The organism is Mycobacterium sp. 852002-40037_SCH5390672 (genome assembly GCF_001665875.1).
In the GTDB taxonomy this organism is placed as follows: Bacteria; Actinomycetota; Actinomycetes; order Mycobacteriales; family Mycobacteriaceae; genus Mycobacterium.
Genome location: NZ_LZTA01000049.1, coordinates 1 through 56808 on the forward strand (window position 1 = coordinate 1; position 56808 = coordinate 56808).

Genomic DNA, 56808 nt, shown 5'->3' on the forward strand with positions numbered 1-56808 from the left:
CAACGACGCCACTCTGCAATCGGAGGCCATCCCCCAATCAGCAGACTGTCACCAACCTCTTAGCCCGGTACAGCTAGTCGGGGTACAGAGTCAGCGGTCGCCGGACGGCACAGCGCTGTGCAGCGTGCTCCTGTGACTCGTGGGGCCGCTGAGCCCGCCAGACTGGCGCGTGTCAAATATTTACCCGCGGATGGGAATAGTCGGGTGAACCACCTCGTCCTTGTATCCGTGGCAGTAGTTGGCAGCGCCACGAGTCGATATGGCAGTGCACTGGCGGCACCCTCAAAGCTGTTCGACCCAACCCGCCATCGAGGAGTAATGACATGAGCTCTGTTACTGGTGTATCGGGCATCGCGACCCGGCCCCTCTACGACGCGACCGACTCGCTGTTGCGTTTTGCCGTGCGTGCCGACGCCACGCTGACGGGACTGTGCGGTTTGACCATCGCCTTCCTCGCCGACCCGCTTTCGTCGTTGACCGGCCTGACGTCCTTCCAGGAATACGGCGTGGGCGTCTTGTTCGTGCTCGCCGGCCTGCTGGTGTTCAGCCTCGGGGCGCTGCCGGACGTGCGCCGTGTCGGCATCAGCGTCTTGGTGGTCAACGTCGCCTTCACGCTGGTGTCGATCCTGGCCGCGGAAGCGTTGCCGCTGACCGTCACCGGCGTCGCGTTGACGCTGGCCGGCGGTGCCTACACCGCGGTGTTCGCGGGGCTGCAATACCTGGGACTGCGTCGCCTCGCGGCGTGATCTGCCGTCCGGTTCCGCCGTGTGCGCCGCGTTAAAGCTTGCGCAGGCGCAGCCGGTTGATGGAGTGGTCGGCGTCTTTGCGCAGCACCAGGGTGGCACGCGGCCTGGTGGGAAGAATGTTCTCGACCAGGTTGGGGCGGTTGATGGAGCGCCAGATCTCGCGGGCGGCCGCGACCGCCTTGGTGTCGTTAAGCGCCGAGTAGTGGTGGAAGTGCGATTCGGGATCCGCGAAGGCGGTGCCGCGCATGGCCAAGAACCGCGACACGTACCACTGCTCGATGTCTTCGATTCGGGCGTCGACGTACACGCCGAAGTCGAACAGGTCCGACACCATCAGGGTCGGACCTGTCTGCAGAACGTTGAGGCCTTCCAGGATCAGGATGTCGGGGTGCCGGACCACATGCTTGGCCCCGGGGATGATGTCGTATTTCAGGTGCGAATACACCGGCGCGCACGCGTAGTCCGACCCGGATTTGACCGAGGTCACGAACCGCATCAGCGCACGACGGTTGTAGCTTTCCGGGAACCCTTTGCGATGCATCAGGTTTCGCCGGTCCAGCTCAGCATTCGGATACAGAAAGCCGTCGGTGGTGACCAGGTCTACTCGCGGGTGGTGATCCCAGCGCGCCAACAGTGCCTGCAGCACACGGGCGGTCGTCGACTTGCCGACGGCCACGCTGCCGGCCACCCCGATGATGAACGGCACCGGCCGGTCCGGGTTTTGCTGAGGTTCGCCGAGGAATTCGGCGGTGGCGGCGAACAATCGCTGCCGCGCCGCGACCTGCAGGTGAATGAGCCGGGCCAGCGGCAGATAAACCTCTTCGACTTCGAGCAAGTCGATTTGTTCACCCAAACCGCGCAGGCCGACCAGCTCCTCCTCGGTGAGGGCCAGCGGCGTCGACATACGAAGCGCACGCCATTGCTTTCGGTCGAACTCCACATAAGGGCTCGGCTCGCTAAGCCGCGGCATAGAGCAAGTGTTGCAGGGACGCCGAAAAGCCCGACGGCTGGGCTGGCGAAAAGTCAGCGCTGGATAGACTGGCGGCCGTGACTGCTGCACCTGACGCCCGCCCCTCGACGTCCCTGATGTCCGCCCCGCTGGCCGACGTGGACCCGGATATCGCCGAGCTGCTCGGCAAAGAGCTCGGCCGGCAACGCGACACGCTCGAGATGATCGCTTCGGAGAACTTCGTGCCGCGCTCGGTGCTGCAAGCCCAGGGCAGCGTGCTGACCAACAAGTACGCCGAGGGGTTGCCCGGGCGCCGCTACTACGGCGGCTGTGAGTACGTCGACGTCGTGGAGAACATTGCCCGTGACCGGGCCAAGGCGCTCTTCGGCGCCGACTTCGCCAACGTGCAACCGCATTCGGGTGCCCAGGCCAACGCCGCTGTCCTGCACGCGCTGATGTCACCGGGGGAGCGGCTGCTGGGTCTGGACCTGGCCAACGGTGGACACCTGACGCACGGCATGAAGCTGAACTTCTCCGGCAAGCTCTACGAGAACGGCTTCTACGGCGTCGACCCGACGACGCATCTGGTCGACATGGACGAGGTGCGCTCCCAGGCGCTGGAATTCCGCCCCAAGGTGATCATCGCCGGGTGGTCGGCCTATCCGCGGATCCTCGACTTCGCGGCGTTCGCGTCGATCGCCGACGAGGTCGACGCCAAGCTCTGGGTCGACATGGCCCACTTCGCGGGTCTCGTCGCGGCCGGATTGCACCCGTCTCCGGTGCCGCACGCCGACATCGTGTCGACCACCATTCACAAGACGCTCGGCGGCGGCCGCTCGGGGATGATCCTGGGCAAGCAGGAGTACGCCAAGGCGATCAACTCGGCGGTGTTCCCCGGCCAGCAGGGCGGACCGCTCATGCATGTCATCGCGGGCAAGGCCGTCGCGCTGAAGATCGCGAGCACTCCCGAATTCGTCGAGCGCCAGCAGCGCACGCTCTCCGGCGCGCGCATCCTCGCCGACCGGCTGTTGGCCGCCGACGTCGCGAAGGCCGGCGTGTCGGTGGTCAGCGGTGGCACCGACGTGCACCTGGTGCTGGTGGACCTGCGCAATTCCCCGCTCGACGGGCAGGCCGCCGAGGACCTGTTGCACGAGGTCGGCATCACCGTCAACCGCAACGCGGTGCCCAACGACCCGCGGCCGCCGATGGTCACGTCGGGTCTGCGGATCGGCACGCCCGCCCTGGCCACCCGCGGCTTCGGCGACGCCGAGTTCAGCGAGGTTGCCGACGTCATCGCCACCGCCCTGGCGGCAGGCAGCTCGGCCGACGTCTCGGGACTGCGCCAGCGCGTGACACGGCTGGCCCAGGAGTTTCCGCTGTATGAGGGCCTCGAAGACTGGGCGCTGGTCGGCCGCTAGCCCAGCATCGATCCGGCCGGACGGCCAGGTCGAGCGGGTTTGGGGACCGAAGTCACCATTGCCGCGACACGGCCCGGGCGATTTCATGAACCTGTGTATGCGGGTTACAGTTATCTCATGGCACAGAGACCTGTCGCGAACGCGCTGACCCTGGAACTCGAGCCGGTCGTCGAAGCGAACATCGACCGCCACCTGTCCACCGAGGAGCTCTGGTTCGCCCACGACTACGTGCCGTTCGAGCGAGGCGAGAACTTCGCATTCCTCGGCGGACGCGACTGGGACCCGTCGTCGATGACGTTACCGAGGCCTTTGACGGACGGCTGCGAGATCATGCTGCTGCTCAAGGACAACCTGGCCGCGCACCACCGCGAGCTGGTCGAGCACTTCATCCTGGAGGATTATTGGGGTCGCTGGCTGGGCCGGTGGACCGCCGAGGAGCACCTGCACGCCATCGCGCTGCGCGAGTATCTGGTGGTCACCCGGGAGGTCGACCCGACCGCCAACGAAGAGGCCCGCGTCCAGTACGTCATGAAGGGCTACCGCGCCGACACCTATTCGCAGGTGGAGATCCTGGTGCACCTGGCCTTCGTCGAACGCACCCACGCCGTGTTCTGCGAAAACCTGGCCGCGCAACTCGAGGAGCCCATCCTGGCCGGTCTCGTCGACCGGATCGCCCGCGACGAGCGGCGCCACGAAGTGTTCTTCTCCAACCTCGTCGCGCACTGCCTCGAGTACACCCGCGACGAGACGATCGCGGCGATCGCCGCCCGCGCACCCGACGTGGACGTGCCCGGCGCCGACATCGACGCGTACCTGGACAAGGTGCGCAACGTCGAGAAGGCAGGCATTTTCGGTCCGCAGCAGCTGCGTCAGGCGATCTCTGACCGCATCGCCGCATGGGGACTCGCGGACGAACCTGAACTGCGGCAATTCGTCGTCGGCTAAGCCGGCCTGTACACGCCTCGCAATATTTGCCACCCGCTGACAGTGGTCGCGGCTCGCAACGTCGGCGCGCCTGCAGAGCGGGCACACGGCCACCGGAGTAGCGTCGTTCTCGATGGTCAGCGTCATGCTTTGCTGCCAGGGCGGCACCTCCCGTCACCACAACGGAAGGACCGGCCCCGGTCCTGGTGCTGCGGTTCCCGTCGACATGCCTGTGCGGGTCCGCGCGGGCTCATCCCGCTCGAGGAGCGCTACGTGACCGAAATCCGGACCTACGTGATCGACACTTCTGTGCTGCTGTCCGACCCCTGGGCGTGCAGCCGGTTCGCCGAACACGAGGTGGTTGTTCCGCTGGTGGTGATCAGCGAGCTGGAGGCCAAACGCCACCATCACGAGCTGGGATGGTTCGCCCGACAGGCGTTGCGGCTGTTCGACGATCTTCGGCTCATGCACGGACGGCTGGATCAGCCCATTCCCGTTGGGACACAGGGTGGTTCGCTGCATGTTGAGCTCAACCACACAGACCCGGCGGTGCTGCCGGCGGGTTTCCGCGGCGACAACAACGACTCCCGGATCCTGAGCTGTGCCGCCAACCTGGCCGCCGAGGGCAAGCGAGTTACGTTGGTCAGCAAGGACATTCCGCTTCGGGTCAAGGCCGCTGCGGTGGGGCTGGCCGCCGACGAGTACCACGCCCAAGACGTGGTGGTCTCCGGGTGGTCGGGAATGTGCGAGATCGAGACCGCGACCGAGGACATCGGCGCACTGTTCACCGATGGCGAGATCGACCTGGTGGAGGCGCGAGACCTGCCCTGCCACACCGGCGTTCGCCTGCTCGGCGGCGGCTCTCATGCGCTGGGCCGGGTCAACGCGGACAAACGCGTCCAGCTGGTTCGCGGTGACCGGGAGGTGTTCGGACTGCGCGGGCGGTCCGCCGAACAGCGGGTAGCGCTCGACCTGCTGCTCGACGAGTCGGTGGGTATCGTGTCGCTGGGTGGCAAGGCCGGCACCGGCAAGTCGGCGCTCGCGTTGTGCGCCGGCCTGGAGGCGGTGCTGGAGCGGCGTACCCAGCGCAAGGTGGTGGTCTTCCGGCCGCTCTACGCCGTCGGCGGCCAAGAGCTGGGGTATCTGCCGGGCAGCGAGAGCGAAAAGATGGGCCCTTGGGCGCAGGCGGTCTTCGACACCCTCGAAGGTCTGGCCAGCCCGGCGGTGCTGGAGGAAGTGCTGTCCCGCGGCATGCTCGAAGTGCTGCCGCTGACCCACATCCGGGGCCGGTCACTGCACGACTCGTTCGTCATCGTCGATGAGGCGCAATCGCTGGAGCGCAACGTCCTGCTGACCGTGCTGTCCAGGTTGGGCACCGGATCGCGGGTGGTGCTGACGCACGACATCGCGCAGCGCGACAATCTGCGGGTGGGCCGCCACGACGGGGTCGCCGCGGTGATCGAGAAGCTCAAGGGGCATCCGCTGTTCGCCCACATCACCCTGTTGCGCAGCGAGCGTTCGCCGATTGCCGCCCTGGTCACCGAGATGCTCGAGGAGATCGCCGGCCCGCAGTGAGGGGCCTGACCAGCGCGCCCGGCCATGGCTGGGCCTGCCTTCGATAAACTTCCACGGTGGCGAAACGACCCGACACCCAGGCCTGGCGCTACTGGCGCACGGTTGTCGGTGTGGTGGCGGCCGTCGCGGTGCTGGTGATCGGCGGGCTCACGGGTCATGTGACGCGGGCCGACGACCTGAGCTGCTCGGTCGTCAAGTGCGTCGCGTTGACCTTCGACGACGGGCCGGGCCCGTTCGACGAGCGGCTCCTGCAAATCCTGAAGGCGAACGACGCCAAGGCCACCTTCTTCCTGATCGGCAACAAGGTGGCCGCCAACCCGGCGGGGGCCAAGCGCATCGCCGATGCGGGGATGGAAATCGGCAGCCACACCTGGGAACACCCCAACATGACCACGGTCCCGCGCGAAGACCTCGCCGCCCAGTTCTCGAGGGCCAACGACGCGATCACCGCCGCGACCGGCCGCACCCCGAACCTGTATCGGCCCGCGGGTGGATTGTCCGACCCGGTGGTGCGCCAGACCGCCGGCCAGTTCGGGCTGGCCGAAATCCTCTGGGACGTCATACCTTTCGATTGGGCGAACGACTCGAATACGGCGGCGACACGCTACATGCTGATGACCTACATCAAGCCGGGCTCGGTGGTGCTGTTCCATAACACCTACTCGAGCACGGTGGATCTGGTGTATCAGTTCATTCCGGTGCTCAAAGCCAATGGCTACCGGCTGGTGACCGTGAGCGATCTGCTGGGTCCCCGGTCGCCCGGCAGCAGTTACGGCAGCCGCGAGAACGGTCCGCCCGTCAACAGGCTGCACGACGTCCCGCCCGGCGACATCCCCACGCTGCCCAACACGCCCTCGCCGAAACCGATGCCCAACTTCCCGATCACCGACATCCCAGGGCAGAACTCCGGCGGGCCGAATAATGGTGCGTAGCGCTGATTTCGGACTACACGCGACTACCGTTATAGGGTGATCATCGTGGGCCGGCTTCGGGACAGGCTTTCGCCACAACGGGGTGGCCCGGCGCAGCAGCCCGCCACAAGGCAACCAAAGTCCTTTCGACGGTGGCAGTTTCAATACGGGTTCGACCTGAGCTTGTCCTACGTCTTGGCCGTCGTCGAAGCGGCCGCCATCCTGATTCCCCTGCGGGGACACACTTCCGTCGGTGACAGCTCGGACTTCGCGCGGCAGAACACGGCACCGGTGGTGCTGCTCGTCGTGCTGAGCATCATCGGCGTCACGGTGGCCGGAGCGGTGAGCCTGGCCCCCACCCTGCGCTGGTATGTCGCGGGCGACGATCCCACCCCGGAACAATGCGAAGCCGTGATGAAGCTGGCCGGCCGCCAGTCGGCGATCCTGGTGACGGCCTGGGCGTTCAGCGGCGGAATCTTCATCCTGTTGAACCTGGCTGGCGGCGCGCGACTTCTGCTGCCCATTGTGCTCGGTGTGGTGCTCGGCGGATCGGCGGCGGCGGCCACCGGGATGCTGCTCGCGCAACGCACCCTGCGGCCCATCATGCGCGCCGCCACCCTGGGCGCCGAGCCACGACTGACGGTACCCAGCGTGTACGCGCGACTGGTTCTGTTGTGGTTCCTGTGCAGCGCATTCCCGATCGCCGTGATCGCGACGCTGGTGGTCCTCCGTTCGTACGGGTGGCTGATCGAGAAGTCGGCATCGTTGGATGTGCCGATTCTGGTGGTGTCGCTGGCGGCGTTGGTGCTGGGATTGCCGACGATGATGTTGACCTCGCGGTCCATCTCGGATCCGATCGGCGAGGTCGTCGATGCGATGGCAGAGGTCGAGCATGGCCGCATGGAGACATACGTCGGGGCCTACGAGCGCTCCCAAATCGGCCGTCTGCAAACAGGATTCAACCGGATGGTAACCGGACTCGCCGAGCGAGATCGGCTGCGTGATTTGTTCGGACGCCACGTCGGGGCCGACGTCGCACAGCGCGCGCTCGACGAGGGGGCATCCCTGTCGGGAGACGTGGTCGAAGCGGCAGTGCTTTTCATCGACCTGGTGGGCTCCACCCAGCTCGCCGAAAGTCGCCCCCCGCAAGAGGTGGCCGAGGTGCTCAACGACTTCTTCCGCATCGTCGTGCACGCCGTCGACGAACACCACGGGCTGATCAACAAATTCGCCGGCGATGCCGCACTGGCGGTCTTCGGGGCGCCGTTGCCGACGAGCGAACCGGCATCGTCTGCGTTGGCGACCGCCCGTGCGCTCGGCTCCCGGCTGCGTCGGTTGCCGGTCGATTTCGGCATCGGCGTCTCAGCGGGGCGGGTCTTCGCCGGCAACGTCGGCGCCGAAAACCGGTACGAATACACCGTGATCGGTGACGCCGTCAACGAAGCCGCGCGGCTGGCCGACCTCGCCAAAACCTCCGACCGGCGGATCCTGTGTTCGGCCGACGCCATCGATGCCGCGGGCGAGACCGAGCGCGCGCAGTGGGCCCAATGCTATTCCACGGTACTGCGCGGGCGATCCGAGGCCACCCACGTATCGGCGCCCACCGGCCCGGCTAGCTAGCCGGGCCAACTCGCGTCAGGACTTCGAGACCTTCAGCGCGGCAATGATCTTCCCGATGAGCCCCGCCGAAGCAGCGTCACCGATGGGTGTGCTGCCGATGAAGACGGTGACCGGCTTGGTGTCGACGGCGATGATGGTGACGGAGTCACCCTTGACGTTGCGACTGGGATCGGCGATCGTGACGTCGGCGTCGACACGGGCGGCCTTGGTGCCGTCGACGGTGATCGACGACGACTTCGTCGGTCCCAGCGTGGGTTGCGCGTTCGCGTAGCCGGGGCCGGCGACGATGCATTGCATCAACTTCGTGGCTTGCGCCGTAAGGTCCATGCTGGGAACGAAATTGGTGACGCCGACCTCGGCCGTCATCATCCACTGATTTGCCCCGGGCACGTCCTGGGCGACACCGAGCCCACCGATCAGGTTCGGGCCCTGGTCGTCGGAGAACACCGTCCACCCGGCCGGCGCCGCGCTGGCCGGGAACGAAAGCTTGCCGGCGGCGATCGAGTCGGTCCGGGGCATCTCACCGCCGGACACGTTCGGGGTGCAATCGGTCGCGTTCTGTGCGGAGTTCTTCGGCTGGGAGACCGACGTGCTCGTTGTCGAGGGCGCGGCGGCCGGCTTGTTGTCATGGCCGCCTCGCATTACCAGCAGTGTCGCGACCAGCGCGATCACCGCGAGGAGCACCAGAGCGGCGACGATCAACCACGGCAGCTTCGAGCCGCGCCCACCTGGCGGGGGCCCCGGGGGATAGGGTCCGCCCGGACCGCCCGGCGGAAACTGCTGTCCGGGTTGGGGATACTGCTGGTTCGGGTAGGCAGGGCCTGCCGGCGGGTACGGGTATGGGCCGCCCGGCGGGTAGGCGTAGGGACCGCCCTGCGGATAGGGTCCGGCACCACCCGGCGGGTAAGGGCCAGGACCGCCCTGCGGATACGGACCAGGACCGCCGGCCGGCGGCTGGCCGCCCCAATTCGGTTCCTGCCCATATGGATTGCTTCCGTAGGGCCCCTGACCGTAGGGACCTCCGGGAGGAGCCGTCATGGAAAACCACCCTTACTCTCGTCGACCACCGCCGTCACCCCCGGACGGTCGGCTCAGTCTTGCGGCTTGACCTTGGCCATCGCCAGCACGTCGAGCCGCCGGTCGAGCTCCTCGATCGACAACTTGTCGCCGATCAGGCCGCGGTCGATCACGGTTTGACGAATTGTCTTGCGCTCCTTGAGCGCTTGCTTGGCCACCGCGGCGGCCTCCTCGTAGCCGATCGCCGAGTTCAGCGGCGTCACAATGGACGGCGACGATTCGGCCAGCTCGCGCAGGTGTTCGACGTTGGCCGCCAGCCCGGTGATGCAGCGCTCGGCGAACAGCCTCGACACATTGGTCAGCAGCTTGAAGGACTCGAGGACGTTACGGGCCATCATCGGGATGTACACGTTGAGCTCGAAGGCGCCGTTTCCGCCGCCCCATGCGACCGCGGCATCGTTACCGATCACCTGCGCGGCGACCTGGGTAACCGCCTCGGGCAGAACGGGATTCACCTTGCCCGGCATGATCGAGCTGCCCGGTTGCAGGTCGGGCAGCTGGATCTCGGCCAGGCCGGTCAGCGGGCCCGACCCCATCCAGCGAACGTCGTTGGCGATCTTGGTCAGGGACACCGCGACGGTGCGCAGCGCGCCGGACGCCTCGACCAGCCCGTCGCGCGCCGCCTGCGCCTCGAAAGAGTTTGCCGCCGTGCGCAATTCACTCAGGCCGGTGGAGGCGATCAACGTCTCGACCACCTTGGCGCCGAAGCCGTCGGGAGCATTCAGGCCGGTACCGACCGCGGTGCCGCCAATGGCCAGCTCACCCAGCCGGGGCAACGTCGCGCGCACTCGCTCGATGCCCGCCTCGATCTGGCGGGCGTATCCACTGAATTCCTGCCCCAGCGTCACCGGAACGGCGTCCATCAAGTGGGTGCGGCCCGACTTGACCACGGTGTGCCACTCGCGGGCCTTGCCGGCCAGGGCGGCGTGCAGCACCTCGAGCGCCGGGATGAGATGACGCACGGCGGCCTCCGTGGCCGCGATGTGGGTTGCGGTGGGGAAGGTGTCGTTGGACGACTGCGACATGTTGACGTCGTCGTTGGGGTGCACCGTCACACCGTTGGTGGCCGCGATGCTGGCGATCACCTCGTTGGTGTTCATGTTGGAGCTGGTGCCCGAACCGGTCTGGAAGACGTCGATGGGGAACTGGTCGTCGTGCTGGCCGTCGGCGATCTGCGCCGCAGCGGCGATGATCGCGTCGGCCTTTTCCGGCGCCAGCAAGCCCAGGTCCTTGTTGACCTGCGCGCAGGCGCCCTTCAGCAGGCCCAACGCGCGGATCTGAGCGCGTTCCATGCCGCGGCCCGAGATCGGGAAGTTCTCGACAGCGCGCTGAGTTTGCGCGCGCCACAACGCTTTTGCGGGTACGCGAACCTCGCCCATGGTGTCGTGCTCGATGCGGTACTCGGTGTCGGCTACGTCTTCAGCGGCCATTTAGTGGCTTTCCTCGTTCTTCGATCGGTGGTCAGGGCAGGGGATAGGCGGCGGAGCTATCGCCGGTGAAGTCGATGGCGGAGTACTCGTTGAGCTTCGAAAGCCGGTGGTAGGCCTCGATCATCCGGACGGTTCCCGACTTCGACCGCATGACGATCGACTGTGTGGTGCAGCCACCGGGGTAGTACTGCACGCCCTTGAGCAGGTCGCCGCTGGTGACCCCGGTGGCGCAGAAGAACACATTCTCACCGGACACCAGGTCCTCGGTGGTCAGCACCTGATCGAGGTCGTAGCCGGCGTCGACGGCCTTCTGGCGTTCCTCGTCGTCGGTGGGGGCCAGCTGCGCCTGGATGGCGCCGCCCATGCACCGGATGGCGGCGGCGGCGATGATGCCTTCTGGCGTGCCGCCGATCCCGGCCAGCATGTCGGTGCCCGAGTGCGGGCGGCAGGCCGAGATGGCGCCGGCGACGTCGCCGTCGGTGATCAGCCGGATGCGGGCTCCGGTTACCCGGACGTCGTCGATCAGCTGGGCATGTCGCGGCCGGTCCAGGATGCACACGGTCATGTCGCGCACCGACAACGCCTTGACCTTGGCGACGGCCTTGATGTTCTCGGCGATCGGCGCGGTGATGTCGAGTACGTGTGCGGCCTCGGGCCCGACGGCGATCTTGTTCATGTAGAACACCGCCGACGGGTCGAACATCGCGCCACGGTCGGCCACCGCCAGCACGGAGATGGCGTTGGGCATCCCCTTGCTCATCAGCGTGGTGCCGTCGATCGGGTCGACGGCGAAGTCGCACTCCGCGCCGTCGCCGTTGCCGACCTCCTCGCCGTTGTAGAGCATCGGCGCGTGGTCCTTTTCACCCTCGCCGATGACGACGACACCGCGCATCGACACCGTGTTGACCAGCTCGCGCATCGCATCGACGGCTGCCCCGTCGCCGCCCTCTTTGTCGCCGCGGCCGACCCAGCGACCTGCGGCCATGGCACCGGCCTCGGTGACGCGTACCAGTTCCAAAGCCAGGTTGCGGTCTGGCGCCTCACCGCGCGGTCGCCCCTGCGCCGGGGCCCGGCCGGTGGCGGCGGTCGCGTGGTCGCCCTCAACTGTCATGGTTGCTGATTGTCCCAGAAGCGGATCGGTCCGCTGGAACTGGGATACTTGGGGGATGACGGAGGAGCCGCGGCTGAATGACCAGCTTGACGGGAACATAGCGGGCGCGCCGTCTCCGCAAGCTGGACCGGCGCCCAGGCCGGCGAAACCCCGGCTGTTGCAGGACGGCCGGGACATGTTCTGGTCCTTGATACCGCTGGTGATCGGGTGCATCGTGCTGGCCGGAATGCTGGGCATGTGCTCGGTTCAGCTCGGCAGCCACCAGGGCCCCATCCCGTCCTACGACGCGGGGGCGGCCCTGCGTGCGGACGCCTCGACGCTCGGCTTTCCCATCCGCCAACCGCAGCTACCCACCGGCTGGCAGGCCAACTCCGGCCACCGCGGCGGTATCCAGGGCGGGCGGACCGACCCCGCGAGCGGTCAACGGCTGAACGCGCCCGTCTCGGTCGTCGGGTACATCAGTCCGACCGGGTTGTATCTCAGCCTGACCCAGAGCAATGCCGACGAGGACAAGCTGATCAACTCGATTCATCCGTCGGCTTACCCCACCGGAACGGTCGACGTCGGCGGGACCGGTTGGGTGGTCTATCGGGGTTCCGGCCAGAACGGCGCAGACGCCGAGCCGGTATGGACGACCCGGCTCAGCGGTCCGGGCGGTGCGACCCAAATTGCGATAACCGGCGCCGGAAACACCGATCAGTTCCGTACGCTGGCGGCGGCGACGCAATCGCAACAGCCATTGCCAAGCCGCTAGAAGGGGACTCGCGTGACTGCACCAGAGGCTGATCTGTCCGGATGGTCGGTGGCGCCGTTCAGCGGTGGCGGATACACCCATGACGTCTATCGCAAGGGCGGCGGCCCCGGGGTGGTGCTGATTCCCGAGATCCCGGGGATTCATCCCGGTGTGCTCGCCTTGGGTAATCATCTGGTGGACAACGGCTTCACCGTTGCCATGCCGTCACTGTTCGGCGAGCCGGGCAGGGCCAAGGCAGCCGGTTACCTCGTCGGCGCCATCGGGCGGGCTTGTGTGGCAAGAGAATTCGCGGCATTCGCGACGAACAAGCAGCGACCGGTGGCGTTGTTCCTGCGTGCGCTGGCACGCGATCTCAACGCATCGACGCCGGGCAAGGGTGTCGGCGTCATCGGCCAGTGCTTTACCGGCGGGTTCGCGCTGGCCGCTGCGGTCGACGACAGCGTGCTGGCGCCGGTGCTTTCGCAGCCGTCGGTCCCGTTCCCGCTCGGCGCTGCGCGACGCCGTGACCCCGGCTTGAGCGAGTCCGAGCTGGCCACCGTGGCCGATCGGTGCGCCAACGACGGCCTGTGTGCCATGGGCCTGCGGTTCAGCGAGGACCGGGCGGTACCGGCTGAACGTTTCGCGGCGCTCAAGCAGCGCCTCGGCGACGCCTTCGAGGTGATCGACATCGATTCGGGTCCCGGCAATCAGCACGGCTTCAGCAAGATGGCGCACTCGGTGCTCACCGACGAGGTGCGCGAAGTCGAGGGCCACCCCGCCTACGAGGCCCGTAAGCGAGTGGTCGAATTCCTCACGCAACGCCTTTTCTAGGCTCGTTGAGAGGATTTTGCACGCGCATGGCAATCGACGACCTTGTGGTCGAAACCAACCACGGCCCGGTCCGGGGCATCGAAGAGGACGGCGTCAAGGCGTGGAAGGGCATTCGGTACGGGGCGGCGCCGGTGGGCGAGCTGCGTTTCCGGGCGCCCCAGCCGCCCGCGCGGTGCACCGAGGTCATCGACGCGACCGCTTTCGGGCCGGCCTGCCCGCAACCGGTATTTCCCAACATGCCATTGGATTTGGGCGCGCCGCAGGGTGAAGACTGCTTGCGGCTCAACGTCTGGGCCTCTTCGGACACCCAGCCCGGTGCTGCCAAACCGGTGATGGTCTGGCTGCACGGCGGCGCCTACGTCCTGGGGTCGAGCAGCCAGACCCTCTATGACGGCCGCAGACTGGTCAGCCACGGCGACGTCGTCGTGGTGACCGTCAACTACCGGCTCGGAGTGCTGGGTTTTCTCGACCTGTCGTCGTTGGACATCGGTGCGCGGCATTTCGACTCGAATGTCGGGCTGCGCGACGTGCTGGCGGCGCTGGAGTGGGTGCGCGACAACATCGCGGCCTTCGGCGGCGATCCGCAACGGGTCACGCTGTTCGGCGAGTCCGCCGGGGCCGGGATAGTCACCACGCTGCTGGCCAGCCCGCCGGCCGAGGGTCTGTTCGCCGGGGCGATCGCACAAAGCTCGCCGGCCACTTCCGTATACGACCGCGAACGTGCCGCCCGGGTGGCCCAGGCCTTCCTCGACCGGTTGCGAATCGCCCCGTCGGAATCCCAGCGGCTGGTCGATATCCCGATGGCGGCCATCCTGGCCGCGTCTCAACAGGTGTTCGACGAAGTGCCGGTGCGTAACCCGGGAACGCTGGCGTTCGTTCCGATCGTCGACGGCGACGTGCTGAGCGACTATCCGGTAAAACGCGCGCAAGAGGGTCGCTCACATCCTGTCCCGCTGATCATCGGCACCAACAAGCACGAGGCGGCGCTCTTCCGGTTGATGAGGTCGCCGCTGATGCCGATCACTCCGAGCGCGATCACCTCGATGTTCAACCAGATTGCCGCCGAACAACCCGATCTGCAGTTGCCCACCGAGGAGGAGATCGGTTCGGCGTATTCGCGATTACGGCGCAGGGCAAGGAGTTTGAGCATCGCAACCGACGTCGGCTTCCGGATGCCGTCGGTGTGGCTCGCCGAGGGGCACGCGCACGTGGCGCCGGTATTCCTGTACCGGTTCGATTACGCCACCCCGTTGCTGAAGCTGCTGATGGTCCGGGCCGCGCATGCCACCGAATTGCCTTACGTCTGGGGCAATCTCGGTGCGCCCAAGGATCCCACGCTGAAGCTCGGCGGTACCAAAACCGCCAAGGCGGTGTCTAAGAGGGTGCGCACCCGATGGATCAACTTCGCCGCGCACGCCACGCCCGCGGGACCCGCCGGCGAGCCGGAATGGCCCTCGTATGCGGAGAACGACCGTGCGTGTCTGATCATCGATCGTCGTGACGCCGTCGCGCACGACGTCGACGCCAACATCCGCGCGGCCTGGGGCAGCGAGATGGTGAGCTTCCGCTAGACGGATGCCTTGTCCGCCAGCGCTTGTCGCTTCATCTGGTCGAACATCTCGACGTAGTACGACAGACATTCCGACAGTGCCTGCTCGGTATTGAACAGGGGTTGGTAACCGAGGTCGCGGGACGCCTTGGCGGTGGAAAAGAAATTGTCCAGATACAGCCGCTCGACGGCGAGCGGCTCGAGCAGCGGCGCCGGTATCCCGAACCGGAAATGCAGCCGCTGCCAACCCGTCATCGCCGCACGCACGATGGGGCCGTTCACCCGGACCCGGGGCCACTTCTCACCGCACGCCTCGACCACCGGCCTGGCGAACTCGAACATGTTGATCGGCTCGGCGTCGTTGATGAAGTACGCCTGGCCGGGCGCGGTGCCGCCCGGCGTCAGGTGCTCGGCCGCCAGGATGAAACCGTGAATCAGGTTGTGTACGTAGGAGTTGTCCAACCGCGCTGATTTGCGGCCGATCAGCACCTTGACATGGCCGGCGATCACGCTTTCGAACAACTTGCGGAACATCGTTTGATCGCCCCGGCCCCAGATGCCGCTGGGCCGAATGGCACACGTCAAGAGTCCGTCAACACCGTTTTGGCCTAAGACGAAGCGCTCGGCGAGCACTTTAGTCTCGGTGTACAGGTCGTTGAACCGATTGGTGTAGGGCAGCGTCTCGTCGCCGCCGGCGATGTTCTGGCCGCCCATGACCACGCTGTTGGACGAGGTGTAGACGAAGCGCTGTACCCCGGCCGCCTGCCCGGCGCGGACCAGGTTCTCGGTGCCCCCGACGTTGACCCCGAAGCTGCGCTGCCGGTACTCGTCGGTCACCGACGCGCCGCCCATCAGGTCGATGATCGCCGCGGTGTGGAATACGGTGTCGATGCCGTCGACCGCTTGGGCGCATACGGCGGTGTCGGTGATGTCGCCCTGCAGCACCTGCAATTGCGGATGCGGCGGCAGCGGCGAGGGCGCCCGGTCGAAGGAGCGGACCTGATATCCGCGGTCGAGCAAGGTGGTGACCAGGTTGGCGCCGACGAAACCGGAGCCCCCGGTGACCAGGACGCGGCCGAGTTCAGCCGTCAGTGATGCATCACCCATAGTGCGGCTAGCTTAGCCGAGAAAAAATGTAACGTGTTCCAGTTTGGAGAGACATTTTCAATCAAGCCCCTTCGATACGAGCTGCTTCAGGCATCCTCGGCCTCGTCGGCCGCGAGTGCATCCTCGATTCTTTTGCGGGCGCCAGCTAAGTGTTCTTCGCAGCGTTTAGCCAGCTGCTCGCCCCTTTCCCACAGCTTCAGCGACTCATCCAAATCCAGGCCGCCCTGCTCGAGCACGCGGACGACTTCGATCAGTTCGTCCCGGCACGCTTCATATGCCAGGTGACTAATAGGTGTAATGGATTCGCCCTCTTCGGGGACGGCGGAGTCGCCCCCGCCGCCGTTTTTACGCGCCATCGGTCCGCCCTTCGCTCACCGCGGTCACGGCGCCGTCGGCCACCCGCACCCGCAGCCGGGTGCCCGCCGGGGCCTCGTCGACCGAACGGAGCACCTGGTTTGTTGTCGCCCCGATGGCTTGCACGACGGCGTAACCGCGGGCCAGGGTGGCCGCCGGGCCCAACGTCGCCAGCCGCGCGCTCAGGTGGCCGACGCGGTCGGTCTCGGTGGCGGCCAGCCGGACGATGTCCCGGCGAATCGACGACCGCGCGCGGTGCACCTCGTCGGCGCGCGCCATCAATGCCGCCAGTGGCTCGGCCAGCACCGGGCGGCTGCGTATCTGCGCCAGTGCCCGTTGCTCCCGGGTCACCCAGTTGCGCAACGCCTGGGCGCTGCGCCGGCGCAGGTCGCCGATCAGCCGCTGCTCGGCGACGGTATCGGGCACCACCTTCTTCGCCGCGTCGGTGGGAGTCGCGGCGCGCAGATCGGCGACCAGATCGCACAGCGGGTTGTCGGGTTCATGGCCGACCGCACTGATCACCGGGGTCCGGCACGCCGCGATGGCGCGGCACAGCGTCTCGTCGGAGAACGGCAGCAGGTCCTCCACACTGCCGCCGCCGCGGGCGATCACGATGACGTCGACCTCACCGTCGCGATCGAGCTCGCGCAGCGCGTCAACTATTTGCGCAACCGCACCCGGGCCCTGGACAGCGGTGTTGCGCACCGCGAATCGCACCCCGGGCCAGCGTGCGGCCGCGACGGTCGTCACGTCGCGTTCGGCGGCGCTGGCCCGACCGGTGATCAAGCCAATCATGTTGGGCAGGAAGGGGATCGGTCGCTTGAGCCGCGGATCGAAAAGCCCTTCGGCATCCAGCAGCCGGCGCAGCCGATCGATGCGTGCCAGCAGCTCGCCCACCCCGACGGCGCGAATCTCGCTGAGCCGCAACGAGAATGTGCCCCGGCCGGTGTAAAAGGATGGCTTGCCGCGTACCACCACCTGCGTGCCCTCGGCCAGCTTCACCGGCGCGTTGAGCACGATATCGCGGGGGCATGTCACTGTCAGCGACATGTCGGCGGCCGGGTCACGCAGCACCATGAACACGGTTTTGGAGTCCTGCCGCATCGAGATCTGGGCGAGCTGACCCTCCACCCAGACGGTGCCCAGCTTGTCGATCCAGCCCGCGACCCGGATGGCCACCGCGCGCACCGGAAAAGGGTTCTCGGCGGAATTTGGTTCGGAGGTAACGGCCGGGGTCACTTCGCGTTCGCGCGGGTGATCCTGTTGGCCAGCAGCGTCTGGAACGGTGCACGGCCCTTGGTGGCCTGTTCGTAGGCCAGCAGGGCTTCGAGTTCGTCGACGCTCAGCGATTGCAGACGCGCCCGCAGCTGCGCCAGCGTCAGCGAAGGGTAGTCCAGCTCGGTGACCACCGCGGGCTGCGGAACCGACGCGTTGGCGGCCGGCTTCTTCGATTGCCGCGCGGGCTTGGTCAGGGCGCTGGCGTCTTCGTGCGCGTCGGCCACCGAGTACAGCGCGAACCGGCCCTCGGCTCTGCGCTCGCCCTCACCGCCGTCTTGCACGGCGGTGTGCGCCCCGCCCATCGCGTCGTCCAGGTCCTCGTCGAAGGTCGCCCATTCCGGCTTCTCATCCTTGGGCGGGAAGATCGATTCGAGGGTGCTGTCGCCCTTGATCGCCAGCTCGGCGAGGTTCTGCTGAAAGCGCATCACGATGTGCGCCGCCTGGCTGGCCAATGTCATCGGGTACATCAGGATGGTTTTCGGCAGCCTGATGGTCTCTTCGACCGCGACTGTTGCCGCTCCGACCAGCAGCCGAACTCCATACGGTGCAGTGCCCATGGGTCCAAGATTGCCCTAAGCGGCGGCTAACTCCAAGCCCACCGGCGCGAGCTGGCAAGCCCGTGTCGGCAGTAAGTACCCTGGACGTCATGCCGCCGACTATCGACATGGGGATTCCCGGCGCGGTGCGATCGGTAGCCGGCGACCCAGCCCGTAAGCGAGTGCTTCTGGCCGAACCGCGCGGTTACTGCGCGGGCGTCGACAGGGCCGTGGAGACGGTGGAACGCGCACTGGAAAAACACGGGCCACCGGTCTATGTGCGCCATGAGATCGTGCACAACCGGCACGTGGTCACCACCCTGGAAAACGCCGGTGCGGTGTTCGTCGAAGAGACCGACGAGGTGCCCGAAGGGGCCATCGTGGTGTTCTCCGCGCACGGCGTCGCGCCCACGGTGCATGCCGCGGCAGCCGATCGGAACCTGCACACCATTGACGCCACGTGCCCCCTGGTCACCAAAGTGCACAACGAGGCCAGGCGATTCGCCCGCAACGACTACGACATCCTGCTCATCGGCCACGAGGGCCACGAGGAGGTCGTCGGCACCGCCGGCGAGGCGCCCGACCACGTGCAGCTGGTCGACGGGGTCGCCGCCGTGGACACCGTGACGGTGCGTGACGAGGACAAGGTGGTGTGGCTCTCGCAGACCACGCTGTCGGTCGACGAGACCATGGAGATCGTCGAGCGGCTGCGGCAGCGGTTCCCGAAGCTGCAGGATCCGCCCAGCGACGACATTTGCTACGCGACCCAGAACCGGCAGGTCGCGGTCAAAGCGATGGCGCCGGAGTGTGAGCTGGTGATTGTCGTCGGGTCCCGCAATTCCTCGAATTCGGTGCGGCTGGTCGAGGTGGCGTTGGGTGGCGGGGCCGCGGCCGCGCACCTGGTCGACTGGGCCGATGACATCGACCCGGCATGGCTGGAAGGCGTCACCACCGTGGGCGTCACCTCCGGGGCGTCGGTCCCCGAGGTCCTGGTTGAAGGGGTCCTGGCGCGGCTCGCCGAGTGCGGCTATGACGTGGTGCAGCCGGTCACGACGGCGCAGGAAACCCTGGTGTTCGCGCTGCCACGCGAGATCCGGTCAGTTCGCTGACGCGCTGAGCGCCTCAGACCGATGGTGGCGACCCGCTGCGCCCGGCTACGCCCTGTAGTGGCGACCCGCTGCGCCCGGCTACGCCGCGCTTGCGATCGCCACGGCTGCGCTTGCGATCGCCACGGCAGCGCTCGCGATCGCCACTAGACGTCGTACTCCCAGGATTCCGCGGGCGACCGTCCGTGCGACCGTCCGGGTGTCCGCGATCGGCTCCGGCGCTCGGTGTGCGGCTCGCGGGGCGGGTCTTGCGAACCGGCGCCTCGGTAGCGGACCTGCGAGATCGGGTGATGCGTCCCGTTTGACGGGGGCCGCCGGCTCCTCGGTTCATAGGACGGCTCATAGGGCTCGCGGCTGTCGTAGCGGCTCTCGTACCGGCTCCCGGAATTCGGGCCGCTCGGCGGGTCATATCTGTCCCCGTAGGACTCGAAGCCGTCGAATCGGCTGCTCCGCGGGGTGGGCCGCTCGTAGGGACTGCGGCGGGTGCGCGGTTCGCGACGCGGTTCCCGGGGCGACTGACCGCGCGTGTCGGGGTCGGCCTCCGGCCGGGGGCGCCGCCGGGGTCGCCGGGGTGGCTCGGCGGTGTCGTAATCGCGGCCTGCTGCGCTGTCGTAATCGCGGGCCGACGGGGCGCCTCGCCGGGTGCTGCGCCGCGGACGGTCGGGCCGCTCGACCGGTTCGGGCCCGTCACCCAAGGGCTCGCGGGAATGCCGGGAACTGCTCCGGGCCGAACGCGTGGCGGAGCGGGTGCTGCGGGTCGTGCGCCGGGTCCTCGACGAGGAGCGTGACGTGCGGCCGCGGCGGGAATCGGTGGTCTCGGTGTCGTCCGCGTCGGTATCGGACTGCAGCATTGACTGCGCCTTGGCGACGATGGCGTTGAAGAAGGACTTGACGTCGACACCGGCGGCGGACTCCGAAGCGTCTTCGGAGGTATTCGCCATTGTGCTTGTCTTGTAAGCGTTTCCGAAGTACCAGCGGGCCAGTCCGATCGCCAGCACGCCGCCGGCGGTGCCCAGCATCAGTGGGAAGCGCTCGATCAGCGGATAGCCGCAGTTGATGAGCAGGTCCTTGAGGCGGCCCACCTTGGCGTCGTGGAACAGCCAGTAGGCGCCCGGGACCGCGCCGAACAGGATCAGGGGCGGCTGGATGATCGTGGTGAAGATGCCGTCCTGGCGGACCGCCAGCACCGCCGCCACGCAGCCGGCTATATAGAAGCCGGCAAAGACGTGGGTCAGTTCCTTGTGACCAGCGTCGATTCCGTAGCCGATAGCAGTCGCGGTGACGGCGACAAGCAGGGCCGCGTACCAGGGGATACCTGGGATATTAGGGAGGATCGAACGGTGAGCACCCTCCACCGTCGAACTTGTCCGCTGTGCTGACACATGTAGACCGTACCGGGAATGGGCCGAAAGGCCCGTAAATACCTCGTAGGGATCCTGGGCGTGCCATGCCCGGGTGCACGATGGGCGGTGACCGATGGTCCCCGGCACCCATCGCCGTCAAGACCCCTAGACTTGGTTCCCCGTGAGCCTGAGCCTGGGAATAGTGGGGTTGCCCAATGTCGGCAAGTCGACCTTGTTCAACGCGCTGACCCGGAACAACGTGGTGGCGGCCAACTATCCGTTCGCGACCATCGAGCCGAACGAGGGCGTCGTCCCGCTGCCCGATCCCCGGCTGGACAAGCTGGCCGAGATGTTCAGTTCCGAGAAGATCGTGCCGGCCCCGGTGACGTTCGTCGACATCGCCGGAATCGTGAAGGGCGCCTCCGAGGGCGCCGGTCTGGGCAACAAGTTCCTGGCCAACATCCGCGAGTGTGACGCGATCTGTCAGGTGGTGCGGGTGTTCGCCGATGACGACGTCGTGCACGTCGACGGCAAGGTCGATCCTCGCTCCGACATCGAGGTGATCGAGACCGAGCTGATCCTCGCCGACATGCAGACCCTGGAGAAGGCCATACCGCGGCTGGAGAAGGAAGCCCGCAACAACAAGGAGCGCAAGCCCGTGCACGAGGCGGCTGCCGCCGCGGAGGCTGTGCTGGATTCAGGCAAGACGCTCTTCTCGGCCGGTGTCGACACCTCACTGCTGCGCGAGCTGAACCTGATGACCACCAAGCCGTTTCTGTACGTGTTCAACGCCGACGAGTCCGTGCTGACCGACGATGCCCGCAAGGCCGAGCTGTCCGCGATGGTCGCACCCGCGGACGCGGTGTTCCTCGACGCGAAGATCGAGGCCGAACTGCAAGAGCTGGACGACGAGTCGGCTGCCGAGCTGCTGGAGTCCATCGGGCAGACCGAGCGTGGACTAGATGCGTTGGCGCGGGCCGGTTTTCATACACTCAAGCTGCAGACCTACCTGACGGCCGGCCCAAAAGAGGCGCGCGCGTGGGTGATTCACCAGGGGGACACCGCGCCGAAGGCCGCCGGAGTGATTCACACCGACTTCGAAAAGGGCTTCATCAAAGCCGAAATCGTCTCCTACGACGACCTGGTCGCCGCGGGCTCGATGGCGGCGGCCAAGGCGGCCGGCAAGGTCCGGATGGAGGGCAAGGATTACGTCATGGCCGACGGTGACGTGGTGGAGTTCCGGTTCAACGTCTAGCCCGTGAGCCAGCGGGCACGTCTCGGGATAGTCCTTGTCCTCAACATCTCCCTGATCGCGGCGCTGGTCATCGTGGGTTTGGCCGCGCATTCGGTCGGGGTTATCGCGGCAGCGGGTGACACCGCCGGGGACTGCGCTGCGCTGCTTCTCGGTTTGATCGCCGTCGCTGTTCGAGACCGGTCCCGCCACCCGCGGCGCTCGTCGGCGATACCGGTGGTCGCGCTGATCAACGGCGCTGCACTCTTGGTTGTGTCCGTGCTGATCGCGGTGGAGGCGGTACGTCGGCTGATTCGTGGTGTCGCCGAGGTGCACGGCCTGGCGGTGTTGATTGTCAGCGCGGTGACGATGGCGGTGCTGTTGGTGGCTGCGTGGGTGCTCGGGGCTTCCGCCGTCAACGAGGACCTCCATCTGCGGTCCGTCCTGTTGGACACGCTCGCCGATGCCGCGGCGGCAGGCGCGGTTGCCGTCGCGGGTGCAGTGATCGCGCTGACCGGACGTGTCTTCTGGCTTGACCCCGTACTCGCGCTCGCCATCGCGGTTATTGCCGCGGTTCCCGCGAGCGCGCTCTGCCTGAAGGCCCTCGCCGCGATACGGGGCGCGGCAGTGGACTTCGCGGATGAGCAGGGCGCCTGACGTGGTGGAGTTCGGCTTCCGGCAACCTCTGGTCAGCAGAAGATGTAAGGCTCTTGCAGCTACGCACTTTGTCTAGGCCTTTCGGCTGGACAGGTGTCCAGCTATCGTGGCGACGGCACTATCAACCGAGACCGATAGGGATGGGCTTTAAATGGGGAAGGTTCCAACCCGCCAGGCGCGATTGGCACACGCGGCCAAGCACGCGGAGTTGTGGAACGCCGGCAAGAAGGACGAGTGGGTGGCATCGTGGCGCACGATCTGTCCGGGCGAGGTCCGCATGTTCGACCCCGTCGGCACGGAGGAAAAGCACGGTTTCGCTGCCGCCACGTCGGACGCGTTCGATATGTTCCAGTCGATCCTCAAGATCAAGATGATTACGGTTCAGGTCAACGGGAACGAGATGGCCTGGGTGTGCGAGAACCATTTCGGTGCCGAACCGAACGTGCAGATGGCATACAGCATCGAGACGTTCGCGTGGGACGGCGACGGCAACCTCCTGGTCAAGACCTACTATCCGATGCCGGAATCCGTGGGCGTCGAGGCCGATCCTTATGCCCACCTATTGGACGGGCAGAAGTAGTCCACGCTTGATATACGCCGTGTCGCAGGGCTAGAACTGGTAAGGCCTGGAGATCATCGGATGAGAGAGAATAGAAGGACCCCGCACCTGCGTAAGAGCGACTCGTGGTGAGGATGTGTGTAGGTGTCCACTGAGGATTTCGCCAACCAGCCCGGTGCTTCCAACGACCGGGCTTCTGAGCTCGACGAGCGTGAAAAGGCTCTTGATCATCGGGAGGCTGAACTCGCGAGACGCGAGTGGTTCGCTGATGAGCGAGACCGGCTCGCTGATGAGCGTGACTTCCTTGCCGGCCAGCGCGAGCGGATAGCAGACGAACGGGAGTTGCGTGCTGACGAACGTGAAGGCACCGCCGCGGACCGTGAAGTCGCGCGACTGCGGCGCATGGACGAGGGCGCGGAGCGCGACACGGCCACAGCCGAACGGGAGGAGGCAGACGTGTCCCGTGAAATGGCCGACAGCGAAAGGCGTGACGCCGAGGACTAATCCTCCGCCTCCAATGCTGCATTGTGTAGGAGATCGGCTGAGGGAGACGCGATGCGGTGGCGAGGTGTGTGTCACGTGGAGTTCGCGGTGTTGGACTACGACGACTCGATCGCGTTCTACGACGCGTTGTTCGGCTGGCTCGGCTACAGCAGCTTCTCGTCTCTCAACATGGAATACCAGTCGACGTATTACATGACGCGTAATGTCAACCCGCACAGCTATATCGGGATCCAGCCCGCGCGCACCGGCACGAAGCTGACCCACACCGACCAAGCGGTCGGCATCAACCACGTTGCGTTGTGGGCCCGAAGCAGGGCGGAGGTCGACCGATTTCATCGCGAATTCTTGGTCGAGCGCGGTGTCCCGGTCACCGATGAGCCGAAGGAGTACCCGCAGTACTGGCCGGGCTACTACGCTGTGTTCTTTGACGACCCGATCAATGGGATTCACTGGGAGCTGGCATGGCTGCCGAAAGTACCTACGCCCCGCCAACTTTGGTCGTTCTATCGCACGATTCGTGTTGTCGCCAAGAGTCGGCCGGACCTGGCGAACACAGTGGCCGGTGTCGCTTTGCAGGCCAGGAGGACCCTTCGGGCCCGATGATCGGCGCATCGGGTCACACCCTCGAATGGCGCGCCGGCCTTGTCGGAGTCGACGTTTAGATTCGGTGCTCAGATACGCACGTCGGCGGCACTGCTGTGACCTCGAGGGAGACCACATGAAGTTCATTTCGACCCGAATCATCACGACCGACGTCAAGCGACTCGTCGATTTCTACGAGATGGTCACCGAGGTTTCCGCGATCTGGGGGAATGAGCTGTTCGCCGAGATCCCGACGCCGATCGGGACGTTGGCCATCGGCAGCGACAAGACCGTTCCGCTGTTTGGAGAAGGATCCGCTGAACCCGCGGCCAACCGAAGCGCCATCCTGGAGTTCCTCGTCGAGGACGTGGACTCCGAATACGAGCGGCTCCGCGAGCGGGTGGCCGAGGTCGTGACGGAACCGACGACGATGCCCTGGGGAAACCGCGCGTTGTTGTTCCGGGATCCGGATGGAAACCTGGTCAACCTGTTCACGCCGGTGACCGAGGAGGCTCGCGCCAAGTTCGGAGTGTGACCGTCGGCGAAGTGAGCGGCCATCGCGCGCGTGACCCAAGGGCTCCAGACGAATCCGAATTACCACTTGCCCGGATTGCCCTCGAGGGAAATTCTTGGGAGATGGCGACTGTAAAACGGGCGGGGCAGCGGGCCAGGCGGTTTCCGACAGTGTTGGTGGGTGACGGATTGCTGCTGCTGTCCGCTCTGGGATTGGCCGCCGGCAGCGTCGCCGCCCAGGCGGCCCCGCCCCCGGCACCCACCGGCCACTGGTGTCCGGGTGATCAATGGAACCCAGCGTGGGGCAACGTCTTGGACTGGGACTGGAACCGCTGCCACGACTGGCAGCATCCGGGAGGCCCGACCGCCCCCGCGGGGTGGGGGCCCTGGGGACCCCCGCCGGCGTGGGCACCACCGCAGCCACCCCAACCGCAGTGGGCGCCGGGGGCGCAAATGATGTGGAACCCCACCGGTGCCGGTAACTGGGGCATCTGGAACAACGGAATATGGACTCCTGTCTGACCAGACGCCGCCGCTGCCAGTAGTCGGATCGGGATAAGCGGCCCTCGGCGGATCGAACGGGATCGCCCGGCGTGACGGGCGGCTGCGGCCGCGGAGGACTCTGCCGAGCCGCCCGAGGAGCTGGAACGCCGGGCCCACGCGCTCGACGAGCGCGAAAGCGCCGTCATCCGGCGCGAGAGCGATCTCTGATGATAGCCGCGAGGGTGCCTCCGCGGCGAAATGCAGAGGCGACGCTACTGACGCGCATGTATTTTGCTGCCGAAAATATACCGGTGTGTAATAAATTTGCTCCACTTGCGGCGCACGTCATGGTCCGGTCGGCGAATGACCTGCGCCACAAATTTTGGTTTGCAATAAATGTTATTGCTAGCCTCGCTGCCCATGGTCGTTATTGCAACATTGATGTCGTTGATCAGTCAGGTCTCCGGCACGCCTTATATTTCGGGCGGAGATTCGCCCGCCGGTACCGATTGTTCGGGACTTGCGTCGTGGATTGCGAATGCAGCAACTGACAGGCCCGTTTTTGGGGATCGATTCAACACCGGAAACGAAGAGGGTGCATTGTTGGCGCGCGGCTTCCAATACGGAACCGCGCCCAACGCCTTGGTCATCGGGTGGAACGGGGGCCACACCGCCGTGACGCTGCCGGATGGAACCTCGGTCGCCAGTGGCGAGCGTGGCGGCGTGCACCTGGGCGGTCCTGGCGCCTACCAGGCCGGATTCACCCACCACATGTTCCTCCCGATGGCACCGGAAGATGGCGGCGCACCGCCGTTATTCGCTCCGCCGCCCCCGCCGGACGCACCACCGCCGCCGCCCGACGCGCCGCCTCCGCCTCCGGACGCTCCGCCGCCGCCGCCGGACGCACCGCCTCCGCCACCGGCTGTTCTCATCGACGCTCCGGCGCCAGCCGCTCCGCCCCCGCCCGGCTCCTGAATTACCTTTATTCGGCCGCGCCGGAATTGCGAATTAATAACAAATACATCGCACACCGCCGGCCGCAATGGCTGATTGTGCAGTGTCGTCGTTTCCTAGGATTCGTCCTTCCAGTCAGTAGTGAAATACGGCCGGTGCCGATCGATTTGTGAGCTACGTCACTAGCGAGCTAGGAGTGCGCTGCAGCAAAGTGTGCTCATGTGTCATATGTGATGCCTGAGCCCGCTTTGCTTTAACCATTACCCAAGGAAATTACGTACGGCGTTGCGCCGCTGAACGGCCACGCGCGCCCGCGCGCTCGATAGGCTGGCGCTGCCCGCGAAGATCGGGCGTAACCGGAAGCAGCGAACCTAGGCGGGCCGCAATGATCTTCATCGTCGTCAAGTTCGAGACCAAACCCGAGTGGACCGACCGCTGGCCGGGTCTCGTCGCGTCGTTCACCGCGGCGACTCGGGCCGAGGAAGGCAATCTGTGGTTCGAGTGGTCGCGCAGCCTGGACAACCCCGCGGAGTACGTCTTGGTGGAGGCATTCCGCGACGACGAGGCGGGTGGCGTTCACGTCAACAGCGAGCACTTCAAGCGGGCGATGCGAGAGCTCCCACAGGCCCTGAAGTCCACGCCCAAGATCATCAACCAGACCATCGATGCCACGGGCTGGTCAGAGATGGGCGAAATGGCCGTCGACTGATCCTCGACTAGCCGATCGCGATCTCGATTTCGTCGCCCAGGGCATAGCCCGGTGCGAGCGGAAGGTTGTCACCGCTCCAGAACGAGCCCGGGTCGAAGAAATTCGAGTACTTCTCCGTGGTGAGCAGTCCCATTTCCTCGTAGGTGATTGCCACAGTTTCCGCGCAGTAGGCCGCTTCCAGGCCGAGCCGCTGGCGCTCTTTGCGTCGCTGCGTAGATTCTCGAACCTTCTTGTCCACGACCGGGATTCCGCGCGTCCAGTCATAGGCGTTCGGGAGCCGGCCGCGCAACCACCGGCCCGTCAGGCGCATGGTGGTGGGAAACGCGGTGCCGTCCATCCGTGCGATCACGCGCAGGAGCTTGTTCTCTTGCTCCCGGGTGGCCGGCGGAGTCAGCTGGCGCAGCCAGCACCGTTGGTGGTAGCGCTGCGACCACTGCAACACCGATTGCGCGAGGTCGTTGATTTGTACGCCACGATGATTCGTTCCAGTCCACAGGTCGACGAGCTTGTCACCCAGTTCGGCGTGCCAGATCAGCGGCGGCAAGTCGTCGATGGTCACCGTCATGCCGACGTGATTCACCGGGCTGTTCGTCAGCGTCTGAATGGCGCGGTCGGGTCCCGAGCCGCCGCGAAACAGCCAAAGGTCGCCGGTGCGAGTCTCTTCGAGCGCTTGGTTCAAGGTGAGCATCGTCGTATAAACCCGTTCGCCGCTGCAGCTTTCGCCGTTGTCGTCGCCGATATGAGATTGGTGGTAGGTCACCCATGATGCGGTGCCGCATGTAGTGCCGTAGGTAGGGGGCACACAAGTCAATCACAACGGGGGCTTGCCGACTCGGCTGCGCATAGCCTGGTGGCATGCGCAGTGTGTGGAAGTGGCTGGGATTGGCCGGTGCCGCCGGGGTCGTCGCCGGGGGCGCGCTGGTGGTTCGCGATCAACGCAAGCGGCGTGCATACACCGCTGACGAGGTCCGGGATCGCCTGCATCAGCGGTTGGCCGAATACAACGGCGACGGCGGTCAGTCCGGCTCGGAGTCGGACGGCGCCTCAACGGCGAACAAGCGATAGGTGCCCGAAAAGCCCTTCAGCTCCACATTGCGGCCGTCGTCGAAGCGGATGCCGTCGGAATCGGAAAGTGCGTCTCGCACGGGCTGACTCACCAGAATCTGGCCACCGACCGCTTGCGCGGCTACCCGTGCCGCCATCGCGACGTTGCGGCCGAACAGATCATCGCCGCGGCGCACCGAGCGCCCCATGTGGATGCCGATCCGAACGCGAATCTCCTCGTGCCGCTTGCGGTTTGCGTCCCTGCGCAACGCGTGCTGCAGGTCGATACCGCAGCGGACCGCTTCTTCGGCGCGAGCGAACGCGATCATGAATCCGTCGCCCTGGCTCTTCACCACATGACCGGACCGTCGCTGCACGAGATCTGAGACCAGCTTGTCGTGCGAGCTGATCAGCTTGACCCACGCCCGATCGCCGATCCGCTCGTTCAGCGCGGTCGACTCCTCGATGTCGGAGAACAAGATCACTACGCGGCCGTCCGGGGTGACGCGGGCGAGGTCGGGTCGCTCGACTTCGGCCCAGTCCGCAAGTTCCTCGATGCTGCCGCGAACCACCGCGCCGAAGCCTTCTTTGCGCATCAGGTTGGCGGTGTTCCACACCCTTTTGACGGCCTCGCGACCACCCGACAGCAGCTGATTGCGGGTGTCGGCCCGCTGGCGCAGCTCGTCGAGCTCCTCTTGACTGCGCACCAGCGACCGCCACAGCACGATCAGCCCGACACCTTCGATCCCGGCGATCCCGGCCAGGATGTAGACCGCGAGGTGCAGCGGATCAGGCATGCCGCCATCCTTTCAAGGCCGTGGTCCACTCAGGTTGTCGGCCCCATCGGCAGTGTCTAGTGTTGAGTTCGCCGGCCGCGGGTAGTGATCTCAAGGGAGCCGATCAGGTGACTTTCGGGAGGAGCCGTTTTGGCCGAGGACGACAGTAGCCCATCTGACCTGCTGGTGATCTTCGGAATCACCGGTGATCTGGCGCGCAAAATGACGTTCCGGGCGCTGTATCGGCTTGAGCGCCGCGACATGCTGAACCACCCGATCGTGGGCGTGGCTAGTGACGACATCACCCTCGAACAGCTGCAGGATCGGGCGCGCGACGCCATCAAGGCATCCGGGGAGACGTTTGACGACGCCGTCTTCGACCGGCTGGCGGGCCGGCTGTCATACCTGCACGGCGACGTCACCGACGCCGACCTCTACAAGCAGCTCGCCAAGAAGGTCCCTTCGGATTCCCATCCGCTCTACTACCTGGAAATGCCGCCCGCCTTGTTCGCGCCGATCGTGGAGAACCTGGCGAAAGCAGACTTGCTGGAGCGGGCGCGGGTGGCGGTGGAAAAGCCGTTCGGCCACGACCTGGACTCGGCGCGCGACCTCAACGCCCGGCTGCGCGCGGTGCTCGACGAAGACCAAATCTTGCGCGTGGACCACTTTTTGGGCAAACAGCCCGTTGAGGAACTGCAATACCTGCGGTTCGCGAATAACGGCCTGGCCAAGCTATGGGACCGTGACAGCATCTCCGAGATCCACATCACCATGGCCGAGGATTTCGGGATCGAGGACCGCGGCAAGTTCTACGACGTGGTGGGCGCGCTTCGCGACGTCGTGCAAAACCACCTGTTGCAGGTGCTTGCCCTGGTCGCCATGGAGCCTCCGGTAGGTGCCCGCGCCGACGACCTGAACGACAAGAAGGCCGAGGTTTTCCGGGCGATGCCGGCCCTGGATCCCCAGCGTTGCGTCCGCGGACAGTACCGCGGCTACACCGACGTCGCCGGTGTCGCAAAGGATTCCACCACCGAGACCTACATCGCGTTGCGGACCGAGATCGACAACTGGCGTTGGGCGGGGGTGCCGATCTTCCTGCGCGCCGGAAAGGCGCTGCCGGACAAGGTGACCGAGGTCCGGATGTTTCTGCATCACGTTCCGGGGTTTTCGTTCCTGCCCAATCGTCGGCCCCCCGAGTGCAACCAGATCGTGCTGCGCATCGACCCCGATCCCGGGATGCGGCTGCAGTTGTCCGCCCAGGCCGGCGATTCTTGGCACGACGTTCACCTGGACTCGTCGTTCGCCGAGGATCTCGGCGAACCGGTCCGGCCCTACGAACGGCTGCTCTACGCCGCGTTCAACGGAGATCACCAATTGTTCGCCCGCGAAGACGCCATCGAAGAGACGTGGCGAATCGTGCAGCCGGTGCTCGACAAGCCAGGCCGGATCCACCACTACGAACAGGGCTCCTGGGGGCCGGAGGCCGCGCAGGCGCTGCTGCGCGGTCACCACAGCTGGCAAGAGCCGTGGCTGCCACGCAGCACGCCCAAGAAACAGTAAGGAGACTAGAGACACAATGCAGCTCGGAATGATCGGCCTCGGCCGGATGGGTGCGAACATCGTCCGCCGCGTGGTTGCGGACGGACACGAATGCGTGGTCTACGACCACAATCCCGATGCGGTCAAGGCGATGGCGGGGGAGGAGAGGACCACCGGAGTGGGCTCGCTGCAGGAGCTCGCCGAGAAGCTGACGACGCCGCGGCTCGTCTGGGTCATGGTGCCGGCCGGAACGATTACGACGGGTGTCATCGAGGAACTGGCCAAGACGCTGGAGTCGGGTGACATCGTCATCGACGGTGGCAACTCCTACTACCGCGACGATATTCGCCACGCGAAAACGCTGTCGGAGAGCGGCGTTCATCTACTCGACTGCGGCACCAGCGGCGGCGTGTGGGGCCGGGAACGCGGTTACTGCCTGATGATCGGCGGCGACGACGAGGCTTTCCTGCAGGCCGAACCGATCTTCGCCAGCGTCGCGCCGGGCGTCGACGCCGCGGCCCGCACGCCCGGGCGCGATGGCGAGGTCGCGCGGTCGGAGCAGGGTTACCTGCACTGCGGACCGTCCGGCGCCGGGCACTTCGTGAAGATGGTGCACAACGGCATTGAGTACGGAATTATGGCCTCGCTCGCCGAGGGGCTGAACATTCTGCGCAATGCCGACATCGGCAAGCACGTGCAGGAAAGTGACGCCGAAACCGCGCCGCTGGAGCACCCCGAGTTCTACCAGTACGACTTCGACATTCCGGAGGTCGCCGAGGTGTGGCGGCGCGGCAGCGTCATCGGCTCCTGGCTACTGGACCTGACGGCGATCGCGCTGCACGACTCGCCCGACCTCAAGGAGTTCTCCGGCCGGGTCTCGGACTCCGGCGAGGGCCGGTGGACCGCCATCGCGGCGATCGACGAGGGCGTCCCGTCGCCGGTGCTGACCACCGCGTTGCAGTCCCGCTTCGCGTCGCGCCAGCTCGACGACTTCGCGAACAAGGCGCTGTCGGCGATGCGCAAGCAATTCGGCGGGCACGCGGAGAAGCCGGCAAACTAGTGGTGATCGCGAGCGCGGCGGAGCCGGGCGAAGCGGGTCGCCACCATTGGAACTAGTGGTGATCGCGAGCGCGGCGGAGCCGGGCGAAGCGGGTCGCCACCGTCGGAACTAGTGGTGATCGCGAGCGCGGCGGAGCCGGGCGAAGCGGGTCGCTGCCGTCGGAACGAGCCTGGCCGGCCGATCAACGGCGATTGACGAACGCCACCACCGCGTCGCTGAATGCGTCGTTGTCGTCGCCGGCCGCGGTGTGTCCGGCGTTGGACAGCTCGACGAACTCGGCGCGCGGCACGGTGGCCAGGAAGTGCCGAACACCTTCGGGGCTCACCACGTCGGACAGCTTGCCGCGGATCAGCAGGACGGGGATCGTCAGGTTCTTGGCTGCCTGCTCGAAGCTCTCGGTGCGCAGTTCGGGATCGTCGCCGGGTTTCGTCATGAACGCCGGGTCCCAGTGCCAATACCAGCGGCCGTCGCGCAGGCGCAGGTTCTTTTTCAGCCCCTCGGGGCTGCGTGGCTTGCTGCGGTAGGGCAGGTAGGCGGCGACGGCGTCGGCCGCCTGCTCCAGCGAGTCGAAGCCGTCCAGGCCGCTGAACATGAAGTCGCGGATACGGGCGCTGCCGCCCTTTTCGAATCGGGGGACCACGTCGACGAGCACCAATCGGGTCACCTTTGCCGGACCGGCCCGGTGAGCGGCGAGGATGCCGGTCAGACCGCCCATGCTGGCCCCGATGATCGTTACGGGCCGGCCGATCGCGTCCAGCACCCGCATGACATCGGCCGTCAGCGTCTCGACCTCGTAGTCGGCGTCGGGCGAGCGTGCGCTGTCTCCGTGTCCCCGCGAATCCAGCGCCACGACGTGCAGCCCCTCATCGGCGAGCGTCTGACCGGTGTTTTTCCAGGAAAACCGGTTCTGGCCGCCGCCGTGCAACATCAGGATGCTCGGCCGTCCGGCACCGTCGGAGCCGCGGTTCCATTCGTCGGCGACCAGGGTGATCCCGTCGACACCGGCAAACTCAACCGTCTCGGGAGCGCTGCTGACGGTACTCATGCGATCTGACGTTACATAGGCCGGTTAAGCACTGTCCCGCGGGTGGACGACGCGGTGAGTTTTCGTCGGCGCAGTGGTCTATCAATGGCAGAAACCAACGAGCCATCAAGGAGGCCGCGGACATGCCATCGATCACCCCGTCGTTGTGGTTCGACGACAACCTGGAGGAGGCTGCCAGCTTCTACACCTCGGTGTTCCCCAACTCTCACATCGAGGGCTTCAACCAGACCACCGACGCCGGACCGGGGGAGCCCGGCACCGTCCTGTCGGGCAGCTTCGTGCTGGACGGCACCCGGTTCATCGGGATCAACGGCGGTCCCCACTTCCAGTTCACCGAAGCGGTGTCGTTCACGATCCACTGCAAGGACCAGGACGAGGTCGACTACTACTGGGACCGATTGACCGACGGGGGCGAGGAATCGCAATGCGGCTGGCTCAAAGACCGCTTCGGACTGAGCTGGCAAATCGTCCCGGACCGGCTCTACGAATTGATCGGCGATCCCGACCGCACGCGGGCGGCGGCGGCCACCAACGCGATGTACGGCATGCGCAAGATCATCATCGCCGAGCTGGAACAAGCCGCCGCGCTGCAACGGTGAAAAACGCTGGTACAGCGATGGTTTGATCCCCCATCGACGACGGTCGGTGCGTCCCCCGGCCGCACAGGTTAGGTTGATCCCTGCGGAGGCGTCGAGCAGGGAGTGAACATGGCTGAACCAGGCTGGATCGACGTGACCGGACCCGCCGGGGACCTCAAGGCCCTTACCTGGGGGCCGAAAGACGGCCCCATTGCGTTGTGCCTGCACGGCTTCCCCGACACCCCGTACGGCTGGCGCAAGGTCGCCCCCCGGCTAGCCGAGGCGGGATGGCGGGTGGTCGCGCCCTTCATGCGCGGATACGCGCCGTCGTCGATCCCGGTCGACGGCAGCTACCAGGTGGGCGCGCTGATGGACGACGCCCTGCGGGTGCGCTCGGCCGCTGGCGGCACCGAGAACGACGTGATCATCGGCCACGACTGGGGCGCGATGGCCGCGACGGGCTTGGCGGCAATGTCCGACAGCCCGTTCGCCAAGGCGGTGATCATGTCGTTGCCGCCTTCCGCGGCCTTCCGTCGGCGCGGCGGGGTCACCGATCGCGTGCGGCTGCTCAGCCACCTGCCGGGCCAGCTGCTGCGCTTTTGGTACATCCTCTACTTCCAATTACCTTGGCTGCCTGAGCGTTCCGCGTCCTGGGTACTGCCGCTGCTGTGGCGGCGGTGGTCGCCGGGCTATCGCGCCGACGAAGATCTGCGGCATGTCGACGCCGCGATCGGCACGCCGGAAAGCTGGCGGGCGGCGCTGGGTCCGTACCGGGCCATTATTCGGAACACCCCGCCGCCGGCGAGGTACGCCGAGTTGAACCGGTTATTCACCCAGGCGCCCGTGCTGCCGTCCCTGTACCTGCATGGTCGCGAAGACCATTGCATGACACCGGCTTTCGCGCGCTGGGCGGAAAAGGTACTGCCGGCCGGCAGCGAGGTCGGCATCGTCGAACACGCCGGTCACTTCCTGCAGCTCGAACAACCCGACAAGGTCGCCGACCTGGTGCTCGGGTTCATCGGCTCTCCCGGCTGACACCGTGGCTCGGGTCGTATCGGGACAGCGGATGGCGGCCGTCGATGCGCAGTTCTACTGGATGTCGGCCAAGATCCCCAACGACGAGTTTTTGCTCTACGCGTTCGACGGTGAGCCCACCGACTACCCGCGGGCCGTCGAGCAACTCTGCGGTCGCGCCAACGCCGACCCGGCGCTGACGATGCGCGTGCGGGACCGAACTCGGTTGCGCTACCCGCTGTGGGTGCCGGTGACCGTCACGCCCGAGCAGGTGGTCCGCCACACCCTCGCCGACCACAGCTGGGCCGGAGTGCTGGCGGCCGTCGCCGGCCTCGCCGATCACCAACTGGACGTTCGCCGGATGGCCTGGCGGCTACACATCTTCGCCGCGGTGCGCGGCATTCCGGGCGTCACCGTGCCGGGTGCGGTCGCGGTGTTGCAGGTCGCGCACGCGCTGGCCGACGGTGCCCGCTCGGCGGCACTGGCGGCCTGGTTGTTCGGCCGGCCCGACCCCGTGCCGGAGGTGCTCGCCCCACGCCCGGGTTTCCTACCATGGCGGGCCGCTCAGGCGGCTCGGACCCATCGAAGGCTGGAGCGCGACATCCGCGCGGGCCTGCTGGTCGCCGGGGCCGGGCCGCGTCCGCTGCTGCCGACGAACGCGCGTCCCGACGGCGCCCGCGCGGTACGCACGTTGGTGCGGCATCGTTCACAGTTGCCCGGTCCCACGATCACGGTCGGCGTGCTGAGCGCGGTATCCGAGGCGCTGTCCAACCTTCTCGGTGAGCAGACGGATTCGCTGGGCGCCGAGGTGCCCATGGCCAAACCCGGTGTACCGCAGGCGCACAACCACTTCGGAAACATCGTGGTGGGGCTTTACCCGAAGCTCGGACCGCAAGCCCGCGCCCAACGGATCGCGGCCGACCTGGCCAACGGACGGCGCCGCTTCGAGCACCCGGCCACCCGGGCCGCCGACCGCGCGTTCGCGGCGGTGCCGGCGGGGCTGTTACGTTGGGGCATAGGGCAATTCGATGCGCAGGAGCGTGCGACGCAGGTGTCCGGCAACACCGTGGTGTCCAGCGTCAATCGCGGAGCGGCCGATCTGAGCTTCGGCGGTGCCCGGGTGGTGCTGACGTCGGGATACCCGGCGTTGTCGCCGATGATGGGGCTGACCCACGGCGTGCACGGCATCGGTGACACCATCGCGATCAGCGTGCACGCGTCGGCATCGGCCGTGCCCGATGTGGATGCCTACCTGGCGCTGCTCGATGCGGCGCTGTAGCTATTGCGCATCACCGGATCTGGCCGCTTCTTCGCGGGTCAGACCGACGGCGACGATCAGCTCTTCGTGTAGCTCGAACCACACCGTGTGGTAGGAGTCGATCAACGGCCGGGTCAGCCAAATCGTCTCCCCGGCCCTGAGCTTGTCCAGGGCCGCAGCAAGTTTCGTCGCATAGGCATTCAGCCGCGGTAGTTGCGCAGCGGCCGCCTCGACGATCGGGATCGTGCGGGCGTGGACATCGGCGAGGCGGGCCAGCACCGCGGCGTCGTAGTCGGCGTCGTCGTGCGCGTTGGGAACGCCGCCCGGGCCGCCCTTGAGCTGCCAATCCGTCACCAGCCGTTTGAAGTCGGCGTTGACGGCGCGGAAGTCGTCATAGGCGGCGGCCATCGCGACCGGATCGATGCCCTCGCGCTCGTCGGCGAGCAACGCCGCGAGTCTGTCGCTGCCGCTGCTTGTGATGCGCAACGTCGCGCCGTCGGCCAGCAGGCCCGCCGCGATCAGCCGCTCGACAATGGGGGTGATGTCGCCAAGGTCTGCCCCCAGCGTCGCGGCCAGGTCGGCAGGACTCACCCGACCCTTGAGCCGGACCCCTTGCAGTATCGCCAATTCGGTCATGACGCGGTTCCTGATGTCAGGCGCAGCGCGGTCAGCATCACGATCAACGGGGTCGCAGAAACCACGTCGGCGCGCCCGGCGTCCAGGGCGGCGCGCACTGCGGTTTCCGAGCTGTCTTCCATCCGCGGGTAGTCGCCGGCGGCATGGGCACGCAGCGGGCTGAGCCGCCGTGCGATGTCGGCCAATTCGCGCAGTTCCGGCGTATCGTCTTCGGACCACGCCGATAGGCTCAGATTGCCTTCGCGCACTTCGCCTTCGGCGCCGTCGACGGTGATGTGCTTGCCGGCCAACGATGCCGCAACCCCCTGGCCGCAGCCCACCACCGCCACCCGGCCCAGTTCACGGCTGACCACGGCCGCATGGCTGGAGGCGCCGCCGACCTCGGTGACGATGGCCTGCGCGGCCAGCATGCCCGACACGTCTTCGGGCCGGGTGTGATCGCGCACCAGGATCACCCGCTCGCCGCGATCGGCGGCGCGCAATGCCTCGTCGACATCGGTGTACGCCTTGCCTGAGGCCACGCCCGGGCAGGCGGGCAAACCCTTGGCTAAAAGTGGTGCTGCCAAGCGTATTTCGGGCTGAAGCGCGGGTTGCAGCAGGGTCTGGACGTGCGCCGGGGTCACCCGCCGCAGCGTCTCCGCATCATCGATGAGTCCCTCGTGCCGCAGTTGCAGCGCCGTGCGCACCGCCGCCTGCGCCGAGCGCTCCGCCGACCGTGTCTGCAGCAGCCACAGCTTCCCGTCCTCGACGGTGAACTCGATCTCCTGTATGTCGGCGTCCAGCTGCTCCAAGCTGCGGGCGGCGGCAATCAGCTCGTCGTAGACGGTCGGCTGCTCGTCCCGCAGCGCAACGATCGGTTCGACGTCGACCGATCCCGACACCACGTCGTCGCCCTGGCCGCCCGGCAGCCATTCGCCGAAGGGTTCGTTGTCCCCGGTTATCGGATTGCGTGAAAAGAACGCCCCGGCACCGGAATTGGGGCCATGATTGCCGAACACCATCGCCTGCACGACCACGGCGGTGCCGTGTTGATCGTCAATTCCGTAGTGGGCGCGATAGGCAACGGCGCGTGGCGAATTCCACGACGCGAACACCGCCTGGATGCCTGCGCGTAACTGTGCGTACGGATCGGAGGGCACCGGTTCTTGTGCACCGACGCCCACGATGCGCCGATACATGTCCGAGAACCGCCGGTGGGTGTCGCGGGCGAACGCTGGGTCACCGGCCGTCGCCAGCGCGTGCTCGACGGCATCGTTGATGCCGAGGTCAAGAATGGTGTCCATCATGCCCGGCATGGACTGGGTGGCTCCGGAGCGCACGCTGACCAACAGGGGATGCGGGCCCCGCCCGAACGTGCGCGAGGTCTGTCCCTCCAGCCAGCGCATCCGGTCGAGCACGTCGTCCCAGATGGCGTTCATGGTCGCCACGGGATCGGCGAGATACCGAAGCCCCACCGCGGTGGTGATGCAGAACGCCGGCGGCACCGGCAGGCGGTGCCGGCGCATCGCTTCGATGCCGTGGCCCTTGTTGCCCAGCAACTCCCGCGGGTGGCTCGATCTGCCGTCCAGCAACACCACGGAGTGCTCGATAGGCGGGGCCTCTTGTCTGCTTGCCGCATTGTGGTGGGCGCCGCCTCGTGCGGTACGAGCCGTGGTGCACCCCCTTTGTGGTGTAGCTGCTCATCCGGCAAAGTCGGAACGCCCGCTATGTTCCCACACGGACCAGCGGTTTAAGCGACGTAGCTGTTCGACGGCTTCTGTTGTCCAACCCCGCCCATGATCTAGGTTTACAGATATGACTTCTTATGACACGTTCCACAACGTCGGGTTACTGATCCTGCGGCTGGTGTTGGGCGTGACGTTGGCGGCGCACGGCTACAACAAGTTCTTCGGCGGTGGCCGTATCCCGGGCACCGCGCGCTGGTTCGAGAGCATCGGCATGAAGCCCGGTAAGTTCCACGCCACCGTGGCCGCGACGACGGAAATGGCAGCGGGTCTGGGGCTGGCTGCCGGATTGCTCACCCCGATCCCGGCGGCGGGCTTCGTCTCGCTGATGCTGGTCGCGGCCTGGACGGTGCACCGGGCCAACGGCTTCTTCATCGTCAAGGAGGGCTGGGAATACAACCTGGTACTGGCGGTCAGCGCCGTGGTCGTGGCCACGCTGGGCGCGGGCAAGCTCAGCCTGGATTACCTGGTCTTCGGGAAGAACTGGATGGACGGCTGGCACGGGTTACTGATCTCGGTGGTGCTCGGCCTGGGCGGGGCCATCGGCCAGCTGGCGATCTTCTACCGCCCGCCGGCCAAGCAAGCCGGTTAGTCATGGGCCGCCGCCGTCCTCGTCGCCGTCCGCGAGGAGTTTTCGGGGTGGTGGAAGGTGTTGTCGTCGATCTGAATGAAGATTCGACTACGGTCGCCCGGGCCGTCGCGCTCCCCTGTCGAGAACGGACAGCACCGAAGGACTGACCCTGGTTCGACGACCATTCGCACTACTACGACATGGGCGGCGAAGCGCTACACAACATGACCGAAATCACCACAGGTCATGGCAATGACCTGGCGACCGAACACATGCTGGCCCCGCTCCGAGATGAAGCAAAGATTTCCACTCCTACCGAGGTGCACACTCCCTTTGGAACGATTCCGCTACCCCATGTCGAAATTCAGACGCCCGTCACGGTCGATCCCGAATGGGATAGACCTTCCAGCTCTGTCACCAAAGACCATGGTTTCTAGTAAAAGTCGCTTCCTGCGATGGACGATGCGGCTGGCACCTTTAGCTGCCGCTCTTATGTTGGGAGGATGTTCGCCGATGTTCCCGCCCAGGCACGACGCCGGCCGCCCCGAGCAGCCACTGTCCGATGACCAAACCCGCGCTCAAGTCATCGACCCGGCAAAACAGATCGTGACAACAACGGCCTTGCAAAATGTCTCAGGTGTATTCGGGTGGGAATCGTGTAATGACCAGGGCGACCCACCCTTCCGTGGCCGGGTGGACGTATCGTTTGATCCGCCCCCTGGCGTCGACCAAGGCGCCTATTTCGAGCAGATCGCACAGACAATGGTGTCCCACGGCTGGTCGGCCGGCGCGCCACCAGGGCGACGCTCTTTTGGCGCAGTGATCCACAAGAACGGCGTCATGGCGGTCATCGGCAAGAGCGGCGGCACACTCAAAGCCGGCTCTGTCGAACTTTCCGGCGAGTGTCGCAACATGGGCGACCATCGACGCGACGGCACCTGGTACGACGTCACACATGAGTTAACCGGGCGATAGCCGGCCCCTCGTTGGTGAGATGACCAGGCGACGGCCGCGACAAGAAACGGCCCGCTGAAACCACTGAAGCAAAAGCGGCACAAGTGATTTGGCTACGCGACCGCCGCGGTCTCGGCGTCGGCCACCTCGGCAGCGGCGCGCTCGCCGGAGCGGATCGCGCCGTCGATCCACCCGCACATGATGGCCGAGCTTTCGGTTCCGGCCCAATGGATCCGGCCGCAGGGCTCGCGCACGGTGTAGCCGAATTCGGTCATCACGCCGGTGGGGGCGTGGCTGATCATTCCGCCGCCGGAATAGCGCTCGGTGGTCCAGTTCTGCAGGTGAAATTCGCGGGGTGATTTGGCCTTGCTGCCGAACCGATCGATGAGTTCGCCGATCAGGATCGACCGCTGTTCGGCCTCGTCGAGCCTTGTCAGCCGGCGGGCGGCGCGTCCCTCGGTGACGACGCACATGATTCCCGGGTCTCCGGTGTCCGTGCAGGCGTCGATGGTCAGGGTGGCCGGGGATTCCGGCGCGGCTGACTGACCGGAGAATCCGTCGTCCCGCCAGAACGGCTCGTCGTAGAAGATGGAGGTCTTGATGACCGCGCCGCTGGGCATGCGCTGGTGCAGAAATGCCCGGTCCACCGGGAGCATTGGCTCATAGAGGATCGAGGTGGCGATCGCCAGCGGGATCGCGACAATGACTCGGCGCGCCCGGACCGTCAGATCGGCCGCGCTGATTGTCACACCGTCGGCGTCCTGGGTGATCTGCCGGACCGGCTGCGAGAGGTGCAACGCGTCGCCCAATGCGTTCACCATCGGGCGGTGCAGTGCGGCCATCCCTCCAACAGGGCGGGCATCTTGGGAGCCGCCCTTGCCCGAAATCGCGAAGTTGAGTCCGCCCGCCGACGCCGTCTGCAGCAGTCCCCACAGCAACGACGTCTCAGACGCTGCCGAGGTGTACAGGCCGGCGAAGGCCATGTCCAGCATTTCGGCGGCCTCCTTGGAGATGGAATTCTTTTCAATCCATTGCCCGATGCTGATTCGGTCCCACTCCTGGGCCTTCTTCGCGTCCCACGGGGCTTCGTGCGGAATCTCTTTGCACATCTTCTCGATGGCGGCCAAACCGAGGCCAATGTTGGCGACCGCCCACGGGCTCATGGTCCACGGAATGGCGCCGCCGTAGCGGTGTTTCTTACCGCCGACGATCATCATCGCGTCGCCGTCGTTGTGCTGTTTGTACTCCGGGACGCCGAACTCATGCATCAGCGCATAAATCCGGTCCTGGCCGGGTCCGATCCACGCGCCGCCGCGATCGACCCACGTGCCGTCCGGTCGCGTCTCGGTGAAGGTGCGGCCACCTACCCGTTCACGCGCCTCCAGCAAGGCCACCGAATGACCCGCCTGTTGGAGCCGCAGGGCGGCCGTCAAACCGGCGAATCCCGCTCCGACCACGCAACAATCGACCTCAGACACGGTTGGCTCCTCAACCTCGCCCACCCCAGCAGCAAACTACACCGACCGTGCGCCGGTGGTGGCCGGTTAATGCAGATTTCCGCGCGTGTTCGCGCTGCCGGAGGGCCTCGGGTGTCGGGTCGGGCGACCGGTGATCCCGCCGGAGAATTTCCTACGACAGAAATGACTCGGCCGCGGGGCGAAGGTTTCTTGCCCACGGTTGCAGCACGCACGCCTAGAACACGTTCTAGTCTGTGAAACCATGGGATTTCTGAAGCCCGAGCTGCCGCAGCTCGACATGGCCGAATGGAACAAGGGCACCCGTAGCGACAAGATCCGGCCGATGGCCGAACACTGGGCCGAGGTCGGTTTCGGCACGCCGGTCGTGCTCCACCTGTTCTATGTCGTCAAAATTCTGCTCTACATCCTCGGCGCGTGGCTGTTCGCGTCGGCCACCAACGGCCTTGGCGGGTTCACGCACGTCGCGTCGTGGTGGTCGGAGCCGATCGTGTTCGAGAAGGTCGTGCTCTACACGATGCTCTTCGAGGTGGTCGGGCTGGGATGTGGCTTCGGGCCGTTGAACAACCGGTTCTTCCCGCCGATGGGTTCGATTCTGTACTGGATGCGGTTCGGCACCATCCGCCTACCACCATGGCCGGATCGGGTGCCGCTCACCAAGGGCACCAAGCGCAAGCCGGTCGACGTCGCGCTGTACGGGCTGTTCGTACTGTTCACGCTGGCGGCGCTGTTCGCCGATGGCACCGGACCGATGCCCGAATTGGGCACCACGATCGGGCTGCTGCCCGCGTGGAAGATCGTGCTGATCCTGCTGCTTCTGGCGGTGGTCGGTCTGCGCGACAAGGTGATCTTCCTGGCCGCCCGCGGCGAGGTCTACGCGACCATGGCCGTGACATTCCTTTTCGGTGCGCCCGACATGCTCGTCGGGTCCAAGGTGGTGTTCCTGGTGATCTGGATGGGCGCCGCGACCTCCAAGCTCAACAAACACTTTCCGTTCGTGATCTCCACGATGATGTCGAACAACCCGCTGGTGCGGCCCCGCTGGCTGAAACGGCGCTTCTTCGAGCATTTCCCGGATGATCTGCGTCCCGGACGCCTGTCCCGCGGGCTGGCGCACCTGAGCACCGCCATCGAGATGTTGGTGCCGTTACCGCTCTTCTTCTGTCACGGCGGCTGGCCCGTCACAATCGCCGCCGTCGTGATGGTGTGTTTCCACTTGGGGATCCTCGTCTCGATTCCGATGGGCGTGCCGCTGGAGTGGAACGTCTTCATGATCTTCGGGGTGCTGTCGTTGTTCGTCGCACACACCCACATCGGGCTGCGTGACCTGAAACACCCGGTGGTGGTGGCAGTACTGTTCGTCGTCATCGCCGGAATCGTGCTGTTGGGCAACATGTTTCCGCGCAAGATCTCGTTCCTGCCCGGGATGCGTTACTACGCCGGCAACTGGGACACCACATTGTGGTGCATCAAACCCTCGGCCAACGACAAGATCGGCCGGGGCATCGTGGCGATCGCCAGCATGCCGCAGGCCCAGCTGGAGCGGTTCTACGGCAGCCCGGAGGCAGCGCAGATCCCGATCTACATGGGATATGCGTTCCGCGGCTTCAACACTCACGGCCGGGCGCTGTTCACGCTGGCGCACCGCGCGATGGCGGGCCAGAACGAGGACGACTACGTCATCACCGACGGCGAGCGGATCTGCAGCACCGCGATCGGCTGGAACTTCGGCGACGGCCACATGCACAACGAGCAACTGATCGCCGCCCTGCAGGAGCGCTGCCACTTCGAGCCCGGCGAGGTCCGCGTGGTTCTGCTTGACGCCCAACCGATTCACAAGCAGACGCAGGCCTACCGGTTGGTCGACGCGGCGACCGGTGAATTCGAGCGCGGCATCGTCCGGGTCGCCGACATGGTTGTCCGCCAACCATGGGCCGACGACGTTCCGGTCGAACTGGTCTCGGACCGGACGTCCGACGTCACGCCAGAGTGACGGTGAAGCCCGAGCGCCACGCCGGCGTGACGCTCGGGCTGACGACAAGGGTTAGACGCCGGCGCGGACCTGCTGGGCGGCGGCAACCATGTTCTTCAGCGACGCGCTCACCTCGTCGGAGTTGCGGGTCTTCAACCCGCAGTCGGGGTTGACCCACAGTCGCCCGGCCGGCACGGCGCGCAACGCCGCCCGGAGCGACTCGGCCATCTCGTCCGTGCTCGGCACCCGCGGCGAGTGGATGTCGTAGACCCCCGGGCCCACGCTGTTGGAGAAGCCGATCGCGTTCAGGTCGTCCAGCACCTCCATGTGCGAGCGTGCCGCCTCGAGGGACGTCACGTCGGCGTCCAGGTCGGCGATGGCCCCGATCACCTCGCCGAATTCCGAATAGCACAGGTGGGTGTGGATCTGGGTGGAGTCCGCGACGCCGGAGGTGGCCAAGCGGAAAGACCCGACGGCCCAACGCAAGTAGTCCTCCTGGTCGGCGCGACGCAGCGGCAGCAACTCCCGCAGCGCCGGCTCATCGACCTGGATGACCGCGATGCCCGCCGCCTGTAGGTCCACGGTCTCGTCACGAATGGCCAGCGCCACCTGGTAGGCGGTGTCGGCCAGCGGCTGGTCGTCTCGGACGAACGACCACGCCAGGATCGTGACCGGCCCGGTCAGCATGCCCTTGACCGGCTTGTCGGTCAGTGACTGCGCGTATTTGGCCCATTCCACCGTCATCGGGTGCTGGCGGATCACCTCACCGAAGAGCACCGGCGGGCGCACGCAGCGGCTGCCGTAGGACTGCACCCAGCCGTTCTTGGTGGCGAAGAAGCCGTCCAGCTGCTCGGCGAAGTACTGCACCATGTCGTTGCGCTCCGGTTCGCCGTGCACCAGCACGTCGATGCCGAGGTCCTCCTGCAACTTGATGACGTCGGCGATCTCCTGCTTCATCCGCCTCTGGTACTCGGCCTGGTCGATCTCGCCGGCGACCAGCGCGGCGCGGGCCTTGCGGATCTCGACGGTCTGCGGGAACGACCCGATGGTGGTGGTCGGCAGCGGCGGCAGCTGCAGCCGCGCCTCCTGGCTGGCCCGTCGCTGGACCGCGTCACCCCGGTGCGAACCCGACGCGACGATGGAGTCGATGCGGGCCCGGATGCGGTCGTTGTGCAGCCGCGGATCCTTCTTGCGGGAGGCGACGGCCGCGTTGGAGGCCGCGATCTCGTCGGCGACGGCGTCGCGGCCCTCGTTCAGCGCGCGGGCGAGCGTCACCACCTCGGCGACCTTCTCCCGTCCGAACGCCAGCCAGCTGCGCAGCGCGTCGTCCAGGCCGGTCTCGGGCTCCAGCGAGTACGGCACGTGCAGCGTCGAGCAGGACGTCGAGACCGCCACATGGGCCGCCGAGTCCCGCAGGATGGCCAGCTTGCCCAGCGCCGACTCCAGGTCGGTGCGCCAGATGTTGCGCCCGTCCACGACACCGGCGACCACGGTCTTGCCGGCTAAGCCGGGCGCCCCAAAAACAGAAGCCACCGCGGTGTCGGCGCCGTAGACCAGGTCGACACCGATCGCCTCGACCGGTGTGCGGGCCAGCCCGGCCAGGGAGGCGCCGGGGTCACCGAAATAGGTGGCGACGTAGATGGCCGGCCGGTTGCTCACCGAGCCGAGCTTGTTGTAGACCGCCTCGGCCAGCGCCGGCGCATCGGGGGAGATGTCGGTGACCAGCGCGGGCTCGTCGAGCTGGACCCACGTGGCACCGCCGTCGGCAAGCAGCGACAAGAGCTCGGAGTAGATCGGAATCAGCTCCTGCAGCCGCTCGATCGGTGCGCCACCGCCGTCGACGGCCTTGCTCAACAGCAGGAACGTGACGGGGCCGATGACCACGGGGCGGGCCGGAATGCCCTGTTCGAGAGCCTCTTTCAGCTCCGAGAGCACCTTGTCCGGATTGAGCGAGAACGTGGTCGAGGGCCCGATCTCGGGAACGATGTAGTGGTAGTTGGTGTCGAACCACTTGGTCATCTCCAGCGGGGCGACGTCCTTGTTGCCGCGCGCCGCGGCGAAGTAGCGGTCCAGATCGTCGGCAACCTGCGCGGCGCGCGCCGGCAGGGCGCCGAGCATGACCGCGGTGTCGAGCACCTGGTCGTAGTAGGAGAAGGTGTTGACCGGCACCGAGTCCAGTCCGGCGTCGGCCAGCCCCTTCCAGGTGTCGCGGCGCAGTGTGGCGGCGACCTTTTCCAGATCCGATCGGCTGGTCCGGCCGGCCCAGTAGCCCTCGGTGGCGCGCTTGAGTTCGCGCTTCGGACCGATGCGTGGCGAGCCGACAACCGTTGCGGTGAATGCTTGAGGGGTCACGATATTCGTCCTTCAATCGACGTGGTGGTCACCGCCGGCGGACGTGCAGTCGATCCGTCAGCGGTGCGTACCCGAGTACCAACCGCAACGGCTGCAGCCGAACGCCCATTCCTCGAGGCGATGAGCCGCCGGACGCGGCGCGCCCGGCACAGCTGGCAGGTCTCCGGACTCGCAGGCGTGCACTCGATGGTGCTCCTAATGGCCATCGCTTCCCGGTCTGGTGACCAGTGCTGTTGACGGCGGTCGTTCCTGCATACCGTTGCGGGACAGTCCCGGATTCCCACCGGGTTCCCTCTTACGAAGCGTTACTAACGCTGCTCCGTTCGATGCCGGCGCCGCGGGCGCGGCGACAGCAGACCAGCTGCGACAAGCAGTTTAGTCAGCCCGCCAGCGCCTCGGCGATCGGGATGTCGCCGTTGTTGAATTCGATGGTCCGCCGGATGGTCGAATCGTCGGCCAGCGCGGCGGCGGCGACGAGCGCGACGTCGGCGCGGGACACCTCACCTTTGCCGCGTCCGACGACGATCCGGCCGGTCGCCGGTTCCAAGGTGAGCCGGCCCGGCCCCAGCACCGTCCAGTCCAGGGCGCTGTCGCGCAGGTGGGCGTCGGCGGCGGCCTTCGCCTCGGCATAAGGGAAAAACGGATTGTCTTGGGGCACACCGTGATCGGGGCCCGCACCGAAGTAGGACACCATGACGAACCGCTTGACGCCCGCCTGTCCGGCGGCGTCGATCACCCGGATCGCCGCGTCGCGGTCGACTGCGTAGGTCCGCGCCGGGTCGCCCCCGCCCGCCCCGGCGGAGAAGACGACCGCGTCGTGCCCGGTCACCAGATCGGCCAGGGCGTTCGTGTCGAGCCGTTCGATGTCGGCGACCACCGGCTCGGCGCCGGTGGCGGCAACATCGTCGGCTTGCTCTGGATTGCGGAAGACCGAGCTCACCTGGTCGCCGCGTTCGGTCAGATTACGGGCCAGCTGCAGTGCGACCTTGCCGTGCCCGCCGAAGACGATGATGCGTGCCATGTCTGCGACGGTACCGACGTCAAAGTTTGACCCGCCCCATGATGATGTCGATGATCGGCTTGCCCGGCGGGTAGGCGTTGGTGAGCGATGCCATCGTGTGCCCGTAGTCGACCAACAGCGTGATGCCGCTGACGCCGAACGCGGCGGCGCTGTTGAGGAACGCCATCACGTCGCCCATCTGCTCCGGGGTGTGCACCTTGGAGCCGGTCTCGTCGCGGTAGTCCTGCGCGAAGGTCAGCCACAGGTCGGCGTTGGATTGGGCCAGCGGGGTGTCGGTGGGACCCGGGCAGATCGCGTTGATCCGAATGCCCTTCTTGAGCAGGGGATAGCCCTGGGTCGCGACGTAGGCGTTGACGACCTTTTTGGAAAAGCCGTAGTGGATGATGCCTTCGGCTTCGTGCGCCTTGACCCACTCCTGCGCCGACGCGAAGTCCGGCGTGGCCAGGAACTCGGTCAGCAAGTCCAGGTCGCTTTCCCAGCCCATCCCGGCGACCGAGGAGATGAAGCAGATCGCCGAACCGGAGGGCAGCTGGTTCTTCTCGAGCAGGCGTTCGATGAGATGGCGGTGGCCGAGGAAGTTGATCGCCATCAGGTCGGTGGTGCCGTCGGCGATGCCGGCGGCCGAGAACACGGCGTGGATCGGACCGTCCAGCTGTTCGAGCGCGGCGTCGATCGACGCGGTGTCACGCAGGTCGACCTGGATGGACTTGGCGACGTCGTAATTCACCGGCGCGTAGTCCATCACGATCACTTCAGCCCCCAGCTCGGCCGCTGACTTGGCCGCGGCGGCGCCCATGCCAGTCGCGCCACCGACAACGAGAGCGCGCTTGCCGTCGTAGCGCAACCGATCGACAATGGTCATGGAAATCCCCTTCTCGGATAATGCCAACGCGGTTCTAACTGCTCAACTGTATGGGTAACAGTTATTTGGTTCAATACCGGGGCCACTTATTCAGACTTACGTGCCGCGGACCGCGACGCCGCGCAGAACGGTGTCGCGAGCGTGCACCAAACCCGCGCGGGTGCCGACGTCTCGCAGGATGTTCTCCGGTATCCACTGCAGGCCGACGACACAGCGGGACAGCATCGCGGTGGACGGTGCGTCGACCCCTATCTCACCCGACCGGATCCCCTCGGAAAGAAGCGTTTTCATCTGCCTCAGCCGCGTGGCGTAGAGCCAACCCGGGTTGGGCGTGTCAGGCGGTGATTGGCGCATCCAGGCCAGCTGAATCCGGAACTCGTCGGAAAACCGGTCGAGCGCGTTGACGTTTACCCAGCTGAGCGCGTCCAGCTTTTCGATCGGTGTGGCATCCGCGCGCAGGACGTTGACCCAGCCCGCCTCAACCTTCCTGCCGAAGGATTCCATGATCGACGCGAGGAGTTCGTCCTTCGATCCGATCACCCGATACACCGTCCCGGTGCCGAGGCCGGCCGCCGAGGCGATGTCCCTGATGGTGGTGACTTCATATCCCCTGCGACCGAATTCGGTTCGTGCCACCGCACGCACCGCTGCCGCTTTGTCGCTCGGGTCCGCATCACTGTCGTCGGACCAGGTCGCGATGACGTCATCGGCGGCGGTGAAGGCTTTCGACCGGTCCAGCGCCGAGTCGGTTGGTGGCCGAGTCGCCAAGCCTTGCAGAATGATTCGGCACAACAGTCCGGCCACCTGGTCGGCGGGAGATTTGTGGCGCATGACATCAAGCCCGACCTGCAGCATGGTTTGGCAGATCCGGTCGGCCAACGTCGGCAGGTCGATGTCGGGTTTGATGTAGCCGCTCCAGCGGGCGGCGCGCAGCGTCTGCAGCATCGCCTCCTGTATCGCCACGGGCCGTTGCTGGGTCAGTTTGATCAGTTCCGGATCCGTACTCGGCCCCTCATAAAACGACATCTGCAATGCGGCGCGGTGTTCGACCGCGCAGTTGGCGATCGCCGACCCGAGTTCGATGATCTGTTCGGCGACCGGGCGTGAGTCGGGTTCATCCAGTCTCGCCTGCGCCGATCGCCCGATGCGCTCCAGGTCGTCCTGATAGCGGCGGATCAGCTCGACGAGGATGGCCTCTTTGGACTCGAAATGGTGGTACAGGCTGCCGGGAAGAATGCCGGCGGCATCGGCGATCTCCTGTAGCGACGTCCGCAATCCCGAGGATGCGATCAATGACGCCGCGGTGGCGAGGATCTCGGCGCGGCGCGTCGGAGAATCGGCTGTGCTGCTGGCCCGCAGTGACTCGGCTTTCGCCATGGTCAGCGGTGTGCAAATCCGGACGACTGCGGGGTTGCGAACATTCGCATTCGTCCTCTCTTTGCCGAACCAAATCTTTGTTAGAGGCTATCAGACTGCGCGCGATGAATGCGCTGCACAAAGCGGTGAAAGCCCATTCTAGAGCGAGTGTCGCCGGGGCCGACGGGCGTGTCGAGGTCGAGTGACTTACGAGCCGAGGGGGTCGCGGTCTGTAGGTACTCGATCTCCGTCACCGACGACCTCTCTTGGCAAGGCGCGCACCGAGTCCGGTGAGGTACTGGTCGGGTCCACCGAGAAACGCGCTCCAGCTCAGCAGGCGTTTGAGGTAGAGGTGAGCGTCGTGCTCCCAGGTGTAGCCGATCCCGCCGAACACCTGGATGGCGGTGTCACCCACGGTGGCCAGTCGGCCGGCGAACGCCTTCGCCCGCAGCGCGGCAAGATGCCGCTCTTCACCGGATTGACCGTCGGCTCCCGCAAACGCGTCGCTGGCCCACAATGCGTGGATCACACCGCTGCGGGCCAGCTCGACGGTCTCGTACATGTCGACACACAAGTGTTGGACGGCCTGGAAGGAGCCGATCGGATGGCCGAATTGTGTTCTGGTTTTTGCATATTCGACGGCGAGGTCCATGATGGCGCGCGCGGCGCCGAGCGCGTCGGCCGCCGCGGCGATCAGCACGTCGTCGATCACCGCCGACAGGTCGTCCGTGGATGCCGTGCCCAGTCGTTGCGCGGATGCCGCGTCGAACGTGACGCGGAATCGCTTGCGGGTTTGGTCGATACCGTGCTCGGGCGCGACGGAAACTCCGCAGGCATCGGTTCGCACGGCGAAAAGTGCAGTGCCGTCGGCATCTTCCGCGACCACGAGCAGAACATCGGCGGCCGCGGCGTCGGGCACACCGGTGATCTCGCCTTGCAACACGATTGCAGCGTCGTGCCGGCTCGCGGTGACCGGGGCATTGGTCGAATCCGGGAAGCAGACGGCGGCCACCATGGTGCCGGCCGCGATGCCGCGCAACAACTCCGGCGCGATGTCGTTGGTGCCGAGTCGGGTCAGTGCCCGTGGGGCGGCCACTGCGGTCGACAACCACGGACCCGGATGCAGCGCGGCGCCAAGCTCTTCGGCAACGATGCCGGCCTCGACCATGGTCATGCCGGCGCCGCCGTACTCCTCGGGCACCAGCAGACCGGTGGTTCCCAGATCGGCAAGACCGCGCCACACCGCCTCGTCCGTGCCGGCCGGATCGTCGAGCAGCGCCCGCACATGTTGCGAAATCGGTGCCTTCTCGGCGAGGAAACGCCGCGTGGTATCGCGCAGCGCCACCTGCTCGTCGGTGAGTTCGAGGTTCATTGGCGTGGCAACCCCAGCACCCGCTGCGCGGTGATGTTCTTGTTGATCTGAGTGGTACCGCCCGCGATGGTCAGCGACCGTGATGTCAGACGGTAGTTCGCCCACGGCGCGCCGACCCCGCGGGTACCCAGCGCGTCAAAGGCCAGCGCGGCCAGGTCCTGGCCGATCTCACCCCACACGGTCTTGGCAAGGCTGGCCGATCCCAGCGCATCACCACCATGCATCGTGGCCGAGATCGACCGCTGACACAGGACCTCGAGATATTTGATGCGGACGGCGATTTCGCCGAGACGCCGCAGTGTCACGGGATCTTCCAGCGACCCGGTGTCGGCCGCGGCGAGATCGTTGACCAGCTCTTCGAGCCGGACCTGCATCTCCGCGTACAGCCTGGCGGCCCCGGCACGCTCGTGGCTGAGCGTCGTCGTGGCGACCTGCCAGCCGGCATTGAGCGGCCCGAGCAACGCGTCCGCCGGCACCCTCACGTCGTGAAAGAACACCTCGGCGAAATCGGCGTCGCCGTTGAGCGTGACCAGCGGGCGGACTTCGATGCCCGGCAGCGTCATGTCGACGATCAGGCAGGAGATCCCCTTGTGCTTGGGCGCGTCGGGATCGGTGCGCACGTAGAGCTGACACCAGTCGGCCCGATGCCCCAGCGAGGTCCAGATCTTCTGGCCGTTGACGACGAAGTCGTCACCGTCTGGCACGGCGCGGGTGCGCAGCGCGGCGAGATCGGACCCCGCTTCGGGTTCCGACATCCCTTGGCACCAGATGTCGTCGGCGCGCATCATGCGGGGGAGCAGTGTGAGCTTCTGGGGTTCGGTGCCGTATTGCATGATGGCCGGCGCGATGTTGTTCAGCCCGATGACGTTGAGCGGCATCGGAGCTCGCGCTCGGGTGGTCTCTTCGGTGTAGACGAGTTGTTCGAGCACCGTCGCGCCGCGCCCGCCGTATTCAGGTGGCCAGGACACGGCGGCCCATCCCGCATCGGCCATCGTCGCGTTCCACGCGCGAAGCATCTCGAACGCGGCGTCGTCGCGGCCGGTGGACCGGCGGGCCGCCACCAGCTCGTCGGTCAGGTTCTCCGACAGCCAGTCACGTAGCTCGATGCGGAATTGTTCCACGTCCGCCGGGTAGGAAAAGTCCACGTTTCTCTTGTCTTTAGCGTCTGAAAACCCTGTGACCAAGCCGGACTCTACGGTTGAGCAGATAGTTGGTCAATGACGTTGGCCGCCATGCGCGACGCCGCGAGTGGTGCCACCGGCCCCCTGGATTTCGTCGACCGCATCGTCAGCGACGCCTCTGTCCGCACCGTCGCCCCGCATTGGGTCGCCGGGGTCGTTGGCCATCACCGCCGCACCGCGGCGGGCCTGTTCCAACGCGTACAGCCGACCGAGTCCGCGACCGGCCCCGGTCACCACCGCCATCCGGCCGGTGAAGTCAATCATCGTGTGCTCCTGACTCATTGACTGCTGTGCAGCCGGACTTTACGGTGGAACAGATATTTGGTCAACAAGTCGGAGGTTGAACGTGGGGGACGACCCCCGGGCCGGCCGGGTGCAGGGACTCGGCATGCTCGCCTCGGCACTCGCCGGTCGGGCGGTGGCGGTCGTCGAACTGCCGCCGGGCGAGCCCGCCTGGACGGACGGCCAGACCATCTATGTCGATGCCGCACGGACCCGCTCCCGGCTCGAGTCGGTTGCCGTGCAGGCGTCGATGATCGCGGCCGGCAGCCTGGATCCCGACGTTGTGGGCGCCTTGGTCCGCCACCCGCGGGTGGCCAGACGCTATCTGGCGGTCGAGGGTCACCGCGCCCTGGTGAGCAACGCCGAGCTGCTGCCGGGCGTCTTGGCGTCGGTCGGCGACCGCGACATCGCCGGTCGCAGTGACTCGCCCGCGACGTCGCTGAGGATCGCCTCGGGGCGCGCGACGATCCCCGGCGCACCACCGGAATTCGGCGTGATCCGCGCGGCCAAGGTGATGGCCGCGTCCGCCCGGGCGGCCGAGCAGCACGAGCAGACCGACGCCCAGCACGTCCCGCGAAACCCGCATAACCCAGGCGGCACAAAGGAACTCGAGGAGCTCGACGACGGCGAGGTTGACGACTCCGACGATCCCGACTTGTTCACCAGCCCGGTCGGAGGGGGCGGATTCATCGGCAAGTGGTTGAAGAAAATGCTCTCTTCAAAAAGGAAGGAGTCGCGCAGGCGTGGCGGCGGCCCGCCCGGTGCCGACAACCCGACCCACCGCACGAACTCCGGCAAGCGCGGTGTGTTCGCCGTCGCATCGCTGGCGTCGACCTCCGGCGACGACGACGGCGACGCCGATCACGATGGGCAAACCGCAGCGGACGGCGTGAAGTATCCGGAATGGGACGTCGCGCGCAAGAGCTACCGGCCCGCGTGGTGCACGGTGCGTGAGGTCGAGCCACAGATCAAGGCGTCGGCCACCCAGGCCATCGACGACGCCGTCGGCGTACGGCGGCCGTTGTCGCGGCTCGGCATGGGTCTGCACCGTCGCCATCGACAGTCGCAGGGCGACGACATCGACATCGACGCGGCCGTGGAAGCCCGGGTGGAAGTGCGGGCCGGGTCGGTGCCCGACGAGGCCGTGTACCTCGACAGCCTGCGGCGTCGACGAGACTTGTCGGTGCTGCTCCTGCTCGACGTGTCCGGCTCGGCGGCCGAACCCGGAACCGCCGGGCGAACGGTGCACGAACAACAGCGTGCGGCTGTCGCGAACCTGACCGTGGCGTTGCACGACCTCGGTGACCGAGTCGCGCTGTACGCCTATTACTCGCAGGGGCGACGCGCGGTGACCGTGGTGCCGGTGAAGCGGTTCGACGAGCAGCTGAACGCCCAGGTGATCAGGCGGCTCAACAGCCTGGAACCCGGTGCGTATTCACGCCTCGGCGCGGCGATCCGTCACGGCTCGGCGACCCTGGAGGCACGCGGCGGTACGGCACGGCGGCTGCTGGTGGTGCTCTCCGACGGACTGGCCTATGACCACGGCTACGAACGGGCCTACGGTGCCGCGGACGCGCGCCGCGCGCTGACCGAGGCCCGCCGCCGGGGGACCGGCTGCGTATGCCTGACGATCGGCGCCGGTACCGACGTGCAGTCGCTGCGCAGAGTGTTCGGCAGCACCGCGCACGCCACGGTCGCGCGCCCGGATCAGCTCGCCGGGGTGATCGGGCCGCTGTTTCGCTCCGCATTGCGTTCAGCGGAAGTTCGCCGTCGGGTGTCGGTGATGCCAAGTGCCAGAACACAGTTGGTGCGCGAGAGCTCCGGCGCCGCCCATCGGGGCACTTGAAACAAACATCTGTTCCGGTTAGGCTCCAATCGCCGGAGGTAGCAGAAGGGAAGCTATGGCCAACGAATCCGGGCTTGCTTACTTCAACGGCGGTCCGTCCGAAGCGGACGGAAAGGAAGAAGTGCGGCCCTACTACCAAGCGGTGGGCAGCGAAGAGGCCGTTTTCAAGGCGGCTTACCGCCAGGGCCTGGCGCTGGTCCTGAAAGGTCCGACGGGGTGCGGCAAGACCCGATTCGTCGAGGCGATGGCCCACGACCTGGGCCGGCCGCTGATCACCGTCGCCTGCCATGACGACCTCACCACCGCGGACTTGGTCGGCCGGTATCTGCTGCGCGGTGACGAGACGGTGTGGGCGGACGGTCCGCTGACCCGGGCGGTGCGGGAAGGAGCGATCTGCTACCTCGACGAGGTGGTGGAAGCCCGGCAGGACACCACCGTCGTGCTACATCCGCTCGCCGACCACCGGCGACAGCTGCCCATCGAGCGACTGGGCGTCACGCTGGACGCGGCGCCCGGGTTCGGCCTGGTGGTGTCCTACAACCCCGGTTATCAGAGCGTGCTGAAGGATCTCAAGGATTCGACACGGCAGCGGATGGTGGCCATCGAATTCGATTTCCCCACAGCCGATATCGAAGAGGGCATCGTTGCACACGAGGCGGGCGTGGACGGGGACACCGCGACCGAGCTGGTCCGATTCGGGCAGGCCATCCGCCGGCTGGAAACCGGCGGCCTGCGTGAGGTCGCGTCGACGCGGGTGCTGATCGCCGCCGGCAGGCTAGTCGCCGAGGGCTTGAGCATGCGGGACGCGGCGCGGGCCGCGATCGCGGGCCCGTTGACCGACGACGTCGCGGTCGGCAAGGCGCTGGGCGAAATGATCCAGATTTACCTCGGGACGGACGGGTCAGACGGGTCCGATGATTGACGCTGCATACCGCCCCCGCTAGGGTCAGAACAAATATTAGGTTTTCTAGACCGGCGCGCGCGAATTTGTCCCTGGGAGGTCGGATGTCCTACGAGAGCAGCGCAGAGCCGATCAAGGTCGGCTATCTGATGGACTTCACGCTCCCGCCGGGCTTTCCCGAGGAGCTGTTCGCCTCCTTCACCCAGACTTTCGACCTCATCTTCGAAGAGGCGGTCGCCCAGGGCCTGATGGACCGTTCCGTGCAGATGATCTACCGGGAGGTGGAGGGCCTGCCCAAGGGTTCGGTCAAGGCGGTGATCGACGCATATGGCGAACTGGTCGACGAGGGCTGCCTCGTTGTCTTCGGTCCGAACATCACCGATAACTGCGTGCCGTTGCGAGAAGCGATCGAGGAACGGTTCAAGGTGCCCGCGATCAGCGTGACCGGCACCGACGACTGGCTGGGTGAGTGGACATTCGCCTTTCCCCAGGGGTCGATGACCGATGAGCCGATCTTTTTGGCCGATCTCATCGCCAAACGCGGACTCGCCGAGATCGGGGTTCTGGTCGAGCAGAGCCTCATCGGGGAGAGCTACCTGAAGAACCTGCGAAGTGCGTGTCGGCGCAAGGGCATTCGCATCGTGGCGGAAGTTTCCATCGCCCAGACGGCTCAGGACATCAACGCTGCGGTGCAGACGCTTCATGAGGCAAAGTCCGAGGCGATCGTGCACCTGGGCTTCGGCTTCGGCATCGTGTTCATCAACCCGGCGCTCGAGACCCTCGGTTGGGACCCGCCCCGTTTCACCACCACCGCGTGGCAGAACGCCTGGGTTAATCCGATCATGTGGAATGCGTTCATGGGCTGGACCGGTGTCGACCAGTACGACGAGGCGAACCAGATCGGCCAGGACTTCCTCGACAGCTACGCGAAGAAGTACAACGGCAGTCGCCCCGAGTTCTGCGTGACCGTGGTGAACCGCGACGTCGCCGCGACACTTGTGCGCGCGTTCACCGACGCCCACCCGCTCAGCCCTCGCGGGGTAAAAGAGGCCCTGGAGCGGGTGAAGATGATGCCCGCCGCCTCGGGCGCCCCCGGCACCCGCGTGTCCTTCGGTAAATGGACGCGCCGCGCATGGATGGGCTCCGGCTATCTGGTGGCACGGACGCTCGACGCGGACGGGGTCAATTCGCATCTGGTCGATCGCTTCGGAGAGGAAGGCTGACTCTTGGGCACGAACCCGTCTACGGAACAGCCGACGCCGCCTGTCGCGCAGGATGAAACGGCCGTCCCACAGCGAAAAGGCAAGCGCGGCTGGGGCGGCTGGATCGCCGGCGCCGCCCTGGCGGCGTTTGCGCTGTTCTTCATCGCGAACTGCCGTGTGGCCCTTGACCCTCGCGTGGCGAACCCGAACGTGCAGGGGCGGCCGCGCCCGGTGAAGTTCTCGTTCGGGCTGGACTACATCACCTTCCTGGATGCCGCCACGGTGGTGGCGCTGATCGTGCTGTTGATCGTCTTCATCAGGGGGTGGCGCCGGAATCCCGGTAGCCCGGTGATGCTGATGTTCTTGTGTACCACGCTGATCGTGTGGCAGGACCCGATCATGAACTGGTCACCGTTCGCGGTCTACAACCCCGATCTCGTTCACTGGCCGGAATCCTGGCCGCTGGTGTCGTTGTCGCCGACGGTCGAACCGTTCGTGGTCTTCGGCTACGTGATGTTCTACTTCGGCCCCTACTTCCCCGCCGTCTGGCTGCTGCGCAAGCTACAGGCAAAGTACGGGCCCACGAGCTACGTGTCGCGGCATCCCTTGGTCAGCCTGGGTCTGATCACCCTGGTGATCGGTTTCATTTTCGACGCCTTCCTGGAAAACATCCTGATCCATTGGGGCATGTACATCTACTCGCAGGTGATCCCCTGGGGATCGGTGTTCACCGGCACCACCTTCCAGTTCCCGCTGATCTGGGAATCGTTCTCAGTGTGCTTCGTCATGGTGCCGGCTGCGATCCTCTGTTACCGCGACGATACCGGTAAGTCGGTCGCGGAAAAGCTTGCGGCCAAAGCGAAGTTGTTCCCGACGCGACCGGTGCTGGGCACATTCCTGGTGATGTTCGTCATCATCAACGTGTCCTATTTCGCTTACGGTGGCTGGTTCTGGGTCATCAAGGTCAGTCATGCCGCCACCTCGGTGGCCTGCCCGTGGCCATATCCCGAAGCCAAAGTATATGACCCGCAGGGGTTTTACGAAAAAGCCGGCGCGCAGGGCCCGTACTCGGTCGGCATCTGGTCGACGTGGGCGAGCGGCGAGCCCAACGGACGGCCCCATGTCGATCCCCCGCCACCTGGTGACGGCGCATGCGCGACGGCGGGCAAAAATGGCTGAGCCGCGCACGGCCGTCATCACCGGGGCGTCTCGGGGATTGGGCTTCGCCTCGGTGGTGCGGCTGTATCGGGAGGGGTGGCGTGTGGTCGCGGCCATGCGCACACCCGACCAAGCAATGCCGTTGCTGCGGCAGGCAACCGGTGCCGGGCCCGACGATGAACGGTTGATCGGTGTCCAGCTCGACCTGACCGACTCCGCATCGATCGCCGCCGCTGCGAAGTCAATCGAAGAAGCGGTGGGCGCACCGTACGCACTGGTGCACAACGCGGGAATCTCGGCCGCCGGCATGGTGGAGGAGACCGATATGGCGTTGTGGCAACGCATGCTCGCCACCAGCGTCCTGGGGCCCGTCACGCTCACCCAGGCTCTGCTGCCGTCGATGCGGGCGGCGGGCCAGGGGCGAATCGTCCTGGTGTCCAGCGCGGCCGGGGTGCGGGGCCAGCCCGCCACCGCGCCGTATTCGGCGGCGAAGGGAGCGCTGGAGCGGTGGGGGGAATCGATGGCGTGCGAGATTGCGCCGTTCGGCCTCGGTGTGACCGTCGTGGTGGCAGGTACGTATGACACCGCGATCATCACCGACGCCGGCACCACCGATGACCGGAACTTCAACGGCCCGTACGCCCGGCTGCACAACACCATGAACAGCCGGGGGCGCTTCGCGATGAAAATGGCGCGGCCACCCGAGCGATTCACCGACGGCCTGCTCAAGGCGATCGACGATCGGGGAGCATTTCGCCGCCGCGGCGTCGGCCCGGATGCCTCGATGCTGTTGGTGGCCAACAGGATTCTGCCGGCGTCGGGTATGCACCACATGTCGC

General features: G+C 66.3%; 54 protein-coding genes, 3 pseudogenes and 1 riboswitch (1 of these 58 only partly in view). Of the genes and pseudogenes, 34 read left to right on the forward strand and 23 right to left on the reverse strand.

The genetic code is table 11. The features are described 5' to 3' along the window. Positions 1–323: 323 nt before the first annotated feature. On the forward strand, positions 324–746 hold the full coding sequence (locus tag A5782_RS08530) for a hypothetical protein (RefSeq protein WP_067097873.1): 423 nt from the start codon (positions 324–326) through the stop codon (positions 744–746). A 31-nt stretch (positions 747–777) separates the two neighbouring features. Here the strand turns inward: A5782_RS08530 and coaA are convergent, their stop codons facing one another. Further along, positions 778–1716, reverse strand: coding sequence for a type I pantothenate kinase (gene coaA / locus A5782_RS08535; protein WP_007776625.1), 939 nt, complete (start codon positions 1714–1716; stop codon positions 778–780). A gap of 116 nt (positions 1717–1832) precedes the next feature. On the opposite strand from coaA, the gene glyA reads away from it, so the two are divergent. The 5 genes from glyA to A5782_RS08560 all read left to right on the forward strand — a co-directional run bounded on the left by glyA (position 1833) and on the right by A5782_RS08560 (position 8143). Further along, positions 1833–3113 (forward strand): serine hydroxymethyltransferase, encoded by a 1281-nt coding sequence (gene glyA / locus A5782_RS08540; protein ID WP_067097876.1) that lies wholly within the window; start codon positions 1833–1835, stop codon positions 3111–3113. Between the two features lie 117 nt (positions 3114–3230). Next, positions 3231–4058, forward strand: a complete 828-nt coding sequence (locus A5782_RS08545) for an acyl-ACP desaturase (protein ID WP_067098089.1) — start codon at positions 3231–3233, stop codon at positions 4056–4058. Positions 4059–4310: 252 nt separating this feature from the next. Beyond that, positions 4311–5612 (forward strand): PhoH family protein, encoded by a 1302-nt coding sequence (locus A5782_RS08550; RefSeq protein ID WP_067097879.1) that lies wholly within the window; start codon positions 4311–4313, stop codon positions 5610–5612. A gap of 56 nt (positions 5613–5668) precedes the next feature. Then, positions 5669–6544, forward strand: a complete 876-nt coding sequence (locus A5782_RS08555; RefSeq protein ID WP_067097882.1) for a polysaccharide deacetylase family protein — start codon at positions 5669–5671, stop codon at positions 6542–6544. Positions 6545–6700: 156 nt separating this feature from the next. Further along, positions 6701–8143, forward strand: coding sequence for an adenylate/guanylate cyclase domain-containing protein (locus tag A5782_RS08560; RefSeq protein ID WP_067098092.1), 1443 nt, complete (start codon positions 6701–6703; stop codon positions 8141–8143). Positions 8144–8158: 15 nt separating this feature from the next. On the opposite strand, the gene A5782_RS08565 is transcribed toward A5782_RS08560, so the two are convergent. The 3 genes from A5782_RS08565 to glpX are packed head-to-tail and all read right to left on the reverse strand — an operon-like array spanning position 8159 to position 11761. Next, a complete protein-coding gene (locus A5782_RS08565) occupies positions 8159–9181 on the reverse strand; it encodes a hypothetical protein (RefSeq protein WP_067097884.1) in 1023 nt (340 codons plus the stop codon). 53 nt (positions 9182–9234) lie between these two features. Continuing rightward, positions 9235–10650, reverse strand: a complete 1416-nt coding sequence (locus A5782_RS08570; protein WP_067097887.1) for a class II fumarate hydratase — start codon at positions 10648–10650, stop codon at positions 9235–9237. A gap of 31 nt (positions 10651–10681) precedes the next feature. Then, positions 10682–11761 (reverse strand): class II fructose-bisphosphatase, encoded by a 1080-nt coding sequence (gene glpX, locus A5782_RS08575; protein WP_197694162.1) that lies wholly within the window; start codon positions 11759–11761, stop codon positions 10682–10684. Between the two features lie 55 nt (positions 11762–11816). Between glpX and A5782_RS08580 the strand changes: the two genes are divergently transcribed. Genes A5782_RS08580 through A5782_RS08590 form a run of 3 tightly spaced genes read left to right on the forward strand, consistent with a single transcriptional unit; the run spans position 11817 to position 14896 of the window. After that, a complete protein-coding gene (locus A5782_RS08580; protein WP_067097890.1) occupies positions 11817–12515 on the forward strand; it encodes a DUF4245 domain-containing protein in 699 nt (232 codons plus the stop codon). Positions 12516–12527: 12 nt separating this feature from the next. Continuing rightward, entirely contained in the window at positions 12528–13325 is a 798-nt protein-coding gene (locus A5782_RS08585) for a dienelactone hydrolase family protein (protein ID WP_067097893.1), read from the forward strand. Between the two features lie 26 nt (positions 13326–13351). Continuing rightward, positions 13352–14896 (forward strand): carboxylesterase/lipase family protein, encoded by a 1545-nt coding sequence (locus A5782_RS08590; protein WP_067097895.1) that lies wholly within the window; start codon positions 13352–13354, stop codon positions 14894–14896. Here the strand turns inward: A5782_RS08590 and A5782_RS08595 are convergent. The 4 genes from A5782_RS08595 to A5782_RS08610 all read right to left on the reverse strand — a co-directional run bounded on the left by A5782_RS08595 (position 14893) and on the right by A5782_RS08610 (position 18170). Then, a complete protein-coding gene (locus A5782_RS08595) occupies positions 14893–15981 on the reverse strand; it encodes an NAD-dependent epimerase/dehydratase family protein (protein ID WP_067097898.1) in 1089 nt (362 codons plus the stop codon). The genes A5782_RS08590 and A5782_RS08595 overlap by 4 nt on opposite strands. Positions 15982–16067: 86 nt before the next feature. Beyond that, a complete protein-coding gene (locus tag A5782_RS08600; protein ID WP_067097901.1) occupies positions 16068–16337 on the reverse strand; it encodes an exodeoxyribonuclease VII small subunit in 270 nt (89 codons plus the stop codon). Then, entirely contained in the window at positions 16327–17574 is a 1248-nt protein-coding gene (gene xseA, locus A5782_RS08605) for an exodeoxyribonuclease VII large subunit (protein WP_067097902.1), read from the reverse strand. The genes A5782_RS08600 and xseA overlap by 11 nt, the downstream gene beginning before the upstream one ends. After that, complete coding sequence (locus A5782_RS08610; RefSeq protein ID WP_067097906.1) at positions 17571–18170, reverse strand: lipid droplet-associated protein; 600 nt, start codon at positions 18168–18170, stop codon at positions 17571–17573. The genes xseA and A5782_RS08610 overlap by 4 nt, the downstream gene beginning before the upstream one ends. Positions 18171–18259: 89 nt before the next feature. On the opposite strand from A5782_RS08610, the gene A5782_RS08615 reads away from it, so the two are divergent. Further along, on the forward strand, positions 18260–19258 hold the full coding sequence (locus A5782_RS08615; protein WP_067097909.1) for a 4-hydroxy-3-methylbut-2-enyl diphosphate reductase: 999 nt from the start codon (positions 18260–18262) through the stop codon (positions 19256–19258). A 143-nt stretch (positions 19259–19401) separates the two neighbouring features. Here the strand turns inward: A5782_RS08615 and A5782_RS08620 are convergent, their stop codons facing one another. Continuing rightward, on the reverse strand, positions 19402–20637 hold the full coding sequence (locus A5782_RS08620) for a DUF6542 domain-containing protein (protein WP_197694163.1): 1236 nt from the start codon (positions 20635–20637) through the stop codon (positions 19402–19404). A 142-nt stretch (positions 20638–20779) separates the two neighbouring features. Here A5782_RS08620 and ychF point away from each other — a divergent pair, with 142 nt between their 5' ends. The 9 genes from ychF (at position 20780) to A5782_RS08660 (ending at position 26790) form a co-directional block, all read left to right on the forward strand. Next, a complete protein-coding gene (gene ychF, locus A5782_RS08625) occupies positions 20780–21853 on the forward strand; it encodes a redox-regulated ATPase YchF (protein WP_067097920.1) in 1074 nt (357 codons plus the stop codon). 3 nt (positions 21854–21856) lie between these two features. Next, complete coding sequence (locus A5782_RS08630) at positions 21857–22486, forward strand: cation transporter (protein WP_067097923.1); 630 nt, start codon at positions 21857–21859, stop codon at positions 22484–22486. A gap of 151 nt (positions 22487–22637) precedes the next feature. Beyond that, on the forward strand, positions 22638–23066 hold the full coding sequence (locus tag A5782_RS08635) for a hypothetical protein (protein WP_067097926.1): 429 nt from the start codon (positions 22638–22640) through the stop codon (positions 23064–23066). Between the two features lie 123 nt (positions 23067–23189). Next, the gene (locus tag A5782_RS08640) at positions 23190–23549 is read left to right on the forward strand and encodes a hypothetical protein (RefSeq protein WP_067097930.1); all 360 of its coding nucleotides are present in this window, start codon (positions 23190–23192) and stop codon (positions 23547–23549) included. A gap of 51 nt (positions 23550–23600) precedes the next feature. Beyond that, positions 23601–24152, forward strand: coding sequence for a VOC family protein (locus tag A5782_RS08645; protein ID WP_067097934.1), 552 nt, complete (start codon positions 23601–23603; stop codon positions 24150–24152). A 115-nt stretch (positions 24153–24267) separates the two neighbouring features. Beyond that, the gene (locus A5782_RS08650; protein WP_067097938.1) at positions 24268–24666 is read left to right on the forward strand and encodes a VOC family protein; all 399 of its coding nucleotides are present in this window, start codon (positions 24268–24270) and stop codon (positions 24664–24666) included. Between the two features lie 101 nt (positions 24667–24767). Next, positions 24768–25166, forward strand: coding sequence for a hypothetical protein (locus A5782_RS25285; protein WP_197694164.1), 399 nt, complete (start codon positions 24768–24770; stop codon positions 25164–25166). 381 nt (positions 25167–25547) lie between these two features. Continuing rightward, positions 25548–26102 carry a C40 family peptidase gene (locus A5782_RS08655; protein WP_197694165.1) on the forward strand — a complete coding sequence of 185 codons (555 nt, stop codon included), beginning with the start codon at positions 25548–25550 and terminating at the stop codon, positions 26100–26102. 364 nt (positions 26103–26466) lie between these two features. Continuing rightward, positions 26467–26790: a putative quinol monooxygenase gene (locus tag A5782_RS08660; RefSeq protein WP_067097943.1), complete on the forward strand. Its 324-nt coding sequence runs from the start codon at positions 26467–26469 to the stop codon at positions 26788–26790. A 7-nt stretch (positions 26791–26797) separates the two neighbouring features. Here A5782_RS08660 and A5782_RS08665 read toward each other — a convergent pair whose 3' ends face one another. After that, a complete protein-coding gene (locus tag A5782_RS08665; protein WP_067098101.1) occupies positions 26798–27478 on the reverse strand; it encodes a guanylate cyclase in 681 nt (226 codons plus the stop codon). Between the two features lie 167 nt (positions 27479–27645). Between A5782_RS08665 and A5782_RS08670 the strand changes: the two genes are divergently transcribed. Then, complete coding sequence (locus tag A5782_RS08670; protein WP_067097947.1) at positions 27646–27855, forward strand: hypothetical protein; 210 nt, start codon at positions 27646–27648, stop codon at positions 27853–27855. Here the strand turns inward: A5782_RS08670 and A5782_RS08675 are convergent. Beyond that, a complete protein-coding gene (locus A5782_RS08675) occupies positions 27807–28631 on the reverse strand; it encodes an adenylate/guanylate cyclase domain-containing protein (protein WP_067097950.1) in 825 nt (274 codons plus the stop codon). The genes A5782_RS08670 and A5782_RS08675 overlap by 49 nt on opposite strands. 129 nt (positions 28632–28760) lie before the next feature. On the opposite strand from A5782_RS08675, the gene A5782_RS08680 reads away from it, so the two are divergent. Then, positions 28761–30170 (forward strand): glucose-6-phosphate dehydrogenase, encoded by a 1410-nt coding sequence (locus A5782_RS08680; protein ID WP_067097954.1) that lies wholly within the window; start codon positions 28761–28763, stop codon positions 30168–30170. Between the two features lie 16 nt (positions 30171–30186). Next, positions 30187–31209 carry a phosphogluconate dehydrogenase (NAD(+)-dependent, decarboxylating) gene (gene gnd, locus A5782_RS08685; RefSeq protein ID WP_067097957.1) on the forward strand — a complete coding sequence of 341 codons (1023 nt, stop codon included), beginning with the start codon at positions 30187–30189 and terminating at the stop codon, positions 31207–31209. 181 nt (positions 31210–31390) lie between these two features. On the opposite strand, the gene A5782_RS08690 is transcribed toward gnd, so the two are convergent. Further along, complete coding sequence (locus A5782_RS08690; RefSeq protein WP_067097959.1) at positions 31391–32254, reverse strand: alpha/beta fold hydrolase; 864 nt, start codon at positions 32252–32254, stop codon at positions 31391–31393. A 122-nt stretch (positions 32255–32376) separates the two neighbouring features. On the opposite strand from A5782_RS08690, the gene A5782_RS08695 reads away from it, so the two are divergent. The 3 genes from A5782_RS08695 to A5782_RS08705 all read left to right on the forward strand — a co-directional run bounded on the left by A5782_RS08695 (position 32377) and on the right by A5782_RS08705 (position 35125). After that, a complete protein-coding gene (locus tag A5782_RS08695) occupies positions 32377–32853 on the forward strand; it encodes a VOC family protein (protein WP_067097961.1) in 477 nt (158 codons plus the stop codon). A 108-nt stretch (positions 32854–32961) separates the two neighbouring features. Further along, the gene (locus A5782_RS08700) at positions 32962–33867 is read left to right on the forward strand and encodes an alpha/beta fold hydrolase (protein ID WP_067098104.1); all 906 of its coding nucleotides are present in this window, start codon (positions 32962–32964) and stop codon (positions 33865–33867) included. Positions 33868–33898: 31 nt separating this feature from the next. Further along, positions 33899–35125: a WS/DGAT domain-containing protein gene (locus A5782_RS08705; protein ID WP_067097963.1), complete on the forward strand. Its 1227-nt coding sequence runs from the start codon at positions 33899–33901 to the stop codon at positions 35123–35125. Here A5782_RS08705 and A5782_RS08710 read toward each other — a convergent pair whose 3' ends face one another. After that, entirely contained in the window at positions 35126–35740 is a 615-nt protein-coding gene (locus tag A5782_RS08710; protein WP_067097967.1) for a hypothetical protein, read from the reverse strand. After that, positions 35737–37329 (reverse strand): pyruvate, phosphate dikinase, encoded by a 1593-nt coding sequence (locus A5782_RS08715; RefSeq protein ID WP_082942846.1) that lies wholly within the window; start codon positions 37327–37329, stop codon positions 35737–35739. The genes A5782_RS08710 and A5782_RS08715 overlap by 4 nt, the downstream gene beginning before the upstream one ends. Positions 37330–37534: 205 nt before the next feature. Between A5782_RS08715 and A5782_RS08720 the strand changes: the two genes are divergently transcribed. The 3 genes and pseudogenes from A5782_RS08720 to A5782_RS08730 all read left to right on the forward strand — a co-directional run bounded on the left by A5782_RS08720 (position 37535) and on the right by A5782_RS08730 (position 39010). Further along, on the forward strand, positions 37535–38056 hold the full coding sequence (locus A5782_RS08720; protein WP_067097971.1) for a DoxX family protein: 522 nt from the start codon (positions 37535–37537) through the stop codon (positions 38054–38056). Positions 38057–38202: 146 nt separating this feature from the next. Then, positions 38203–38472, forward strand: a pseudogene (locus tag A5782_RS08725) (hypothetical protein); the annotation flags it as partial. Positions 38473–38548: 76 nt separating this feature from the next. Then, complete coding sequence (locus tag A5782_RS08730; protein WP_067097977.1) at positions 38549–39010, forward strand: hypothetical protein; 462 nt, start codon at positions 38549–38551, stop codon at positions 39008–39010. A 92-nt stretch (positions 39011–39102) separates the two neighbouring features. On the opposite strand, the gene A5782_RS08735 is transcribed toward A5782_RS08730, so the two are convergent. Beyond that, positions 39103–40467, reverse strand: a complete 1365-nt coding sequence (locus tag A5782_RS08735; protein ID WP_067098107.1) for an FAD-dependent oxidoreductase — start codon at positions 40465–40467, stop codon at positions 39103–39105. A 241-nt stretch (positions 40468–40708) separates the two neighbouring features. Between A5782_RS08735 and A5782_RS08740 the strand changes: the two genes are divergently transcribed. Next, positions 40709–42457, forward strand: a complete 1749-nt coding sequence (locus tag A5782_RS08740) for a DUF3556 domain-containing protein (protein WP_067097980.1) — start codon at positions 40709–40711, stop codon at positions 42455–42457. A 51-nt stretch (positions 42458–42508) separates the two neighbouring features. Here the strand turns inward: A5782_RS08740 and metE are convergent, their stop codons facing one another. From metE to A5782_RS08775, 8 genes and pseudogenes are all read right to left on the reverse strand, one after another. Continuing rightward, on the reverse strand, positions 42509–44788 hold the full coding sequence (metE, locus tag A5782_RS08745) for a 5-methyltetrahydropteroyltriglutamate--homocysteine S-methyltransferase (protein WP_067097983.1): 2280 nt from the start codon (positions 44786–44788) through the stop codon (positions 42509–42511). 136 nt (positions 44789–44924) lie between these two features. Beyond that, a riboswitch (cobalamin riboswitch) is annotated at positions 44925–45116 on the reverse strand. A gap of 51 nt (positions 45117–45167) precedes the next feature. After that, a complete protein-coding gene (locus A5782_RS08750; protein WP_067097989.1) occupies positions 45168–45809 on the reverse strand; it encodes an SDR family oxidoreductase in 642 nt (213 codons plus the stop codon). A gap of 19 nt (positions 45810–45828) precedes the next feature. Further along, a complete protein-coding gene (locus A5782_RS08755; protein WP_067097992.1) occupies positions 45829–46671 on the reverse strand; it encodes an SDR family oxidoreductase in 843 nt (280 codons plus the stop codon). A gap of 96 nt (positions 46672–46767) precedes the next feature. Further along, positions 46768–48048: a TetR/AcrR family transcriptional regulator gene (locus tag A5782_RS08760; protein WP_067097995.1), complete on the reverse strand. Its 1281-nt coding sequence runs from the start codon at positions 48046–48048 to the stop codon at positions 46768–46770. Positions 48049–48191: 143 nt separating this feature from the next. After that, positions 48192–48281: pseudogene (locus A5782_RS26755) on the reverse strand (nitroreductase); the annotation flags it as partial. Then, positions 48278–49399 carry an acyl-CoA dehydrogenase family protein gene (locus A5782_RS08765; RefSeq protein ID WP_067097998.1) on the reverse strand — a complete coding sequence of 374 codons (1122 nt, stop codon included), beginning with the start codon at positions 49397–49399 and terminating at the stop codon, positions 48278–48280. The gene A5782_RS08765 and the pseudogene A5782_RS26755, both read right to left, overlap by 4 nt. Further along, positions 49396–50544, reverse strand: a complete 1149-nt coding sequence (locus tag A5782_RS08770) for an acyl-CoA dehydrogenase family protein (RefSeq protein ID WP_067098001.1) — start codon at positions 50542–50544, stop codon at positions 49396–49398. The genes A5782_RS08765 and A5782_RS08770 overlap by 4 nt, the downstream gene beginning before the upstream one ends. Positions 50545–50649: 105 nt before the next feature. After that, a pseudogene (locus A5782_RS08775) lies at positions 50650–50844 on the reverse strand (short-chain dehydrogenase); the annotation flags it as partial. A gap of 82 nt (positions 50845–50926) precedes the next feature. Here A5782_RS08775 and A5782_RS08780 point away from each other — a divergent pair. The 5 genes from A5782_RS08780 to A5782_RS08800 all read left to right on the forward strand — a co-directional run. Next, positions 50927–52708: a nitric oxide reductase activation protein NorD gene (locus tag A5782_RS08780; RefSeq protein ID WP_067098010.1), complete on the forward strand. Its 1782-nt coding sequence runs from the start codon at positions 50927–50929 to the stop codon at positions 52706–52708. Between the two features lie 55 nt (positions 52709–52763). After that, positions 52764–53630, forward strand: a complete 867-nt coding sequence (locus tag A5782_RS08785; protein ID WP_067098013.1) for a CbbQ/NirQ/NorQ/GpvN family protein — start codon at positions 52764–52766, stop codon at positions 53628–53630. 83 nt (positions 53631–53713) lie between these two features. Further along, complete coding sequence (locus tag A5782_RS08790; RefSeq protein WP_067098016.1) at positions 53714–54832, forward strand: ABC transporter substrate-binding protein; 1119 nt, start codon at positions 53714–53716, stop codon at positions 54830–54832. 3 nt (positions 54833–54835) lie between these two features. After that, positions 54836–55990 (forward strand): spirocyclase AveC family protein, encoded by a 1155-nt coding sequence (locus A5782_RS08795; protein ID WP_067098018.1) that lies wholly within the window; start codon positions 54836–54838, stop codon positions 55988–55990. Beyond that, positions 55983–56808 carry the 5' portion of an SDR family NAD(P)-dependent oxidoreductase gene (locus A5782_RS08800; protein ID WP_067098021.1) on the forward strand. Its footprint extends 179 nt past the window's final position, so only the first 826 of its 1005 coding nucleotides appear in the window; the start codon lies at positions 55983–55985; the stop codon falls past the right edge of the window. The genes A5782_RS08795 and A5782_RS08800 overlap by 8 nt, the downstream gene beginning before the upstream one ends.

What these genes read in the sequence shown, in the direction of transcription:
- A5782_RS08530 (WP_067097873.1), top strand. Translation starts at nt 324, where the DNA reads ATGAGCTCTGTTACTGGTGTATCGGGCATCGCGACCCGGCCCCTCTAC.
- coaA (WP_007776625.1), bottom strand. Translation starts at nt 1,716, where the DNA reads ATGCCGCGGCTTAGCGAGCCGAGCCCTTATGTGGAGTTCGACCGAAAG.
- glyA (WP_067097876.1), top strand. Translation starts at nt 1,833, where the DNA reads ATGTCCGCCCCGCTGGCCGACGTGGACCCGGATATCGCCGAGCTGCTC.
- A5782_RS08545 (WP_067098089.1), top strand. Translation starts at nt 3,231, where the DNA reads ATGGCACAGAGACCTGTCGCGAACGCGCTGACCCTGGAACTCGAGCCG.
- A5782_RS08565 (WP_067097884.1), bottom strand. Translation starts at nt 9,181, where the DNA reads ATGACGGCTCCTCCCGGAGGTCCCTACGGTCAGGGGCCCTACGGAAGC.
- A5782_RS08570 (WP_067097887.1), bottom strand. Translation starts at nt 10,650, where the DNA reads ATGGCCGCTGAAGACGTAGCCGACACCGAGTACCGCATCGAGCACGAC.
- glpX (WP_197694162.1), bottom strand. Translation starts at nt 11,761, where the DNA reads ATGACAGTTGAGGGCGACCACGCGACCGCCGCCACCGGCCGGGCCCCG.
- A5782_RS08580 (WP_067097890.1), top strand. Translation starts at nt 11,817, where the DNA reads ATGACGGAGGAGCCGCGGCTGAATGACCAGCTTGACGGGAACATAGCG.
- A5782_RS08590 (WP_067097895.1), top strand. Translation starts at nt 13,352, where the DNA reads ATGGCAATCGACGACCTTGTGGTCGAAACCAACCACGGCCCGGTCCGG.
- A5782_RS08595 (WP_067097898.1), bottom strand. Translation starts at nt 15,981, where the DNA reads ATGGGTGATGCATCACTGACGGCTGAACTCGGCCGCGTCCTGGTCACC.
- A5782_RS08600 (WP_067097901.1), bottom strand. Translation starts at nt 16,337, where the DNA reads ATGGCGCGTAAAAACGGCGGCGGGGGCGACTCCGCCGTCCCCGAAGAG.
- A5782_RS08610 (WP_067097906.1), bottom strand. Translation starts at nt 18,170, where the DNA reads ATGGGCACTGCACCGTATGGAGTTCGGCTGCTGGTCGGAGCGGCAACA.
- A5782_RS08615 (WP_067097909.1), top strand. Translation starts at nt 18,260, where the DNA reads ATGCCGCCGACTATCGACATGGGGATTCCCGGCGCGGTGCGATCGGTA.
- A5782_RS08635 (WP_067097926.1), top strand. Translation starts at nt 22,638, where the DNA reads ATGGGGAAGGTTCCAACCCGCCAGGCGCGATTGGCACACGCGGCCAAG.
- A5782_RS08645 (WP_067097934.1), top strand. Translation starts at nt 23,601, where the DNA reads ATGCGGTGGCGAGGTGTGTGTCACGTGGAGTTCGCGGTGTTGGACTAC.
- A5782_RS08650 (WP_067097938.1), top strand. Translation starts at nt 24,268, where the DNA reads ATGAAGTTCATTTCGACCCGAATCATCACGACCGACGTCAAGCGACTC.
- A5782_RS25285 (WP_197694164.1), top strand. Translation starts at nt 24,768, where the DNA reads ATGGCGACTGTAAAACGGGCGGGGCAGCGGGCCAGGCGGTTTCCGACA.
- A5782_RS08655 (WP_197694165.1), top strand. Translation starts at nt 25,548, where the DNA reads ATGGTCGTTATTGCAACATTGATGTCGTTGATCAGTCAGGTCTCCGGC.
- A5782_RS08660 (WP_067097943.1), top strand. Translation starts at nt 26,467, where the DNA reads ATGATCTTCATCGTCGTCAAGTTCGAGACCAAACCCGAGTGGACCGAC.
- A5782_RS08665 (WP_067098101.1), bottom strand. Translation starts at nt 27,478, where the DNA reads ATGCTCACCTTGAACCAAGCGCTCGAAGAGACTCGCACCGGCGACCTT.
- A5782_RS08670 (WP_067097947.1), top strand. Translation starts at nt 27,646, where the DNA reads ATGCGCAGTGTGTGGAAGTGGCTGGGATTGGCCGGTGCCGCCGGGGTC.
- A5782_RS08675 (WP_067097950.1), bottom strand. Translation starts at nt 28,631, where the DNA reads ATGCCTGATCCGCTGCACCTCGCGGTCTACATCCTGGCCGGGATCGCC.
- gnd (WP_067097957.1), top strand. Translation starts at nt 30,187, where the DNA reads ATGCAGCTCGGAATGATCGGCCTCGGCCGGATGGGTGCGAACATCGTC.
- A5782_RS08690 (WP_067097959.1), bottom strand. Translation starts at nt 32,254, where the DNA reads ATGAGTACCGTCAGCAGCGCTCCCGAGACGGTTGAGTTTGCCGGTGTC.
- A5782_RS08695 (WP_067097961.1), top strand. Translation starts at nt 32,377, where the DNA reads ATGCCATCGATCACCCCGTCGTTGTGGTTCGACGACAACCTGGAGGAG.
- A5782_RS08700 (WP_067098104.1), top strand. Translation starts at nt 32,962, where the DNA reads ATGGCTGAACCAGGCTGGATCGACGTGACCGGACCCGCCGGGGACCTC.
- A5782_RS08705 (WP_067097963.1), top strand. Translation starts at nt 33,899, where the DNA reads ATGGCGGCCGTCGATGCGCAGTTCTACTGGATGTCGGCCAAGATCCCC.
- A5782_RS08710 (WP_067097967.1), bottom strand. Translation starts at nt 35,740, where the DNA reads ATGACCGAATTGGCGATACTGCAAGGGGTCCGGCTCAAGGGTCGGGTG.
- A5782_RS08720 (WP_067097971.1), top strand. Translation starts at nt 37,535, where the DNA reads ATGACTTCTTATGACACGTTCCACAACGTCGGGTTACTGATCCTGCGG.
- A5782_RS08730 (WP_067097977.1), top strand. Translation starts at nt 38,549, where the DNA reads ATGTTCCCGCCCAGGCACGACGCCGGCCGCCCCGAGCAGCCACTGTCC.
- A5782_RS08740 (WP_067097980.1), top strand. Translation starts at nt 40,709, where the DNA reads ATGGGATTTCTGAAGCCCGAGCTGCCGCAGCTCGACATGGCCGAATGG.
- A5782_RS08750 (WP_067097989.1), bottom strand. Translation starts at nt 45,809, where the DNA reads ATGGCACGCATCATCGTCTTCGGCGGGCACGGCAAGGTCGCACTGCAG.
- A5782_RS08755 (WP_067097992.1), bottom strand. Translation starts at nt 46,671, where the DNA reads ATGACCATTGTCGATCGGTTGCGCTACGACGGCAAGCGCGCTCTCGTT.
- A5782_RS08760 (WP_067097995.1), bottom strand. Translation starts at nt 48,048, where the DNA reads ATGGCGAAAGCCGAGTCACTGCGGGCCAGCAGCACAGCCGATTCTCCG.
- A5782_RS08765 (WP_067097998.1), bottom strand. Translation starts at nt 49,399, where the DNA reads ATGAACCTCGAACTCACCGACGAGCAGGTGGCGCTGCGCGATACCACG.
- A5782_RS08785 (WP_067098013.1), top strand. Translation starts at nt 52,764, where the DNA reads ATGGCCAACGAATCCGGGCTTGCTTACTTCAACGGCGGTCCGTCCGAA.
- A5782_RS08790 (WP_067098016.1), top strand. Translation starts at nt 53,714, where the DNA reads ATGTCCTACGAGAGCAGCGCAGAGCCGATCAAGGTCGGCTATCTGATG.